This window comes from Proteiniphilum sp., from assembly GCF_040307845.1.
GTDB lineage: Bacteria > Bacteroidota > Bacteroidia > Bacteroidales > Dysgonomonadaceae > Proteiniphilum.
In genome coordinates this window covers 57,672-115,342 of record NZ_JAWRIS010000016.1, presented here as the reverse complement: position 1 = coordinate 115,342, position 57,671 = coordinate 57,672, and the positions used below count along the sequence as shown (strand labels likewise).

At 44.7% G+C, this 57,671-nt stretch carries 44 protein-coding genes (2 of these 44 cut by a window edge); 14 read left to right on the top strand and 30 right to left on the bottom strand.

What is annotated here, in order from left to right; all coding sequences use genetic code 11:
* The 10 genes from ABV001_RS03690 to ABV001_RS03645 all read right to left on the bottom strand — a co-directional run.
* Positions 1-7, bottom strand: partial view of a glycosyltransferase family 2 protein gene (locus ABV001_RS03690; protein ID WP_352421576.1) — the beginning only. 731 nt of this gene lie to the left of the window's left edge; the window shows 7 of its 738 coding nt (coding positions 1-7); its start codon is at positions 5-7; its stop codon lies off the left edge, out of view.
* Positions 8-117: 110 nt separating this feature from the next.
* Positions 118-1,218 (bottom strand): MBL fold metallo-hydrolase, encoded by a 1,101-nt coding sequence (locus tag ABV001_RS03685; protein WP_352421575.1) that lies wholly within the window; start codon positions 1,216-1,218, stop codon positions 118-120.
* A 137-nt stretch (positions 1,219-1,355) separates the two neighbouring features.
* Positions 1,356-2,027 carry an AAA family ATPase gene (locus tag ABV001_RS03680; protein WP_502929836.1) on the bottom strand — a complete coding sequence of 224 codons (672 nt, stop codon included), beginning with the start codon at positions 2,025-2,027 and terminating at the stop codon, positions 1,356-1,358.
* Positions 2,028-2,327: 300 nt separating this feature from the next.
* A complete protein-coding gene (locus ABV001_RS03675; protein WP_352421573.1) occupies positions 2,328-3,275 on the bottom strand; it encodes an aldo/keto reductase in 948 nt (315 codons plus the stop codon).
* Between the two features lie 86 nt (positions 3,276-3,361).
* A complete protein-coding gene (locus ABV001_RS03670) occupies positions 3,362-4,105 on the bottom strand; it encodes a dienelactone hydrolase family protein (protein WP_352421572.1) in 744 nt (247 codons plus the stop codon).
* A gap of 44 nt (positions 4,106-4,149) precedes the next feature.
* Positions 4,150-4,560 (bottom strand): DUF6157 family protein, encoded by a 411-nt coding sequence (locus ABV001_RS03665; RefSeq protein WP_352421571.1) that lies wholly within the window; start codon positions 4,558-4,560, stop codon positions 4,150-4,152.
* Positions 4,561-4,752: 192 nt separating this feature from the next.
* The gene (locus ABV001_RS03660; RefSeq protein WP_352421570.1) at positions 4,753-5,331 is read right to left on the bottom strand and encodes a DUF1697 domain-containing protein; all 579 of its coding nucleotides are present in this window, start codon (positions 5,329-5,331) and stop codon (positions 4,753-4,755) included.
* 67 nt (positions 5,332-5,398) lie between these two features.
* Positions 5,399-5,857 (bottom strand): methylglyoxal synthase, encoded by a 459-nt coding sequence (locus ABV001_RS03655; protein WP_323423271.1) that lies wholly within the window; start codon positions 5,855-5,857, stop codon positions 5,399-5,401.
* A 117-nt stretch (positions 5,858-5,974) separates the two neighbouring features.
* Positions 5,975-7,726: a phospho-sugar mutase gene (locus ABV001_RS03650; protein ID WP_352421569.1), complete on the bottom strand. Its 1,752-nt coding sequence runs from the start codon at positions 7,724-7,726 to the stop codon at positions 5,975-5,977.
* A gap of 23 nt (positions 7,727-7,749) precedes the next feature.
* Complete coding sequence (locus ABV001_RS03645; protein WP_352421568.1) at positions 7,750-9,387, bottom strand: dipeptidase; 1,638 nt, start codon at positions 9,385-9,387, stop codon at positions 7,750-7,752.
* Positions 9,388-9,596: 209 nt separating this feature from the next.
* On the opposite strand from ABV001_RS03645, the gene ABV001_RS03640 reads away from it, so the two are divergent.
* From ABV001_RS03640 to truA, 8 genes are all read left to right on the top strand, one after another.
* Positions 9,597-9,911: an FtsB family cell division protein gene (locus tag ABV001_RS03640; RefSeq protein WP_352421567.1), complete on the top strand. Its 315-nt coding sequence runs from the start codon at positions 9,597-9,599 to the stop codon at positions 9,909-9,911.
* A gap of 107 nt (positions 9,912-10,018) precedes the next feature.
* Positions 10,019-10,363 (top strand): hypothetical protein, encoded by a 345-nt coding sequence (locus ABV001_RS03635; protein WP_352421566.1) that lies wholly within the window; start codon positions 10,019-10,021, stop codon positions 10,361-10,363.
* A gap of 31 nt (positions 10,364-10,394) precedes the next feature.
* Positions 10,395-11,678, top strand: a complete 1,284-nt coding sequence (locus ABV001_RS03630) for a sigma-54-dependent transcriptional regulator (protein WP_352421565.1) — start codon at positions 10,395-10,397, stop codon at positions 11,676-11,678.
* A gap of 8 nt (positions 11,679-11,686) precedes the next feature.
* Positions 11,687-14,209, top strand: coding sequence for a hybrid sensor histidine kinase/response regulator (locus ABV001_RS03625; protein WP_352421564.1), 2,523 nt, complete (start codon positions 11,687-11,689; stop codon positions 14,207-14,209).
* Between the two features lies 1 nt (position 14,210).
* Positions 14,211-15,101: a site-specific tyrosine recombinase XerD gene (gene xerD, locus ABV001_RS03620; protein WP_352421563.1), complete on the top strand. Its 891-nt coding sequence runs from the start codon at positions 14,211-14,213 to the stop codon at positions 15,099-15,101.
* A 247-nt stretch (positions 15,102-15,348) separates the two neighbouring features.
* On the top strand, positions 15,349-16,473 hold the full coding sequence (dnaN, locus tag ABV001_RS03615; RefSeq protein ID WP_352421562.1) for a DNA polymerase III subunit beta: 1,125 nt from the start codon (positions 15,349-15,351) through the stop codon (positions 16,471-16,473).
* A 10-nt stretch (positions 16,474-16,483) separates the two neighbouring features.
* Positions 16,484-17,254: an exonuclease domain-containing protein gene (locus tag ABV001_RS03610; protein ID WP_352421561.1), complete on the top strand. Its 771-nt coding sequence runs from the start codon at positions 16,484-16,486 to the stop codon at positions 17,252-17,254.
* A 181-nt stretch (positions 17,255-17,435) separates the two neighbouring features.
* Positions 17,436-18,185, top strand: coding sequence for a tRNA pseudouridine(38-40) synthase TruA (gene truA, locus ABV001_RS03605; protein ID WP_352421560.1), 750 nt, complete (start codon positions 17,436-17,438; stop codon positions 18,183-18,185).
* 57 nt (positions 18,186-18,242) lie between these two features.
* On the opposite strand, the gene xylE is transcribed toward truA, so the two are convergent.
* The 14 genes from xylE to ABV001_RS03535 all read right to left on the bottom strand — a co-directional run bounded on the left by xylE (position 18,243) and on the right by ABV001_RS03535 (position 42,818).
* The gene (gene xylE, locus ABV001_RS03600) at positions 18,243-19,637 is read right to left on the bottom strand and encodes a D-xylose transporter XylE (RefSeq protein WP_352421559.1); all 1,395 of its coding nucleotides are present in this window, start codon (positions 19,635-19,637) and stop codon (positions 18,243-18,245) included.
* Positions 19,638-19,720: 83 nt separating this feature from the next.
* A complete protein-coding gene (gene xylA / locus ABV001_RS03595) occupies positions 19,721-21,052 on the bottom strand; it encodes a xylose isomerase (RefSeq protein WP_352421558.1) in 1,332 nt (443 codons plus the stop codon).
* Between the two features lie 128 nt (positions 21,053-21,180).
* Positions 21,181-22,662: a xylulokinase gene (locus ABV001_RS03590; protein ID WP_352421557.1), complete on the bottom strand. Its 1,482-nt coding sequence runs from the start codon at positions 22,660-22,662 to the stop codon at positions 21,181-21,183.
* Positions 22,663-22,958: 296 nt separating this feature from the next.
* Positions 22,959-24,656 (bottom strand): glycoside hydrolase family 43 protein, encoded by a 1,698-nt coding sequence (locus tag ABV001_RS03585; RefSeq protein WP_352421556.1) that lies wholly within the window; start codon positions 24,654-24,656, stop codon positions 22,959-22,961.
* 8 nt (positions 24,657-24,664) lie between these two features.
* Positions 24,665-26,704, bottom strand: coding sequence for an alpha-glucuronidase (locus ABV001_RS03580; RefSeq protein ID WP_352421555.1), 2,040 nt, complete (start codon positions 26,702-26,704; stop codon positions 24,665-24,667).
* 79 nt (positions 26,705-26,783) lie between these two features.
* Positions 26,784-27,755, bottom strand: coding sequence for a glycoside hydrolase family 43 protein (locus ABV001_RS03575; RefSeq protein WP_352421554.1), 972 nt, complete (start codon positions 27,753-27,755; stop codon positions 26,784-26,786).
* A 7-nt stretch (positions 27,756-27,762) separates the two neighbouring features.
* Positions 27,763-28,845: an endo-1,4-beta-xylanase gene (locus tag ABV001_RS03570; protein ID WP_352421607.1), complete on the bottom strand. Its 1,083-nt coding sequence runs from the start codon at positions 28,843-28,845 to the stop codon at positions 27,763-27,765.
* A 116-nt stretch (positions 28,846-28,961) separates the two neighbouring features.
* Positions 28,962-30,365, bottom strand: coding sequence for an MFS transporter (locus ABV001_RS03565; RefSeq protein ID WP_352421553.1), 1,404 nt, complete (start codon positions 30,363-30,365; stop codon positions 28,962-28,964).
* Between the two features lie 82 nt (positions 30,366-30,447).
* Positions 30,448-32,364, bottom strand: coding sequence for a sialate O-acetylesterase (locus tag ABV001_RS03560; RefSeq protein ID WP_352421552.1), 1,917 nt, complete (start codon positions 32,362-32,364; stop codon positions 30,448-30,450).
* Between the two features lie 35 nt (positions 32,365-32,399).
* Positions 32,400-34,106, bottom strand: coding sequence for a GH35 family beta-galactosidase (locus ABV001_RS03555; RefSeq protein ID WP_352421551.1), 1,707 nt, complete (start codon positions 34,104-34,106; stop codon positions 32,400-32,402).
* Positions 34,107-34,223: 117 nt separating this feature from the next.
* On the bottom strand, positions 34,224-36,503 hold the full coding sequence (locus ABV001_RS03550) for an endo-1,4-beta-xylanase (RefSeq protein ID WP_352421550.1): 2,280 nt from the start codon (positions 36,501-36,503) through the stop codon (positions 34,224-34,226).
* 33 nt (positions 36,504-36,536) lie between these two features.
* A complete protein-coding gene (locus tag ABV001_RS03545; protein WP_352421549.1) occupies positions 36,537-37,937 on the bottom strand; it encodes a glycan-binding surface protein in 1,401 nt (466 codons plus the stop codon).
* Positions 37,938-37,957: 20 nt separating this feature from the next.
* Positions 37,958-39,646, bottom strand: a complete 1,689-nt coding sequence (locus ABV001_RS03540) for a RagB/SusD family nutrient uptake outer membrane protein (RefSeq protein ID WP_352421548.1) — start codon at positions 39,644-39,646, stop codon at positions 37,958-37,960.
* A 19-nt stretch (positions 39,647-39,665) separates the two neighbouring features.
* The gene (locus tag ABV001_RS03535; protein ID WP_352421547.1) at positions 39,666-42,818 is read right to left on the bottom strand and encodes a SusC/RagA family TonB-linked outer membrane protein; all 3,153 of its coding nucleotides are present in this window, start codon (positions 42,816-42,818) and stop codon (positions 39,666-39,668) included.
* A gap of 474 nt (positions 42,819-43,292) precedes the next feature.
* Between ABV001_RS03535 and ABV001_RS03530 the strand changes: the two genes are divergently transcribed.
* The gene (locus tag ABV001_RS03530; protein WP_352421546.1) at positions 43,293-44,057 is read left to right on the top strand and encodes an NUDIX hydrolase; all 765 of its coding nucleotides are present in this window, start codon (positions 43,293-43,295) and stop codon (positions 44,055-44,057) included.
* Positions 44,058-44,153: 96 nt separating this feature from the next.
* Here the strand turns inward: ABV001_RS03530 and rho are convergent, their stop codons facing one another.
* A complete protein-coding gene (gene rho / locus ABV001_RS03525) occupies positions 44,154-46,112 on the bottom strand; it encodes a transcription termination factor Rho (RefSeq protein WP_352421545.1) in 1,959 nt (652 codons plus the stop codon).
* Positions 46,113-46,723: 611 nt separating this feature from the next.
* On the bottom strand, positions 46,724-47,773 hold the full coding sequence (locus ABV001_RS03520; RefSeq protein ID WP_352421544.1) for a DUF6340 family protein: 1,050 nt from the start codon (positions 47,771-47,773) through the stop codon (positions 46,724-46,726).
* A 284-nt stretch (positions 47,774-48,057) separates the two neighbouring features.
* On the opposite strand from ABV001_RS03520, the gene ABV001_RS03515 reads away from it, so the two are divergent.
* Genes ABV001_RS03515 through ABV001_RS03505 form a run of 3 tightly spaced genes read left to right on the top strand, consistent with a single transcriptional unit; the run spans position 48,058 to position 51,694 of the window.
* Complete coding sequence (locus ABV001_RS03515) at positions 48,058-48,930, top strand: electron transfer flavoprotein subunit beta/FixA family protein (RefSeq protein ID WP_352421543.1); 873 nt, start codon at positions 48,058-48,060, stop codon at positions 48,928-48,930.
* A gap of 18 nt (positions 48,931-48,948) precedes the next feature.
* Positions 48,949-49,974, top strand: coding sequence for an electron transfer flavoprotein subunit alpha/FixB family protein (locus ABV001_RS03510; RefSeq protein WP_352421542.1), 1,026 nt, complete (start codon positions 48,949-48,951; stop codon positions 49,972-49,974).
* 1 nt (position 49,975) lies between these two features.
* Positions 49,976-51,694 (top strand): acyl-CoA dehydrogenase family protein, encoded by a 1,719-nt coding sequence (locus tag ABV001_RS03505; protein ID WP_352421541.1) that lies wholly within the window; start codon positions 49,976-49,978, stop codon positions 51,692-51,694.
* A 366-nt stretch (positions 51,695-52,060) separates the two neighbouring features.
* On the opposite strand, the gene ABV001_RS03500 is transcribed toward ABV001_RS03505, so the two are convergent.
* Positions 52,061-52,405: a HigA family addiction module antitoxin gene (locus ABV001_RS03500; protein WP_352421540.1), complete on the bottom strand. Its 345-nt coding sequence runs from the start codon at positions 52,403-52,405 to the stop codon at positions 52,061-52,063.
* Between the two features lie 7 nt (positions 52,406-52,412).
* Positions 52,413-52,730, bottom strand: coding sequence for a type II toxin-antitoxin system RelE/ParE family toxin (locus ABV001_RS03495; protein WP_352421539.1), 318 nt, complete (start codon positions 52,728-52,730; stop codon positions 52,413-52,415).
* 176 nt (positions 52,731-52,906) lie between these two features.
* Between ABV001_RS03495 and ABV001_RS03490 the strand changes: the two genes are divergently transcribed.
* The gene (locus ABV001_RS03490; RefSeq protein WP_352421606.1) at positions 52,907-53,008 is read left to right on the top strand and encodes a YfbK domain-containing protein; all 102 of its coding nucleotides are present in this window, start codon (positions 52,907-52,909) and stop codon (positions 53,006-53,008) included.
* 215 nt (positions 53,009-53,223) lie between these two features.
* On the opposite strand, the gene ABV001_RS03485 is transcribed toward ABV001_RS03490, so the two are convergent.
* Together ABV001_RS03485 and ABV001_RS03480 are read right to left on the bottom strand one after the other, a co-directional pair.
* Positions 53,224-55,098: an AMP-dependent synthetase/ligase gene (locus ABV001_RS03485; protein ID WP_352421538.1), complete on the bottom strand. Its 1,875-nt coding sequence runs from the start codon at positions 55,096-55,098 to the stop codon at positions 53,224-53,226.
* Between the two features lie 218 nt (positions 55,099-55,316).
* Entirely contained in the window at positions 55,317-56,477 is a 1,161-nt protein-coding gene (locus tag ABV001_RS03480) for a substrate-binding domain-containing protein (RefSeq protein ID WP_352421537.1), read from the bottom strand.
* A 191-nt stretch (positions 56,478-56,668) separates the two neighbouring features.
* Between ABV001_RS03480 and ABV001_RS03475 the strand changes: the two genes are divergently transcribed.
* Positions 56,669-57,671 carry the 5' portion of a SusC/RagA family TonB-linked outer membrane protein gene (locus ABV001_RS03475; RefSeq protein ID WP_352421536.1) on the top strand. The gene runs 2,066 nt beyond the window's last position, so the window shows 1,003 of its 3,069 coding nt (coding positions 1-1,003); it begins with the start codon at positions 56,669-56,671; its stop codon lies beyond the right edge, outside the window.

The window sequence follows — 57,671 nt, the reverse complement described above, 5'->3', positions numbered from 1 at the left end:
TTTCCATTTCTGAATTGATAATCAACTTGAAAAGAAGGCAACATTTCAACTGATGGAGTCGACATCAAATGGAATAGCTTGTCTTCAGTAACAAAAGTAGCGAATATTATTCAGATTTCAATTAATCTCCTCCCACCATTTGCTGAAAACCTGTGCCGTATCGTTCAGGTAGGCAATCTCTCCGATTCTTGGCGTTAGCAAAGGTATATGATCTCCTTGCTCATTCAGTTCGGTAATAGTTTTCAGTGGCTCGTCCCAGGGATGTTGCGCTAATTTGAATTTTGAAGAATGGACGGGAAACAAACGTTTTGCTTTCAGGTCTTTTGCTGCTTGTAAACCCTCTTCGGGCATCAGGTGGATGGCATGCCAGGCTTCGTTATATTGTCCGTTTTCCAGAATTACCAGATCAAATCCATCGAATTCTTCTCCTATTTCAGCAAAATGGGTATCATAGCCGCCGTCGCCCCCGAGATATAATTTTAACTCTTTTGTCTGTAGAATAAATGCCAGCCAAAGAGTGGTGTTTCTTTTAAAACTTCTGCCTGAAAAGTGGCGTGCCGGCGCGGTATGCAAGGTGATATTGCTGGAGAGGGGCATATTTTCGTTCCAATCCATTTCAGTGATAATTGCCGGATCGAATTTCCAGTGTTCTAAATGTGCTCCCACACCCAAACCGCAGATGACATACTTGATCTTGGGTTTCAATTTTATAATTGTCGGATAATCCAGATGGTCGTAATGGTCGTGGGTAATAAGCAGATAGTCAATTTCCGGCATATCATCGGTCGAGTAGATATCGGTTCCTTTGAACGATTTGTTGGTATTGGGAACCGGTGAGGCATTGCCGCTAAAGACCGGATCGATCAGAAACCGTACTCCATCCACCTGTATAAAATAGGAGGAATGACCGAACCATACCAGTACATTTTCATCGATGGGAAGATTTTTCAAATCGGTCTTCACCGTTGGAATCTCATCCACAGGCTTTGTGCGTGGAAATTTCTTGAAAAGGATGGTGAGGAAAGTCTTCACAGGGAATCCACCGGTTGTGATGCCGGGCGTAGGGTGTACATTGCGGAACTGTCCATCCTTATAATTCGGGGATTGTGGCAATTTTTCCAGTCGTTCCCCGTCCGGTGCTTTTCCGAATTTGGGTGACTGCATATAGAAAAATGTTGTAATACCCAATAGCAATACAACACTTAGAAATATTGTCATTGTTCGTTTTATAAAGTTCATAAGTATATATCTATCTCCGGAATTTTTGATACCATTTTCTCTTTTTCAGTTTTTCCATTTCCTGTTTGCCGGTTTCTATAGTTGTTTCAAATAGAGTGATGATCGTCCTTAATTCTTTAATATCTTGCAGATGTTGACGGTTTAGTTTCTCTCCGTCGGTTCTTTCTTCGACTAGTAAAGCTTTCTCCGATTGCAATTGTTTTATTTTTTCTTCGAGTTTCTCCGCATTGTCGAGCGTCACTTTGACGGTATATCTTTTTCAATTCGATATAGACCGGTTGATTTTGTTCAATGACTTTAGAGCTAAAGAAAAAGGGTGATGAGTAATGGGGTTGTAGCAGCTCCCACTGTTCGAAGTCCGCAATGGGGGGCAACTGAAAAGTATCACCGATCAGTACGACTTGTACACCTCCAAAGGGTTCGCTTTCTCTCCTTCGAAAAACCCTGAGTAGCCTGTCCACAACGTCGAGGAGATCACATCGTACCATTGAAATCTCATCAATCACCAGCAATTCTAACGCCCTGATCGTTTCCATTTTCTCCTTGAAGTACTTGAAGTGATCAAAAATCGTACTTTTATCAGTATCGTTCTTGTCGGCTCTTGTACGTAGCCGCTTGTCGTTAGGGATATAGATACTTGGTTTTATCTGGAAAAAAGAATGGATAGTCTGCCCACCGGCGTTGACGGCGGCCACACCTGTCGGGGCCAGGATGGCGCTATTTTTCGTGGTCATCTCGCGAAGGTACTTCAGGAAGGTGGTTTTTCCCGTTCCCGCTTTCCCCGTCAGATAGACAAGTTTGTTTGAGTGTTGAACGAAATCAACCGCATAGTTGAACTCTTCGTTAGTCTCGTCTAATTCTATCCCTTCTATGATTGTAGCCATCTTTTTGGTTATTCCCGATCCACCATTTTTCCCGAATTGTTTCGATATATAGGATTGAAAATTATATCAATATCTGATCATAATTATACAAGTACCGGCTAATTTTTTAACCGATACTTGTATGGCAAAGGTAGGAAAAATTTATGATTTTTTCCTACCTTTAAAAATGATCTGTTCAAATAGGATGGTATGTGGAATTTGAATTTATCTGCTCGCTTTGTCCAACAGTGTCAGATCTTCTTTGTTCAGAATGAGTCTGGTCGCTGCGAATAATGTTTCTAACTGGTTTTGGCTGGTGGCGCTTGCAATGGGGGCGCCGATATGCGGTTGTGCCAAAAGCCATGCCAGGGCGACTGCCGCCTGAGAGGTGTTGTGTTTCGCGGATACTTTGTCCAGAGCCTCCAATACCGAAAATCCTTTCTCGTTCAGGTATTGTTTTGCGCCTGCGCCCCGGACACTCTTTCCGAAATCAGCCTCGGAGCGGTATTTGCCTGTGAGGAAACCTGCCGCCAAGGAGTAGTAGGGAAAGACGCTCAAATTATATTTCTCTACCAAAGGTGCATATTCAGTTTCATATTTTGGCCTTTCTACTAAGTTGTAGAGGGGTTGCAGGGCAACATATTTTGGGAAGCTATTCTTTTCTGCGGCATCAAAGGAGGTAACTAACCTTTCGGGAGAGACATTCGATGCTGCAATATAACGAACCTTTCCGGCCTTGATGATTTCGTCATAAGCGGACAATGTCTCCTCAACGGGCGTTTTTCCATCATCGAAATGGGTGTAATAGAGGTCGATATAATCAGTCTGAAGCCGTTGTAATGATTCATCCACAGACCGCAGGATATGTTTTTTGCCGATATCATAATCATGTTCTTTTGTATGCGAACCCACTTTGGTGGCGATTACCATATTCTTGCGGTTCCCTCTCGATCTCATCCATTTTCCGATAATGGTCTCCGACAATCCACCTGTGCCGTTTATCCACCAGGGGTAGGTATCGGCGGTATCGATGAAATTTCCACCCTGTGCAACGAATTGATCCAGGATTTCAAAAGATTCGTTTTCATCTAATGTCCATCCGAATACATTCCCGCCCAAGTTGATACGGGTTATCTCCAAGTCTGTGTGGTTGATCTTTACTTTTTTCATCATAAATACTTCTTTTCTGTTTTGCGTAAGATACTCAGGATATATTCTGACAAGCATTTTGGCTTACAATCATCTTCCCTATAATAGACTTACTTCAATATTTCTTCGAGGAACATCAGCAGATGGTTCCAGGCCCTTTTTGCCATTATTTCATTATAATCGTTCGATTCGGGATTGGTGAAAGTGTGCCCGCTATTGGCATAAGTGATAATCTGCCAATCGGCGTTACCTTCCCGCAGTTCTTTTGCAAGACTGTCATAATCTTCCTGTGAAACGCTCTTGTCCTCTGCCGGGTGTTGTATCAATACTTTTGTCTTTATCGGAATATTTGGCCGGGTTTTGTCCTTGTTCAATCCTCCGTGTATCGAGACGACTCCCTGTACCTCAAATCCTGCCCGCGCCGTTTCCAGTGCTCCCGTTCCGCCGAAACAATACCCTATGACGGCGATCTTGTCGGATGAAGCGCCTTGCCTTTTCAACTCATCTAACGCCAAAGCGATCCGGTGCTGATAGGCCTTATAATCACTTTTGTAGTAACTCGATAGTTTTGCGGCAGCGGCATTGTCTTCCGGGATATTTCCTTTGCCGTAAATGTCCGCGATAAAGACAATATAACCCTCTTTCTCCAATTCCAAAGCAGCAGTTCTGGCTTCCTTGTCAATACCTTGCCAGGCAGGAAGGATCAATACACCGGGCAATTGTCGGCCTGTATTGTCAGTCACCAATCCGTTTAACTCTTGTGCGCCGTCCATATAAGAAACGGTTTTCAGGGACTGAGCCGGACTTAGTTGTATTATGGCCATCAGTGATACTATAGTAATTAATTTGTTCATATCGGTCTGTTTGTTCGTTTGTAAGACTCTATTCTTTTATATCTTTATTTTCCTGATCTCATCGCTTTTATCTTCTTTACAGTTGTGTCGGATAAAAGCTGTTGATACGCCTCGGTCTCCATTCCGTAGAGCGCAATTTTACCTTTATCATTACTATGGATTCCAAAACCGTAACACTTTGTCAGTGGTGAAGTCCTGAGGCAGGGTTGTCCTTTCGAGAAGAACTGTTGTCTCGCCCGGGAATATTCATCTTCGGGGATATTATTCCTCTCTGCATGTACCTGAAACAGGATATCGTCAGAACTGTATTTATATGGGTTTCCATTAAGCAGTCCATATTGCATTTGGGCGACGGTCTTTTTCTCCTTAACCGGAGGTATTGTACCGTGGTCAACTTTTGTATCTTCTGCAACCTCAACCAATGTATCAAAATAATCTGTCGTATGGGTTTTCATATCCATTTACCGTTACAATCATCCTCTATAGAACAAAAAAAAGGATTGAATGTTTCATTCCTTTTCTATAAATAATATCAAAAGATTCGTATCCTTCTCCGTTGAACTATTTGTTCCTCATGTCTTTTAAAGACTCTTAGCGATACCTGGATTGCCATAGTGGCTCCCATATTGGAGGCCAGGTTTATTATTTCAATCGGGACTTGAAAATTGATAATTAGTGGTAATAGTGTTTTCCACGATCCTCAAAAGTTCACAGGTCGTTTTCCAGTTCCTTGTCGTGGCGGTGACTTTTAGTTTTGTTTCCAAAAAGTTGTTGTTTAACTTTGTCCTGCCGTATCCGTTGGGACAGTAAAGATAAACTGCATTATTAATAACCGATATATCTTCCCCGATGAACTTCTTTTCTTCTATGGTGTCGAGATCGTATTTATCAGGTATGGAAGAGAGAAATGTCACGTGCAAAAATGTTGGATCCTTATCGCTTTCTTTAGCAAATGGATTCTGATCTATTATCTGCTGTAATTTATCGACAGACAATACAATGACCGGTACTTGAAAGCCGAAATCTTTTTCGATTTGTCCTGAGATGATTTGTGCAAGTTTATTTGTGTCGACTTCTTTACCAGTAAATATTACATTCCCACTTTGTAAATAGGTGATTACATTCTGAAATCCCAGACTTTCGTAAGATTTCCGCAGCACATCCATTTTGATAAGCTTTTGCCCGCTTACGTTAATGCCTCTCAATATTGAAATATATGTTGTCATATCATCTTAACCTAACATCCCTCATTGGCTATTGTATGCCGATGAGGGATGTTTTTACTTAGTTGCTTCAGAGGTTCAACGTTTCTCTGTCGAATTTCTCATACCGGGGTGGTGATGGCATATAGTCATCATCATCCCACAGATTACTGGTGATCATCAGATCGGCGCTGTACCGGTTGCAGGCAATGGGAACATTATGTACCCGGCATTGACGGAGCAACATCATGATATCCGCTTCATGGGGTTGCGGATTGAGGTCGTCTATCAGAAAAACGGCCAGGTCTATCTCCTTACGGACCACCATAGCGGCAATTTCGGCATCACCTCCCATCGGTCCCGAATTCATGATAGTGAACGAAGGAAAGACTCCTTTATCATATAAAGCGTCCCGCACCAGTGTTCCGGTGGTACCGGTACAAACGAGGTGATGCTTCGACAAAAAGTCTGCATTAAACACCACCCATTCCACCATATCGGCTTTGCGGTGGTCATGTGCCACCAAAGCTATTGTTAGTTTTCGTTTCATTTTTTTTTAGAGTAAAAGAACAAAGAATAAAGAATAAAGAATAAAGAATAAAGAATAAAGAGTAAAGACTGATTTGAATATTATTCATATCATCACATCAGTAAATTATCGCATCAATTAAATCCCCAGCTCCTCTCGGATAGCGGCAATTTTATGATTTGCTGCTTCTTCCGCTTCTTCCAGTGCCTCTCTTGTCTTTGCCGTTCCACCTTTCACTTCGATATAGAATTTGATCTTTGGCTCCGTACCCGATGGACGGATAGAGAGTTTTGTTCCTTCTTCGGTGAAGTATTGGAGTACGTTGGATGTGGTTGGCATTTCGAGGGATATATGTTCGCCATGAAGATGGTCCACAGCCTCCAGTTTTGCGAAATCCTTCATGAGGGTAACGGGAGATCCGCCTAATGAAGTCAGGGGAGTCACCCGGAAGTTTTTCATCATCGTCTCTATCTCGTCGGCACCTTCCTTGCCTTTGCGTACGAGGGAGATACCCACCTCTTTGGAATATCCGTATTCTAAATAGATGTCTTGCAGCAGTTCATACATGGTCTTCCCGTTGTCGCGTGCCCAGGCCGCAATCTCAGCGAACAGGGTACAGGCCGATACGGAGTCTTTGTCGCGAACGAAGTCGCCGGCGAGAAAACCATAACTTTCTTCTCCACCGCCGATATAATTCTTTATTCCTTCGTTCTGGCGAATGATCTTGGCGATCCATTTGAAACCGGTGTAGCAGTCGAAAAGTTCAATTCCTCTTTTGTGGGCGATCTCTTTTACCAATTCTGTGGTGACAATGGTCTTTACTACGTATTCCTTACCGGTAAGCAGTTGCAGTTCATCCCTGCGGGTCATCAGGTAGTAGAGGCAAATCAGCATAGTCTGGTTACCGTTCACCAGGATAAAGTTCCCCTCTTTATCGCGGATTGCCGTACCGATACGGTCGGCGTCGGGATCAGATGCCATCACCAGGTCAGCTCCGGTCTCAATGGCTTTTTTGATCGCCAGGTCGAGTGCTGCCGGCTCTTCGGGATTGGGAGAGACCACAGTGGGGAAGTCTCCGCTTATCACATCCTGTTCAGGTACGGAGATAATATTGGTAAAACCTATCGCCCTCAAAGCATGCGGCACGAGTGTACTTCCGGCACCATGGATCGGTGTGTAAACAATCTTCAGGTCATTATGGCGGGCAATGGCCTCCGGAGAGAGCACCAGTTTCTTTACTTCTTCGATAAACGCCTTGTCCATATCCTTTCCGATGATCTCTATCAGCGCCTTGTTTCCCTCAAAACGAATATCATCTGCCGATTTGATACGGTTCACCTCCGCAATAATATTTTTATCGTGTGGGGCAAGCACCTGTGCTCCGTCGTCCCAATAGGCTTTATAGCCGTTGTATTCTTTGGGGTTGTGTGAAGCGGTGATCATGATTCCACTCTGGCATCCTAATCTCCTGATAGCGTAAGATACTTCGGGAGTAGGTCGGAGACTTTCAAAAAGATATACTTTGATACCATTGGCGCTGAAAATATCGGCGGATATTTCAGCAAATTTGCGGCTATTGTTGCGGCAGTCGTGACCGATCACTACCTTGATCTCGTCCAGGTCGGTAAACTCTTTCTTCAGATAATTCGAGAGCCCTTGTGTGGCAGAACCTACCGTATAGATATTCATCCGGTTGCTGCCGGCTCCCATGATGCCTCGTAGTCCGCCAGTGCCGAATTCAAGATCCTTATAAAATGCATCGATCAGTTTTGTTTTGTCGTCACTATCGAGCATCTGTTGTACCTCTCGTTTAGTTTCGGCATCATAATTTCCTTTAATCCAGGACATAGCCTTATCGGTAACCTGGGCTAATAATGTTTCTTCTTCCATGTTAAAACTGTCTTATTTATTGTTTATTCAATAGGATGTACTTTGTATTTATCGCCGGTCTGGTCGACGATCTTCTTGTAATATTCGTTTGAATATCCGGGGCGCAAAGGAGAAGTAGGTTCTCCATAAGGATTGCGTTTGAATTGGTCGTTCTCCTCTCTTTTGATGACACCGTCTACATATTTTACCATAAGGTATTCGCCCAGCTTTTTCCATTCTGCTACACCTTCTTTTACAAGGGTGTTCGTGTATTGGGTCAGATAATGAACAGCTTGTGAGGGAGATTGTTCACCAAGTCGGGCCGCTTCTTTTTCCACTTCAGGCTGTGAAGCCCTGAATTGATCTTCAAGCTTTGATTGTATTTTTTTCATGTCTACACTCATATCACTATAGCGGGTGTATACCATATTTGAGACCCAGTTATGAATCCAGAAAGCCGATGTCCATGAGAAAGTGAGCAGGTCACCGTTGCCTGGCGTCATTTCGTGGGGTGTTTCGGTGTGACCGCAATAGAACGGGTAATAGACCGTTTGTGCCGCATCATCGATACCGAACCATAGAATACCGCCTATCTCGTTGGGCAACCATGAACGCATCTGTGCCACGAAAGAGAAGGCGGTCTGTTGGGTAGCAATGGGACGTTCATTACAATACTCCACGGAATCGACCTCGAAAGAGAGCGGGCTCCAGCGGTAAGGAGAGTTGAAGGGGCCTGCGCCTACATCGAAGCGCCAGTCGAGTTCGGTTCCTTCATAGTGGTCACGCATCATCTCCTGGATATCCTGGGCGCTCAACTTCCTGTCGGGTTTGATGTAGAGTGGCATGGGTTCAGTGGTCTTGCCCTGTGCGTAGGTGATATATTGCGCCATATCTTTGTTCACTTTGTTGAAGAACGACCATACGCGTGCCTCACAATAGCGGAGTGCGCCAAAATCGAGAGGTGCATACGCTTGGGCAAAACTGAAATCGGCATCCTCACCATCGAAAAATCCTCTTTCGCGTGCGAATGAGATCACATCGGGCGAATAGATACAATTCTCAGGATCATTCAGTGGAAATTGCTGGATACGCGCCTGATTGGCATGGGCCGACACGCAATCGTCGGGAATACGTACCGCTACCCAGACAGCTCCTTTATTTCCGGCTCCTTTGCCTATCATCTCCATTACCCATACCTCATTGGGGTCAGCGATAGAAAACGACTCCCCTGAACTGTAATAGCCATGTTCCTTTACAAGGTTGGTCATCACGGTGATGGCCTCCCTGGCATTTTTAGCGCGTTGCAGGGTAATATAAATGAGACTTCCATAATCCATAATACCCGTAGAATCGGACAGTTCACCTCTTCCGCCAAAAGTAGTTTCGCCAATGGCTAACTGATGTTCATTCATATTGCCGATCACGTTATAAGTCCGCAGTACCTGGGGGATCTCTCCTAAATATTTACCCGAATCCCATTCATAGACTTTGAGCATCTCTCCCGGGTTGTATTGTTGGGCGGGCCAATGATACAACTCTCCATACAATGCGTAGGAATCAGCCGCATAAGATATCAGGGTGGATCCGTCTGTGGAAGCTTTCTTCCCCACCAGTAAATTTGTGCAGGGAAATGATTCAAAGATTATGAATAATAATGCGATTGTAACAATAATTTTCTTCATATTTTTTAACCCGATTGTATCTATTATTTTCTTAACTTGAGCGTAAAGGTACTTTATTTTGTTTAATTTTCCCAAAGGGTAGACATAGATATTGAAAAAAAGAAGCTATTTTTGCAATAAAAGTGGAAAGGTGGAAAAGTGGTTAGGTGCCTAAGTGGATAGCTGGATAAGTGTCTCGTTGCCTAAGAAAATTTTTAGTTTTTAGTTAAATGAATAGATATATAAAGAAATTCGGGTCGGGAAGAATTTTGGGGCTTAATGCCTACCAGATTGTGATTCTTCTTGTGTTGATCGCGATGCTCTTTTTCTTCAGTGACAGCAGTATCACCAAAAGAATGAAATATGAGGCCCAGATAAAAGACCTTGAAACCCAGATAGAATTTTATCGGAAACAGACAGAAATCGACCGGGAAAAGCTGAATGAACTTCAATCCAATAAGGAAGATCTGGAGAAGTTTGCAAGGGAAAATTATCTTATGAAAAAAGAAAATGAAGAGATTTTTATCATTAAAGAGAAGAAGTGAAAGGTGATTATGTTGAAATAATTGAAATAATTAAAAAAAGTGGTACATTTGTAAGATTATAATGGGGTTTTGGTTGATATTTCGCAAAAAAAATTAGCACATATACAATGCATCCTGTAAAAGATGTCATATTTCGGATTTCTGGTATTTTGATTTTATTATCAGCGGTATTGTATCTTTTTTTACCTGCTGTGGCACCGTGGGTAATGGCTTTGTCCGTGGCAGCTTTCTCTGTCATTACTTTTACGAATCCGTATCCGGGCAAGAGTATCCGCGGTAAAAGATTGTTCAATTTTCAGCTATTTTCATGCATATCGATGATTATCGCGACTTATCTGATGTTCAGGGAGCGGAACGAATGGGTATTGGCAATGATTGTCGGTGCAATATTCCTGCTTTATGCTTCCGTCATGATACCCCGTGAGCTGGAAAAAGAGAAAAATCAATTGTAGACTTCCGGTATGTTGCACCCAATATTCTATTATGGATACTATAAATAGAAACATACTTGTAATTGATGACAATCTGACTGTTTGTCTGATGCTGAAATCCTGGTTGATAAAAAAAGGTTTCAGTGTGGAAACTGCTGCCAGTGTTAAGGAGGCAAAGCAGAAGGTGAAGGAACAACCGTTTGATTTAATCCTGAGTGATATAAGAATGCCTGATGCCGACGGTTTCAGTTTTCTCTCCTGGGTGAAGAAATATGATTCGGATATACTTGTTATCATGATGACTGGCTACGCTGATATTGAGTCGGCGGTTGAATCCATGAAATCGGGTGCGGTGGATTATATTTCCAAACCGATCGAACCGCAACAACTCTTCAAAAAAATCGATGAAGCATTTACCCTTCAGGAACGCGTGTTGAAACAAAACCGGTTTTCTGATGATTTTATCAAATTTCCGGGCGAAGAATACAAGCAACTCTACCAACAGCTCGACCAGACTGCAGAAAATAACCAACACCGATTGATTATTGGAGATCGGGGGACGGGAAAATTATCCGCCGTAAAATATATCTACGAAAAAGGTACCCATTTATTGAAACCATTTGTAATTCTCGACCCCTACCGCACCTCGTCTAATGGAAATGATGATAAGTCTCTGTTTATGCAGAAATTTCATGAAGCAAAGGGAGGAGTCTTATGTATACGGCAAATAGCCTATCTCGACATTCGTCAGCAGAATGAGTTGTTAAACATCCTCACCAGACAAAAAAAAGACGATGATTTTACACAGGTGATCATGAGCACTGACGTGAGTAAGGATGAATTGCAGAATCGTCTTATTCCCAAACTTTATAACCTGGTGATACAGGATTGTATTATATTGCCTACCCTGAAAGGTAAGAAAGAGACAATTATCTTTCTTGCCGGTCATTTCCTTCAGTTTGCAAATACTACGCTTGATAAACAGATAGAGACCATTGATCCTGACATACAGGTGCAACTGACCAGCTATGCCTGGCCGGAAAATATACAGGAATTGAAAAACTGTATCATAAAAGCCGCCTTGCTCACCGAGGGGAAAACCATTCCCGGATCCATCGCCCCAAAGTTATTCGAGGACAAAACAAAGAGCGAAATCCGTACGCAGCTGTTGACACCGATCCAGGGTCTTCGTAAGGAGTATTACGAAAAAGAGAAGATTATGGAGGCGCTGGAGCTGGCCAAAGGTAATAAAACAATGGCTGCTTCTATCCTGAATATCGACAGGAAAACACTTTACAACAAGATTAAACTCTATAACGTGCTTACCAATAATTGAAAATCAATATGCAATCTTTACCTGAAAATAAAAAACAAGGTTCATCAAAGGTCAAATTTACCGTTATTATAGGATACCTGCTTGTGGTGGCAGTGATGGCTTTTGGTCTTGTTTCTCTCTATAATAATTTGGTGAACTATACCAACACGAGAATCAAGGGGGAAGACATGTCGGAGTTATTGATTGTGGGAAATACGCTTTCCATGCTTTATGAAATTGAAAGTGAACAGAATCTGATCAGTGCAGAGAGTGCAGAACAATACTTTCTCAAGTACGATTCCGTTGCCCCGAAAATCAAAGACAATCTGGATGAATTGAAACAGATAACGGTCGATTCCTTACGAATGGAGAAGTTAGACACTATCCAGCTGTTAGTAGACAGGAAAAGAGAAAATCTTCAGGAAGTTGCTGTATTGCTCGATTCCATTCGCCGCGCTCCCAGGGTGGTGGTGCAGACCGAAAGCAGCTACGTGCCTCTGAAATTGAACCGGGAAATAACCGATTATCTGGAGAGTAAAGACCTGAACAGGGCAGATGACAATAAAAATGATACAAGTGTAGTGGTCGGTAACCGGAGAGGTTTTATGGATCGTGTGCGTGACGTGTTTGTAGCACGCTCCGATTCCACCGTTGTGATTGAAAAGAAATCGATTGTGTCGGAAAAAGACCTCAAATTGATTGTGGATACTATTATCAATAAGGTGCGTTATTCGGAGAGGCTCGATCTGGAGCGGCAAAGACAATTTCAACTGGCATATCTTGCACGGCAGGAGTTAATGAGCCAGACCAACCGGATGCTTACTTCGCGTATCGACGAACTGTTGAAAGGGATTGAACAGGAAGAATTAGAGAAGTCTCTTCAACTCCTGATAGAGAAAGAACGCACTATTTCAGGCTCCCAGCGTACCATGTTCGTGGCTTTTTGTGTGGCTGTAACAATTGCGTTTGTTTTCGCCATACTTTTCTTAGTGGATATTAACAAGAGCCAACGCTACAGAAGGCAACTGGAGGTCTCTAATAAACGTATTTCGGATTTGTTGGCATCGCGTGAAAAACTGATGCTAACCATTTCGCATGATATCAAGGCGCCCATGAGTTCAATTCTCGGATTTATCGAATTGATGGATTATCACGGCGATATCAAAAACGAGACTTACCTGAAAAATATGAAAAACTCAGGTGAGCATATTATTGAACTTGCTTCGGCATTGCTCGATTATCATAAATTAGAGGAGGGAAGCTGGCAGTTGAAGGAATCAAACTTCAATCTGCACGACCTTGTCGACAACACTACTTCGGGCTTTGAGCCTCTGGCGATACGGAAAGGATTGCAGTACACCGTTGAGAATGACTTGTCGCAATCACTGGCCGTGTGTGGTGATCTCTATATGATACGCCAGATCATGAATAATATTATCTCCAATGCGATAAAGTATACATCGGAGGGAAATGTACATGTTAAAGCGCGTTTAGAAGAGAGAGACTTCCAAAAACATCTTTTGTTTTCGGTTATCGATACCGGCGAGGGAATCGATGATGCCGATCAACAGATTATTTTCCAGGAATTCAGTCAACTCGACAATCCTTTGGGAGAGGAAGGAAGCGGCCTGGGATTAGCCATCACCAAAGGATTTATAGAGGCTTTGAAAGGATCCATTCATCTCAATTCCCGGAAAGGGGAAGGGTCTGAATTCATTGTGGAAATCCCTCTGCAAGATGCAAGGGAGGATGAGCCCCGGAGTGAGAAGGGGGATGAGTCGGAGACAGTACCACAATATCTGGACGGAATTTCTGTTCTTCTTGTGGATGACGATCCCGTTCAGTTGACAATGACGTCGGAAATGCTTTCCAGAAAGAAAATCACCAGCGTGACAGAGATGAATCCTGATAAAGTATTACCTCTTCTGGAGTCAACGCCATTTGATATTCTGTTCATGGATATTCAGATGCCCGGTACCGATGGCCTGACACTGGTTGAAAAGATCCGCCATTTAGGACATGCACGAATAAAAAATATGCCGGTGATAGGATTATCAGCCAGATCGGATATGTCGAAAGAAAAGTTGAAGTCTGCAGGATTTACCGATTTCCTTATTAAACCGTTCACTTCAGATAGATTATACAGTATAATTTCTCATCATGTACGGAATGGAAATCCTGAACAGGAAGCTTTTGTGATGGCAGAATCGCCATCTTTCGACGAGAAGGGAGTCAGCGCGTTGATCGAATTTGTAAGTGATGACAAAGAGACATCCGTAGCTATATTGCAATCTTTTATCGATGAAACCGGAATGTGTCGGGTTCAACTGCAGAAAGCTTTTCAGGAAAAAGAAGAGAAAGTGGCTCAGGGAATCGTACATAAGATATTACCCTTGTTCCGGTCGATGGGGAATAAGTCGCTCATTGCGCTTATGGAAAAATTGGAAAAAGGAGGGGTTTTATCGGAAGAAGAAAAAGCTTTCGTTCTGAATAAGATCCGGGAGTATCTCGAAGAAGCAGAAACCATCAGAAAAAAAATCGGCGGGAATTGAGATGGAGCAGGACCTGAAGGTTGAGAAATATAAACGTTATCTTCTGTTGGAAAAAGGATTGTCGGCCAACAGTATCGATGCCTATATGACCGATCTGCAGAAATTGGTTGATTTCATGGAAGGTAAAGGAATGGATATACAATCTGTCCAGACTGCCCATTTGGAAGAGTTTCTCTCCGAATTGCATGATAAGGATATCTCTCCCCGTTCCATTGCCCGTATTATATCAGGACTGAAATCATTTTTTCGCTTTCTCATGCTCGACAGGATCCGGACGGATAACCCTGCGGAATTACTGGAAGCACCCAAGATCGGGCTGAAGCTTCCGGTGGTACTATCGGTGGAGGAGATCGATTCGTTACTGGCTGTTATCGATGTGTCGACGGCGGAAGGTACCCGCAATTACGCGATCATTGAAACATTGTACAGCTGCGGCCTTCGTATATCAGAGCTGACTGATCTCCGTTTCTCGAATCTCTTTTTCAAGGAGGGTTTTATCCGGGTGGAAGGGAAGGGGAGTAAGCAACGACTGGTGCCTATTTCCGATGTGGCCATTCAGAAAATTCAGGATTGGTTGTATTATCGTAATCAGATTACCATTAAAAAAGGAAATGAAGATATCCTGTTTGTCAGTTCGCGTGGCAAAGCAATTTCCCGTGTCACTGTCTTTCACTATATCAAAATGTATGCAGAGGAAGTAGGATTGCAAAAGAAAATCAGTCCGCATGTTTTTCGTCATTCATTTGCCACACACCTGCTCGAAAGAGGTGCCAATATAAGGGTAATCCAGGAGATGTTGGGACATGAGAAGATTACTACTACCGAGATTTATACCCATATCGACCGTCATTTCTTGCGACAGGAGATTATTGAACATCATCCGAGGAGTTGAAGGTGGAAAAGTGGAAAGGTGGAAAAAAGTGAAAAAGGTGAAAAGTGAAAAGGTGGAAAAGTGGAAGGGTGAAAAAATGTCTCGTTTTGAAAATTTCTTGGGAAAAGAGCCGTTACCCCGGGATAAATTTATATATTTGCTGAAAATTAAATGACACACTAAACACTCATGAGATACAAGTTTACACACGATGATATTAAAAGTCTTGTGTCTTGATTCTTGGCTCTTGGGTCTAATTTTTAATCATATGAAGTTTGTAGTATCAAGCGCCGCACTATTGAGTCACTTGCAGGCCATAAGCAGAGTTATCAATTCTAAAAATACATTGCCTATCCTCGACTGCTTTTTGCTCGATCTGAAAGGTAATACACTGTCACTTACCGCAGCCGACAATGAAACCCGGCTGGAGACAACCGTGGAAGTGAATAGCGCGGAAGGTGAAGGTAATCTGGCCATCAATGCCCGGAATCTGCTCGATCCGCTGCGTGAATTGCCCGACCAGCCACTCACTTTCGATATCAATGACGAAACACTGGAAATATTTCTCTATTACCACAATGGAAAATATAATTTTGTGGGACTCAAAGGAGACGAATATCCGGAACCAAAGCCACTCAAAGAGTCAGCCATGACATTGACGGTGGAGGCCGGTACACTTTTCTCGGGAATCAACCGTACTGTCTTTGCCACTGCCGACGATGAGTTACGCCCGGTGATGAATGGTATATATTTCGATATTACTACCGACGACCTCACTTTCGTGGCTTCCGACGGACATAAACTGGTACGTGTGACCACTACCGAAACTAAAGGCGAAGGACGTTCATCGTTTATCCTGCCCAAAAAACCGGCGAACTTGCTCAAATCGCTCCTGCCGAGAGAATCGGGCATGGTAGAGATTCAATTCGACGAGAACAATGCCTATATTGCCATGTCGTCTTATAAGATGGTATGCCGCTTTGTAGAAGGACGTTATCCCAATTACAACTCAGTAATTCCGCAGAACAATCCCAATACGTTTACCCTGGATCGGTTGATACTACTCAACGCACTTAAACGTGTGGCGGTATTCTCCAATCCGGCCAGCAACCTGGTGAAATTCCAACTTTCTGAAGATAAAATAGTGGTAACCGCCCAGGATATCGACTTTCTGACTACCGCAGAAGAAACTATTCCCTGTACGTATGAAGGGAATGTAATGAACATTGGTTTTAAAGCTTCTTTCCTGATTGATATTCTTGACAATATACCCTCTTCGGATGTGCGCATCGAACTTTCCGACCCTTCGCGTGCCGGATTGGTCCTTCCTGTGGAAAAAGAAGAAAACGAAGATATGCTGACGCTGTTGATGCCGATGATGTTGAATGACTAACGATAATTGAATGAATTTGAATCTTAAGAATCCATTGGTTTTCTTCGATTTGGAGACGACCGGGATTAACATTACACACGACCGTATTGTAGAGATATCATTGCTGAAAGTCTATCCCAATGGCAAGGAGGAGATCAAATCACGCCGTATCAATCCTGAGATGCCCATCCCTCCACAGTCTACCGCTATCCATGGCATAACCGATGACGATGTGAAGGATTGCCCTACATTTAAACAGGTGGCCCGGTCACTTGTCGAACAACTGGAAGGGTGTGACCTTGCCGGCTTTAACTCCAGTCGTTTTGATGTGCCGATGCTGGCAGAAGAATTTCTTCGCGCCGGTGTGGATTTCGATATGAGCAAACGCAAATTTGTGGATGTACAGATCATCTTCCATAAAAAGGAACAGCGTACGCTGGAGGCAGCTTATGCCTTTTATTGCGATAAAAAACTGGAGAATGCCCACTCGGCAGAGGCAGATACCATAGCCACCTATGAAGTGTTGAAATCTCAACTCGACCGTTATCCTGACCTGGAGAACGACGTCGAGGTGCTGTCGAAAGAGTATTCGAGTTTTAATAGTAATGTGGACTTCGCCGGACGATTTGTGTATGACGAAAAAGGTGTGGAGGTTTTCAACTTCGGAAAACATAAGGGTAAGCCGGTAGCAGAAGTGCTGAAAAACGAACCGAGCTACTACGCCTGGATGATGGATGGAGACTTCCCGCTCAATACCAAACAGGCGCTTACGAAAATCAGACTCAGAGAATTTAACGGTTAGTCGTTTATTCTATTGTTATTCGGCTCCGCCGTTATTCAATAGTTATTCATGCTTCGCATGTTGTTCAATAGTTATTCATGCTTCGCATGTTGTACCACCGAATAGCCACTGAATAACAACTGAATAACTACCGAATAACCACCGAATAACCACTGAATAACTACCGAACAACCTCCGAATTATGCCCCGTTTCTTTATTACTCTTTCTTATAACGGTAAAAACTATGTGGGTTGGCAGGTCCAGCCTAACGGGATGAGTGTGCAGCAAGCTTTGCAGGATGCACTTTCTACCATTTTGAGACAAGAGGTGACAGTGGTGGGAGCCGGCAGGACCGATGCAGGAGTGCATGCCCGTGAGATGATGGCCCATTTCGATTGGGGGGAGAGTCCCTTTTTACCCGGGGATCTGGTACATAAACTCAATAACTTCCTACCCAAAGATATTTCTATTTCCGCTATCCGGCAAGTGCATCCTGACGCACATGCCCGTTTCAGCGCTGTTTCACGCACTTATAAATATTATGTGACTACGGTGAAAGACCCGTTTCTACATGAATACACCTATCGGTTATTCTTTCATCCCGATCTTGAGGCCATGAACATCCTCTGCGGAGTGTTGAAAGAGTATACGGATTTCACCAGTTTCAGTAAGCTGCACACCGATGTGAAAACCAACAATTGCCGTATTGAATATGCCCGGTGGGAGAAAAAGGGAGAACTGTATGAATTCACTGTTTGTGCCGACCGCTTCCTCCGGAATATGGTACGTGCTATTGTAGGCACATTGCTTGAAGCGGGTAGGGGACGGCTTGACGAGCAGGGATTCCGCCATATTATTGAAGCCCGGAATCGAAATGTGGCGGGCGACTCCGCGCCGGGACATGCCCTTTTTCTGGAAAAAGTGACTTATCCAGATAATATTTGGCTATAATAGGTTAACCCAAAGTGTAGCCGGTGACAGATAATATATTCTATCACCGGTTGTCCTTTATTGTTTTTTCCACAACAATTCCATCTCCTCAAGTGATTTACCTTTGGTTTCAGGAACCATCTTCCATACGAAGAGTGCTGAAATGACAGCCATCAGTCCATAGAAACCATAGGTCATTCCACTGCTGAATTCCATCATTGCCGGATAAGTGGATGAAATCAAGTAGTTGGCGAACCACTGGAAAGCAACGGCTACCGCCACAGCCTGCCCCCGTATTCTGTTGGGAAAGATCTCCGATATCAACACCCAGCAGATAGGTCCCCACGACATCATAAATGAGGCGGTGTAGATAATGATAAAGATGAGCGTAGCAATACCGATGACGTTGTTGAAAGCCAATGCCGATATGGCGAACATCCCTATCGCCATTCCTATCGATCCGGTGATGAGGAGCGGTTTACGGCCCCATTTATCCACAGAAAGAATGGCAACTACCGTAAAGATAACATTCACAAACCCCATGACAATGGTCTGCAACATCGAAGCATCTTTGGCTGCACCCATGCTTTCAAAAATGCGGGGAGCGTAATAAAGCGCCACATTGATTCCTACGAATTGTTGAAAGACCGATAACAGGATACCAATAATGATGACCGTCTTTCCATAAGAAAACAGCTTTGCCCGATCAGTTGTCTGTCCAATAGACTGCTTTATCTCAGAAAAAATTGTTTGTGTTTTCAGTTTGTCGCTATAAATTCTGTTCAAAACCGACATTGCCTGCTCATTCCTGTCTGACAGCACCAGAAATCTCGGCGTTTCGGGAACCAGAAGCAATAAAATGCCGAACAATGCTGCAGGAATAGCTTCCGACGCAAACATATATCTCCAGCCTATGGCATTGATCCACTCTATGCTCTGACCATTGGCAATGCCCCAGTTCACGAAATAGACCACCAGCATCCCGAAGATAATAGTAAACTGGTTGAATGAAACCAGTCTCCCCCGTATGTTCGCAGGAGCTATTTCGCTGATATACATCGGAGACACGGCTGATGCAAGTCCCACCCCGATACCACCGATGACACGATAGAAATTGAACATCAGCAGCAATCCAACCGACGGTTCACCCTGTGTGAAGAATAATGTTTCCGGATAACCCGATCCCAAGGCAGAAACAAAGAACAATACCGAAGCAAATAACAATGTCCTCCTGCGTCCCAGGCGGTTCGAAAAGAGTCCGGAGAGAAATCCACCTATGATACAACCGATTAATGCACTCGATACCGTCGCGCCATGTATCAGGGAACTCAACCCCAGCGGCTTGATGAGATAGGCTTCGATAGATTTTTCCGCTCCCGAAATTACTGCCGTATCATATCCGAAAAGTAATCCTCCAAGGGTTGCCACCAAGGTGATACCGAACAAATAAGACTTATTATACTGATTTGCCATGTTTCAAAAAATAAAAATAATGAAAGAGCATGTCCGGAAATGTATATAGGATGGACATACTCTTTTCATTATAGATTTGTGTTTCAGATGTACATATTTACTATCGCTTCGTATAACTCCTGTTTACCACTGAGTTGTTCGGGTTCTTTGCCCAGTGCCAATGCATATTCACGAATATCTTCCAGAGAGAGATTCCCTTTTTCGAATTCTCTGCCCTTGCCGGTATCAAAAGACGCATAGCGCTCTTCAACCATTTTTCGGTAAGGAGATTCTTCCAGAATGGCAGCGGCACTCTCCAATGCACGGGCAAAAGTATCCATCCCGGAAATATGTGCGATAAATATATCTTCCAAATCGGTAGAATTACGGCGTGTTTTTGCATCAAAATTGGTCCCCCCGCCCTGGAGTCCGCCGCCTCTCAAAATAACAAGCATGGCTTGTGTCAGTTCATTGATGTCAACCGGGAACTGGTCGGTATCCCATCCGTTCTGGTAATCACCCCTGTTGGCATCGATAGATCCAAGCAGGCCGGCATCGACAGCACATTGCAATTCATGCTCAAAGGTATGACCTGCCAATGTTGCGTGGTTTACCTCTATATTTATTTTGAAGTCCTTATCCAGATTGTGTGCTCTCAGGAAGCCAATCACAGTTTCCACATCAAAGTCGTACTGGTGTTTTGTGGGTTCCATCGGTTTCGGTTCAATCAGGAATGTGCCTTTAAAACCTTTTGAACGGGCGTAATCACGCGCTTTTGTCAGCATCATGGCCAGGTGTTCCTTTTCGCGTTTCATGTCGGTATTCAGTAAACTCATATATCCTTCGCGTCCACCCCAGAAAACGTAGTTTTCACCGCCCAATTCAATGGTGGCATCCAACGCATTTTTAATCTGGACGGCAGCACGGGCCACCACATTAAAATCGGGGTTTGTGGCCGCACCGTTCATATAACGCTTGTGTCCGAAGACATTGGCGGTACCCCATAGTAGTTTGATACCGGTTTCGGCTTGTTTTTGCTTGGCATAAGCCACGATTGCCTTGAGATTGGCTTCATACTCTTCTATTGAATCGCCTTCGGCAATCAGGTCCACATCATGGAAGCAGTAATACTCGATCCCGATTTTCTGCATGATTTCAAAGCCGGCATCCATCTTTTGTTTGGCGATATCCAAGGCTGAACTGCCTTGTGCCCAGGGAAATGTTTTTGTTCCCGGACCAAACGGATCACCGCCTTCGGCACAGAGTGTATGCCACCAGGCCATGGAGAACTTGAACCAATCCTTCATCTTACGTCCGTAAACCATTTTTTCTGCATCATAATAGCGGAAAGCCAACGGATTACGACTTTCTTTTCCCTCGAATTTTATTTTTCCTATAGCCGGGAAAAACTCCTTTGTTGCTTTTTCTGTTTCCATAATCTAAATTTTTTAGAGCCAGGAGTCAAGAATCAAGACATAAGACACAAGATAGTTAAATCATGTTTCTGACTGGAAAGTGACCCTTTTGCTCGTTTCATAAAATATTTATTAAAAAAATTGTTACATCATTTTTCTGATACCAGAAATTTCCAGCGTTGATATGCTTCCTGATATTGTGCCTTGTTGCCGTTGTCCGGTTCCACGGACATGATCTTCTTCAAGGAAGAGAATGCCTCAGCGGGAGAAGCATATATTTCCGCACCGATACCGGCAGCTTTCGCCGCGCCGGCGGCACCGTCGGTGTCGTAGAGTTCAATCACCGCCCCACTTATCGAAGCAAGCGTTTCCCTGAACAACGGACTGAGGAACATATTGGCGTTCCCCGCACGAATAACCCGGATATCCATCCCGATTTGCTGCATGATCTCCATGCCGTATTGAAAGGAGAATACGATTCCTTCCTGTGCCCCCCGCAGCAGATCAGAAAGGGAATGGATATTGAAATTGACGCCATGAAAAGAACTGGCCATATCCCGGTTTTCCAATATGCGTTCCGCGCCGTTTCCGAAGGGAATTACCGAAATACCCCTTGCGCCGATCGGCGATTGCGCCGCAAGCCGGTTCATCTCGTGATAACTCAAATTTTCCGGCACCATGTTTTTCTTCATCCATGAGTTGAGGATACCCGTACCGTTGATACACAGCAAAACGCCCAACCTTGTCGATTCCGGGTGATGGTTGACGTGTGCGAAGATATTCACCCTCGAACGGGGATCATACTTCACTTCATCCAACACCCCGTAAACTACTCCCGAAGTGCCGGCAGTAGAAGCGATCTCCCCGGGGTTGAATACATTCAGTGAGGCGGCGTTGTTGGGCTGGTCGCCCGCCCGGTAACTGACCGGCGTTCCGGGATAGAGTCCCAGTTCCTTTGCTGCCGGGCCAGATACCCGGCCTTGTATGCCGAATACAGGTACCTTATCGGGAATCAATTCTTTCTCAAATCCGAAATAATCCATGATATCCTGCGATAGGGCATTCTCTTTGAAATCCCAAAAAATTCCTTCGGAGAGACCTTCTATCGTGACCGATATCTCATTTGTCAACTTCATGGCGATATAATCGCCCGGAAGCATGATCTTGTCAATGCGGTCATATATTTCGGGTTCATTTTCCTTTACCCAAGCCAGTTTAGCCGCTGTAAAATTGCCCGGTGAGTTCAATAAGTGAGACAAGACCCTCTCTTCACCTATCGCATGAAAAGCTTTTTCGCCGAATGGTACGGCGCGGCTGTCGCACCAGATAATAGAGGGTCGTAATACCGTCCTGTTCTTGTCCACCATCACCAACCCGTGCATCTGCCATGAGATGCCGATGGCTTTGATATCCTGCGGGTTTGCGTTCGATTGCCGGAGTACCGAAGCGTTGGCGAGCTTCAGGTTGGTCCACCACATTTCCGGGTCCTGTTCTGCCCACCCCGCCCGTTCAGCATACATCGGCATCTCCACTTTGGGGTAAAAGTCGGATGCGACTGTCTTTCCGGTCTCAATCTCCACCAAAGCAGCTTTTACCGAAGAACTGCCTATGTCATATCCTAATACATACATAATTTCTTATTGTTTCTATAGTATGGCTGTTTTTTATTTTTACTTTCATTCCCTTCGAATTAACAAATTGGTAAAGAAGATTTATTTTCACCATGTTATACGGGATAAAGTAAGAAGTTATAGTATGGATTCCATGCAACCTTATTGTATAAAATACATATATGATTCTGCAAACTTATTCATTTTTTTTTAATAATAGCAATAATTTGAGTGAAAATAATAGTTTTGTATTGAAATCAATCTTTTTTCTCTCTTGCCATAATGCAAGAAGACGCTGCTGTGTCAGATGAGATAAATTAATTATTATCCGGATGAAATGAAGTGGCATACATACCTACCGTTGCTCCCAGAAATCCTCCGGCTTTTTCGGTTGTCAGGAACGAAGCGTCTATATTCTCCGCTACCGTTATCCATTCTTTATCCCTATATGCCAGATAGAAAGAGAGCCTCGCATCTTGCGCTTTTATTTTCAATGTGACCGGGGTAGCTGCATATTCATCCGGTACGATTTGAGAAAACAAACATCCCGGAGTGGCTTCTCCATCAGCCAGGTAAAGGACAATGCGCTCTCTATTATCCTGCCGGGTTTTCCCCAGAATAATATTATACTTCTCATCCTGAAGACAACATATTCCCGCTAATTCGGTTTGGGATTGGGGACTAAAATCCATTTCCACTGAGAATTCGAAATTGAGGTGCTGGACACGCCTCCCGATATAAGCGGGATTATCAAGACCGTAGATATTTTTTTGAATAGCATCTATTTTTAATGCTCCATCTTCAATCCTCCACCATTGGTTTACAGGAGTTCTCACAAACAGCCAGTCGTGTCCAAGTATTTCAGATTCAAATCGATCTTCCCAAACAAAATTTCCCGTCAGGAAGCTGTGGGTCGGTGATAATCCGGCTTTATCCACCACCGTGGGTACAGGCTCGCCATGCGGCAGGATAACCGGAAATCCGTTTTCCCATGTTACCGGTAATAAGAACGTCTCCCGTCCTGTGTAATAATAATTTCCTTGATAGGGGCGGCAACCTAAAAAAACGGCGTACCATTCACCGGTGGGCGTATCTATAAGATCCGCATGTCCTGTCGAGGTTACAATTTCAGGTCTCTCCTCCGGTAGATCTTTTTGTGTGAGAATCGGATTATTCTTGTAGGGAACGAACGGTTCATCCAAGCTTTTAGCGGTAAAGATTACTTCTCTATGGTTGATGGAAGTGCCGCCTTCCGCACACATCAGATAATATGTTCCGTTTATCTTATAGAGATGTGGGCCTTCAATCCAGCTTGGTTTTTCTGATTTATCCACTCCTCCGTCGACGATCATTTTCGCCTTCCCGAAAGTCTGATCCGTTTGGGGGTCGAAGTGGTGCAACCAGATAGCACGATGGCCGTCATATTCGGGCTCACCTTCCGGCGCGTCATTATTAACGATATAGCCTGTTCCGTCTTCATCAAAGAAGAGTGACGGATCGATACCGCCCACGGAAGGGAGCAAGATCGGTTCCGACCACTCCCCCTTGAAGGGGTCGTCGGTTTTGACAAGAAAATTCCCAATCCCATCCACGCAAGTTGTGATCACGTAAAAGGTATCGTTATGCGGATTGTATTCTATGGCGGGCGCAAAAATACCTCGGGACATTCCCAAACCGCTAATCTGCAATTGGGAGGGACGGTTTAATACCGCTCCGATTTGCTGCCAGTTGACCAAATCCCGGCTGTGAAAAATAGGAATCCCCGGATAGTAGGCAAATGACGAATGTATCAGGAAATAGTCATTCCCTTTCCGGCAGATGCTCGGGTCAGGGTAAAATCCACTTAATATAGGATTAAAGTATTGGTTTTCAGGATTAATATCCTTGTCAAAACGGACATCACACCCTGAATAAACGGCATTCTTAAACAGTGCCGGCATTGAAGCGGTAGTATCTTTACATGCCGGGAGTACAAGAAGTATTATTGCATATGCATAAAGTAGCTTTTTCATCATAAAAAATCTCAATTGTGATGTTTCATATCCAGCTTTATTTTTTTCAGGTTGTCCAGCTCGTGCACAGGGCGTTCGATATCATAAGGGATCGGCTTGCCGGAATAGGTCTGGAAATAGAGCAGACAGGCGTCTTTCCACCAAACGGCATCTCGGGATTGTATTTTCAGACGTGATTGCACATGACTGAAACGTTCTTTGTCGATATAGCTCTCCATCCTGTCCCATATTTTTTGAAATTCACGCACTTGTTGTACTCCTGCGTCATATCGGTAACAAAGTTCGTCCCATAGCGTACGGCTATTTTTCATGCGATAATCCCAGGGAACGTGATGGAACCAAAGCAAAAGATCTTCGGGACAAGTTTCAATGTCATTTAATTGTTCTCTTAAGGGAGAATGATATTGGGAAACGGCACCGCTCCCATGGATTGTCCGATCGAATCCAATCCCCTTTTCATCGGCGTTATGGTAATACCGGGGCAACCAGTCGGGACGCGCACCAGGTATATCACACCACGGTTCCGGCCCATAATGGTGCTCCCAAGCGAAAATGTGATGCAACCCCAATGGCATCATATAATTAACAGCTGTTTTCCAGGAGTCAAGCATCATCTGTTTCATCGGTATGATAAAACCGTCCTGTTGCGTAAAAGTCATCCTCAGCCATTCTTCGGCGATCTCGTCTGCAGTCAATGCGTGATTCCATGCCAACCGGCCGAATGCATACCAGTTCGCCTGTGCAAAATGATGCCCGCACCAGTTGATATCCTGCCCGATATTAGCTACACCCGCAATGGCGTTTAAGGAATGGGGAAAAAGAGTACCATCCGTAGTTTTGGTGACAGTCGACCCTTCACCTTTGCAATAAGTGTCACTATCGAAAAACTCTTTCCACTGAGGAGCGAGAAACACCAAGTGGTTGGAAAACCCGAGATATTCCTGTGTGACCTGTAGTTCGGGCATCAAAGCGGTATGTTCCATTCCGCCGAATAGTGGACTGAACGGTTCCCGTGGTTGGAAATCGACCGGGCCGTTCTTTACCTGCACGATCACATTCTCACGGAATTTCCCGTCCAAAGGCATAAATTCCATATAAGCCTGTCTGGCGCGATCTTCATTGCCGGGATTATAGACAAAGGCACGCCACATTACAATACCACCATAAGGTTTTAATGCATCTGCCAACATATTGGCACCATCGGCGTGTGTGCGGCCGTAATCCTGCGGCCCGGGTTGTCCTTCTGAATTGGCTTTGACCAGGAAACCACCGAAATCGGGAATTAAACGATAAATTTCCCCGGCCTTATCCCGCCACCACTGTTGTACCGTTGGTTCCAGCGGATCCGATCCGGGAAGTCCGCCTAATATTTGGGGGGAGGAAAAGTTCACCGACAAATAGACTTTTATTCCGTAAGGGCGCAAAATATCCGCAACCACTTTCACCTTTTGCAGGTAATCGCTTGTCAATATAGCGGGCGAGGCATTCACGTTGTTTAACACAGTGCCATTGATGCCGATCGAGGCATTGGCCCTTGCGTATTCCTTATATCGGGGAGAGATTTTTTCAGGAAGTTCATCCCATTTCCAGATGGAGTGCCCGGCATATCCACGCTCTATCGTTCCGTTCAGGTTATCCCAATGGTTCAAGAGACGCAAATCGTATTTGGGAGATTCCGTGATCTGAAGCCTATCGCTGCCGTTTTGTGTCTCCTGTAGACGTAAGAGATGGTAGGCTCCGTAAAGCAATCCTGTGTCGGAAGCCGATCGGACAGTGACCCCCTTCTGTTTATCCCCGGAAATGATATAGCCATCTTTTTTCAGCCCAAGGAGTTCTTTATCCCGTTTTAGGACGAGTTGTACCGGTGCGCCCTTCCATTGCGTTTTCAATTCTTCAACGGCAATGGTGATGGTCGGGCTTTTCCTATTGGTTGTTACTTGGGCCGTAGCGGTTGTTTCGGCACGCAACCATAAACGGCCCCCATCCTCCGCCTTCAGATAGCCTTCAGAAAACCAAAACAAGAGTAGTATATATAATACGGTTCGATTCATCTTTTTATCTTTTCATTTCGTGCAATTTCACACCCCACTCTCCGGGTCACCCTTTCTCCCTGTCTCCCAGTGACCTTCCTCAAGCCGTTCCCTGGATAGTCTTGATCGTTCCGTCTTCATTGTATTCCAACTCGACCACCTTCATGCTCCGCAGCCATGTTTTCCCTCCGGAAGGAACACTGTCGTGATGGAACAGATACCATTTTCCCTTGAATTCCACTATCGAGTGATGGGAGGTCCATCCCACGACCGGTGTAAGGACGACTCCCCGGTAAGTGAACGGGCCGTATGGATTGTCGCCGGTGGCATAGCAAATCAAGTGCGAATCTCCGGTTGAATAGGAGAAATAGTATTTCCCTTTGTATTTGTGTATCCACGATGCCTCAAAGAAACGACGTCCGGTATCGCCCGCGGTAAGCGGTTTCCCGTTTTCATCCAGGATAACCACATCACGCGGCTCCTCGGCAAATTCGAGCATATCTTTCCTGAGCCTTGCCACTTTGGGACAAAGTGCCGGTGCGTCACCTTCCGGAAGTTCTGCACACTCCAATGCTTTGTTGTTCCTGTAGCGTTGTAGTTGGCCTCCCCAGAGTCCGCCAAAATAGAGATAAAATTCACCGTTTTCGTCAGGCCAGACACACGGATCCATGCTGTAACTCCCTTTCATGGGGTTTTCCTGCGGGATGAACGGTCCTTCGGGTCTGTCACTAATTGCCACGCCAATACGGAAAATATCATTCCTGTCTTTCAGGGGAAAATACATGTAATATTTTCCGTTCCTATAGGCAACGTCACAATCCCATAACTGACGCCCCGCCCAGGGGATATCTTCTGTCCTCAGCACGACACCGTGGTCGGTCACCACTCCTTGTTCCACGTCATCGAGAGAGAAGACGTGATAGTCCTTCATGTTGAAATGGTCGCCGTTGTCGTTTTCAGGAATGCCGCTTTCCCAATCGTGAGACGGGTAAATATAAATCCTGCCGTTAAACACGTGGGCCGAAGGATCGGCCATATAATCGCCGGGTACCAAATATCTTGCTTGTTTCATATTTTATTTATTGTTGTTTAGTCAGTTCAATTAATTTTTTTACTACCGGTTTAGGCTGATAATCCCGGTCGAAAAGTAAAGGATAATCTGTCCGGCCATGCATTGGCCAATCATTTCGCCACGAGGCGGCATCGCTTACTCCCCAGAGGGTCACACGGCTGATCTTGTCCTGATGTTTCAGGAATAGTTTGAAATAGTCCACATAGCGGTTTTCCCAGATTGTGGCGACCGAGTCAGGCAATCCGGCTGCATAGGGATTCATCTCCTGCTGGTATTCATAGCTGAGCGACACTTCAGCCGTCACATTAGGGCTGGGGAACGGCAACACAATGATATCCATTTCGGTGATCATCACTTTCAAACCAAGAGCGGAATAGGCCAGGATACTTTTCTCATATTCGTTAATATCGGGATAATCCAGGCCCATATGTCCCTGCATTCCAATACCGTCGATTGGGATATTCCTCTCCTGCAATGATTTCACCATTTGGACGACTCCATTCCTCCTTCCTTCCAATCCCATTCCGTAGTCATTGTAATATAACTCCGCATCGGGATCGGCTTCATGCGTGAATTGGAAAGCCAACGGGATAAAATCTTCTCCTATGATGGAATAGAACTTACTGTTGCGGTAGGTCCCGTCGTCCAGGATTGCTTCGTTTACTACATCCCAGCCATCTATGCGCCCTTTATAACGGCCTACCACTGTAGAGATATGATTTCTCATCCTTTCTATCAACACCTCGCGCGATACATCATTTCCCGCTTCATCGGTAAAAAACCAGTCGGGAGCCTGTGAATGCCATATCAGCGTATGCCCGACAATATGCATTCCGTTCTTTTCTCCAAATTCTATAAACCTGTCGGCTTCCTCAAAGAAAAATTCTCCCTCTTCGGGTTGCAGGTACATGCTTTTCATACAATCCTCTGCAGTAATAGAGTTAAAATGGTGTTTTACAACCCTCACTCCCGCCGTGTCCTGTCCCTCTATCTGGTCGACATTCATTGCCGCACCTATCAGAAATTTACCCTGGAAAGCATCTTTCAATGATGAACTTACTTCATCGGACGTATTGCATCCTGACAGCATCACCGCACAGGTGAAAAGGGATGCCCAAACTGTTCTATTATTTCTTTGGTTCATTTCCTTGATTGTTTATCATATTAATCTCATTAGCCAATTAATCATATTATCCCATCGATAATTTATCTTGCTTCAATCTCCATATTAATTTTGTCGATCACATCATCTTCGAGTTCATACTTCGAGATAATGAACATTCCCAGTACCAATAGGATTGCCGGAATCACAGCAACAAGCCACAGGATACCCTGCTCCACAAAAGGAGATTGTGAAACGGGATTTTTTTCATCGAAGCCGACAAACGCCAGCACAAATCCCGGAACCACTCCACCTAATGCCATTCCCGCCTTAAAGAAGATACCGGTAAGTGCGTTCACTATTCCGGAAATTCTCTTACCGGTAGTGTACTCGCCATAGGAAATAACTTCCGGCACCAATGCCCACATATATCCGGTAGCGACGATCACACCTGTCGATTTTATAAATTGGGCGACCATCACCAGCCAAACCTGTGTTTTCAAGGCAGGTATTACTGAAATAATATAAAGGAGTGCCATGCCGACGATAGCTATCGAAAGGAAAACATAAAACATCTGTTTTTTACCAATAGCCCGTTTGATGGCAGGTACCATCGGCAAGAATATAAAAGCGGGTAGGGAACCTAACGCTGCGAAATAGGGTAACATATCGGGTGCGTTCACGTTGTAGATCATATAATAAGATCCTGCCGAGTTGCCGATAGCCATCATGGCAAAAGCCGTAATGAAGAAAAATGCCAGAATCCGAAGAGGGCGGTTACGTATAAATTCCTTCCACAAATCGGATACTTTTACCTGCTCCGTGTCTTTTTCGTCCATCACAACACGCTCTCTCGTCTGGGTATAGCAGAAGATCAACAGCGCCAGTCCCACAAGCGCATAGATGGTCATGGTGATAAACCAGGCATTTCCCGATTCTGCCGAATTGATCTTCCCGTCCGGTGACAATGTCTTTACGATAATAGGAATACCATAGGCCACTGCCAACCCACCGAGGTTTGCCAGGAACATACGCACCGATGTAAGTTTGGTGATTTCGTCGGTATCACGGGTGAGCGATGCGTTCAATGCTCCATAAGGAACATTCACCAGGGTATAACACATCGATAAACCGATATAAGTGATGTACGCATACAGTAATGAACCGGAGAAACCGTTCCAAAAACAGAGGATCGCAAATCCGGTTAGAGGAATTCCTCCCAGTATCAGGTAAGAGCGATATTTTCCCATCCTGGGATTTCGCTTATCCACGAATGCTCCCACGATAGGATCCCAGATTACATCGATCACGCGGACAATCAGAAACATCACCGCGGCCGTGGCGGCCGGCAATCCGAAGACGTTGGTGTAAAAGATCAGCAGGTACATCGATACCGTCTGATAGATCAGATTCTGCGCCAGGTCACCCGAGCCAAAACCGATCCGTTGTATCAGGGATAACTTATAAAATCCTTTCGATTCGCCCTTTTTAAGCATTTCTGGTTCCATCTTTATTTATTTTTATTCTTTATTCTTTATTTAGGATCTCATGCCACTTGGATACTTATCCACTCAGACACCTGCCACCTCCCTAAAGTGTCGCTTCAAACGGTGATGCAGGCAATCCCACTCTGTTTTTCAGATTCGCATTTATGGGATTATCTCCCCATGCATACCTAACCTTTACGGGTCTGGTAATATGCTCACTCCATACAACTACCTTATCACCATCCATCACCGCATTTGCCCATTCATACTTTCCGTCTGCTCCTGCAACGGCAAACCCTTTCACTTCGTCCATTGGCATCAGGTCGTTCGTCCCTTCTTCAAATGAGAGGATCAGTTTGTTATCCTCTACGGTCATCGAACGATATATTGGTCCGTCGGCAATCACGTTCTGATCTCCATAAGCGATCCGTTGTGCCTGTAATGAAAGCCGTTTTCCTACATCCTTCTTGTTGAGGGGGTGGATATCGTTCCACTCACCAATATCAATTGTCACCGTCAATCCCGTACAGGGTATTCTTTTCGATAATTCCAGCTGCACATTCCTCAATTCTGCCCAATAGCTTTCTGCCGGCCAAGGAGGATCTTGCATGAAGTTGGCCAGTTGAACGATCAGAAACGGCAGTTCGGGTTGTTTCCAGAGGCTACGCCAGTCACCGATCAACGATTCCATCAACCTGTAGTATTCATTATATTTTCCCACATTCGATTCTCCCTGATACCAGAGTACTCCTTTGATATTCAGATGTCGCAAAGGCGCGATCATCGCATTATACAATCCTGTAGGTTTGTATTGGAAGAACGTTTCACCCGGCAATACAGGCATCCGTGTTCCCGGACTATATCTCCATTTTCCTTCCAGACTTAGCTCTTCCTCATCAAAGACAATTTTATAGGGTTTGTCTTCTACAAATCCCGGATGACCGGAATAGCTGATCAGGCGGACCGTTATATTGTTCATTCCTTCTTTCAGGATATTTTCAGGAATCGTATAGATACGTGGAGGATATTGATAGGAGGTCGTTCCGACGAATGTACCGTTGATAAAAACGGAGTCGGCATCAACGGCACAACCCAGCCGGAGCACAGCCGATTTTCCTGTCAGATAATCCGGCACATTAAATTGTTTCCGTAACCAGTGGGAACCATTGACCGGATTCAAACCATCGCTTCCCCAGGTTTTATCAAACAGATCAACCTCATCCCAAGCACTGTCGTCGTAATCGGACGAAAACCATTTCTGTTTTCCGTTCAATCCCGCATCCTGCTGAGAGAGGACCCCATTCCACTCGTTCCGGCGTTCCCGATCGAGCGCTTTTATTTTCGACACATATTCATTCGAACGATAGATATCTCTCTCATTCAGATATACAGGGAAATGTTTCAATCCCTCCTCACTGATCCACGCTTCGGCAGGCGAACCACCCACTCCCGTATGGACCAACCCTAAGGGAATTTCTCTCCTTTTAAACAGATCCTTCGCAAAAAAGTAGGCTACAGCAGAGAAAGAGAGTGCATTCTCAGGGGTCAGGTTCGACCATGAAGCAGGATTTATATCCTCTTGAGGATGATGAAAATTGTACGCCAGCGGCACTTTGATATGACGGATCATCGGATTAGCATAACTTTCTACTTCTTGCCGGAACATATCCATCACCCTATTGATGGGGAGTTCCATATTCGATTGTCCGGAACAAAGCCATACATCGCCAATTAAAATATCCTTGATCTCCAAATCGTTTATGGTCATCATATAAGGTCCGCCCGCCTTTACCGGAGGGAGCAATACTATCCAGTTCCCTTCGTTATCGGCAACCGCAGTGTAACTCTTTCCTAAAAAACGGACGTCCACCGTTTCACCTGCATCGGCGTATCCCCAAATGGTGATATCCCTGTCTCGCTGCAGTACCATTCCGTCCGAAACCAAAACGGGCAGTTTTACTTTTGCTTCGCACAGGAAGATATAAGAGAGGAGTAAAACAAGGATTAAACTATATTTCATATGCAAGATTCAATACTTTATTAATGGACAAAACTCTATCTGTATTTATACAATTTTATATGTAGAATGGAGAAGTCATCCACCGGGATACGTACATGACGCCCCTGATGTGTCTGATCACCATTCAGCCGGCGTACATACCTGAAGGTTCCATCTTCTTCTATCCCGACCTCATCTACAGATCCGATACCGATGCGAAAGTCCTCATTCCATAGCTCTTCCTGCATATTCCCGCCACCTGCTGAGGCAAAACCGTCTTCACCCAGGCTTATACGGCCTGCACGGTTTTCACCTCCCTTTTCAAACTCTACTACGACACCACTTCCTGCTAACAGATATTCATATTCACCCAATTGAAGAATGAGTCCACCTGCTTCGGACCATTTACTTCCATCGGTAGCTCTGGAATCCCAAGGTAGAGTAAAATAGTGACGTGCATATATTTTTAAGTCATCACGTTCCAGCACACGCTCTTTATACTCTTGGTCAAACAAAAGGCCGTTTGTCAATCCCTTTCCCTGGTACTTTGTCAGCAAAGGCATCAGTTCGCGTAAACAGGCATATGCCTTGACAAGAGGGGATGAACTATCATCCGATCCGTGTTCGATTGAGAAAGGGCTAAAACCAATGGCGTCGTGTTCACCAAAGACATAGAAAGCCCTTACCCCATTATTGTCTGCCAGACGGATTTCAGGTATAAATAACGGGTTGTTGTGGAGTTTATATTGAGCAGTCCAGTCGACAACGCCGTCATCATACAGGTCGGGAGCAAGAAAATCTATATTGGGCGCCGCACAATGCCAGATATCGATCAGATGCGCCAACGGGCCGGCAGACGGGTATTCTCCCGGCTTCCGTCCACGGCTGTTCATGGCTGCATTCACGAAAAGAGGAACATTGTGTATCATGCGGGCAGCCTGTGCAAACTTTTCTACATAACGGGCGTAATGCCATGCCATAAACAACTCATCCGTGTAAAGGTCCGCACCGAAAATCTCCTGCCAGTTGCCACTTGTTTTGCATCCGTTGGCTTCCCATTTTTCGAGCATCTGCGGATGCAACGTTTTCCGGTTCTTCTGCAGATACTTTATCAATTCACGGGGAACGGGTGAATCAAAGATCCTATTGGCCTCTTCCGAATAATCGCGTGCATCTTCCAGCATTCCAATCTCGTTCTGGATCTGGATCATGATAACGGTTCCTTCTTCCTGGTCAATCGTCGCAATATGTCTTAGCCATTGAGTGAAAGCACGGCGGTCCGCCTGAAACACGTTCTCCGAAAAAGCACTGGCTATTTCAAGCGGTTTTCCGGCTTTGGTTCGTGCCCGGGGATATTTTTCATAGTCCTGTTTAAACCAGAGAGGGGCATAACAACTCATTGAGTTTTTCCATGCGCCGAACCACAAAAAGATCACTTTCAAATGGTTCTCACGGGCCAGACGGATTACTTCGTTTGTCAGGGTGAAATCATACGTCCCTTCCGCAGGTTCTGTCAGATCCCAGTAAGCAGGTACCAACACCGTATTTAATCCCATCCGTTGGAGTTTCGGAAAAATCTGCTCAATGTCCTCCACGGATGCAGCAGAAGAGTTACCTAATTCACCACCCAATACCAGGAAAGGTGTATTGTTGATGATCAATTGGGTAGCATTTCCCTGCTTCTGCAAATAAGGCGTTTCCTGTTGAGCCTGTAAAGGTAATATAATACACAGTAATATCCAGAAGAACGTGTATCGTCCCATTGTTTTATCCGTTCTTTTTTTAGGTTTTCATTTATGTAAAATGCAGGGCAAAGATGACGGGATCTTTGCCCCACATTTGCTTCTTATACGACTTCAATGCAAGAGTTCATTGTCTTCCTATTCCTCCTCGTCGGGATATGCATTCACATAGTCGTCACCGGAGAAATCCTCACTTACATCGCGCCCGGCCAGACCGTCGCAGAACCCTTTATAGGCATGTTTCCGTCCATAGTCTTTGTTGAACAAATTGGGACTTTCGTCGGGTAGCCAATATTCATGCTCTCTGGGATGATCCGTCAGCGTCCAAATGGTAATACCTGAACGTTGGGATTCCGGTACATGTTTGAGGTAAGATTCGGCGATGTACTGGTAGGTCAACGCCTGTGCTTCCAGTTGTCCGGCACTTGGAGTGGCAGTGCCTAAACGCACATCCAGCTCTGTTACACGCACTAATTTTCCGGTATTGGCCATTGTCCTGAACATATTATCGACATTGTTTTTGAATGTGGCGGTCGTATCGGCAGATACGTGCATCTGCGTACCGATGCCGTCGACTACCTGTCCGTTGTCTTCAATGTATTTTACAAAATCAATCAAGGCATTCAGTTTTGCAGGATTGCTTTCCAGATTATAATCGTTGACGAAGAGCTTGGTACCGGCAGGAGCATATTTATGGGCATACTCGAATGCTTTCGTCGCATATTCCTGACCGATGTAATACCCCCAGTAGAAGTGATCGGATTCCCAATTCAGTTCCAATCCGTTATCTTCCACAGGGTGGGAGTCTTCACTCATAAAGTTCCCTCCGATGCCGCGCCATTGGTTGTTATCGGCAATCGGCTCATTGATCACGTCCCATGCTTCCACATGGCTACCGGTGTGTTCCAGCATGCCTTTGATCCACGATTCCATCGCACCCAACAAAGCTGCTTTCTTTTCTTCGGGTGTTTTGTACACATAGGTGATGCCTCCCGCTGCCCTGGTGGATCGGGTTGTTGAAGTTTCTTTCTTTTCTCCGAATTTGATATTATCTACATAATAAGTTCCGGCTGTTTTTCCAAAGTTGATACAAAGACGGCTCATCCCTTCTTTCGTACAAACAAATTCTCCTTCGATGGGTATCCATGTATTAACGACAGTTTCACCGCTTACATACCCTTCACCGTCATAAGATGTTGGATTTTGAACCTGAAACGTAAAATCCGGATTAACTACCGTCGCTTTTACCATGGCCGAGTACATATATGTTTTCCCGACTTCCAATGCTGCCGGTAATGTATAGGCTGTTTGGGCACTCCAGGAATCCGCATCACTGGGATTAACCATCACCATGCTATAATCGCTGTTATACCCTTCTCCTTTCTCCGAGACAGAACGGGTTGAACTATTCCCCCATCCTCCCCATGTACCGATCGTACCGTTTTCGAAGTAGCTGTCTTCACCCAGTAGATTGATCATTTTCTCTTCAATCTTCTTACCGAATTTGAAATTGTCTATATAATAATCTCCGGCAATTTTACCAAAATTGATCAATACCCGGTTTACGTTATCGAAAGAACAAGTAAATTCACTCTGACATAGCACCCAGGAGGTTCCGACGTCAAACGTGCTGTACCCTTCCTGACTTCCGTAAGACTGATTGTTTTGCACCTGCACCTGCAACTGCCCGGCGGGGGAATTCGATCTTGCCATAAACTGGAATACATACGTAGTCCCCTCTTCCAGATATCCCGAAAGGTCATATGCAGCCTGTGCACTATAGGCATTGGCTTCAGCAGGATTTGTCAGAACCAGGGCATAATCGCTTTCATACCCTTCTCCCTGTGCAGAGATATTTCTCGAAGAACCATTTCCCCAGGAACTCCAGGGATTGGTTGTACCGTTTTCAAAATCGGAGTTTTCAATGATATTTTCCAGCACATCGTCGGGGTTCGTTTCGATAACCACATCCGGAGCAATCAGTGATTTCAGATAGGCTTGCCTTTGCTGCGTATGCCAAAGTAAAGTGTGTCCGTATACTTTCATGTCAGCCGGAAGGGCGTTGAGAAAAGCGTCAATGGTCGTAAAGTCCAAATCGCCGTTATTCCTCACGACCGAAGAATGTTTCATGGCGTTTCCTGCCACAATCAATTGGAAATTATCGTCCACGACCTGTTTATAGGAAGGATCGCTTATATATAATTCAGCGCCACATCCGATACCGACCGTCATGCCGGCCGGTACATAGGCTTTGATAAAATCGTAGTTGGCTATTTTTTCAGCCAGATTCAGAGGAATTTCCGAAAAGTCGACGGAATTATGCCCGTCGGGTGTTTTCCATTCCATAACCTGATCATCACAACCGGTCAGCATAAGTACGCCAACCACTATGGGTAGAATGATTTTATGTAGTTTCATTATTCTTATTCTTTAATTTGTTACAGATTAAGCCTATTCGGTCTCGTCTTCGGGATAATCCGAAATGGTAATACTCTTGCAAGGCACCACACGCCAGTTGTCTACATAGATACGGGTATTAAACGTGGTGGCCGTCACAGTCACGCCCTGGTATGTGAAGTCCGTATTCACAAACCCGATCCCGAAATTCCTGTACGTGGAAGCGTTGCGTTCGTCTACGACATCCTTGAAAACAGGCGTTTCCTTATTCTCGATCTGTGCCGCATATTTCCTGAACTCACTGAAAGGGATGGTTACGGTCTGCCAGCCTTCCGTTTCAAAGGGGACCACCTTCCCGTCCTGTATCCAGGGAACGTAGAAAGCAACCTGTTTGGAGTCAGCATCATCATCGGAGCCGATACCGGAGAAGTTGAAATTATTGAACAGTACGATCTGGAGCTGTCCGGTTCCGGTCCATGCTTCGGGTACATACACATCAAACTGGAAGGCAACCTCTGTGAGAGGAGTCGTGGCGGGGATGTAGGAGTACATACGGCTCCAGTCGTCTGCCGGATCATCATTTCCTGCCGTCCAACATTCAGCTGCACGTGGTTTACCGGGGACAATTCCTCCCGCAGTAATAAGACGTTCGGGGACAAATTGCACGCTCTTGCCCCGGCCGCTGTTCAGAGGATCATTCACCAGGTCTTCGTCGTTGACCATGGAACCGGTCTCGCTCCAACTCCAGAATCCCTGTGAACCGTTGCCATCGAAATCGAGTATGATACCCCCGGTACTGTTGAAATAAGCCGGAGTGGCTGCTGTGCCGTTGGCGCCTTCGGAATAAATCGAGCCTCCTTCGGTTACATCCGATGGCATTATAAATGAATACCATTCGCCATCTTCATCATTCTCTATACCGCTTGAGATCTCGGTTCCATCAGGAAGGATGATCTTCGTGGTCTCATGGAGCCCTCTACCGTACACATATACTGTTTCCCCTGCTTTCGGCAAGGTATTGCTGACACTCGTCACCGAGGGAGAGGCGGCCCGTATGATAAAACTGTAACTGGTCTCCGTTCTGTCTTTTACAAAACGGATGATGTCACGTACATCCGGTTCCGCATCCACAACGGGTGTACTGCTGTTGATCTGGATAAGTATGGAATTATCAGTTACGTAAGCACGGTTGAAATATGTATCATACCCATTGATGTAGACCTTCTTCATGCCATACAATCCTTTCCCTTCCACACGGATCAACTGGCCGAGACGTGCGAAATCAACTGGACGGTCAGGGACTGAAGATTCATGATCTTCCAGATAGATCTGATCGATCACGATCGGTGTGTCCTGGTATTTGCTGTCAAAATATTCATCATCGGCATTACATGCAGCGAACCCTACGGACAAACATACCAGCCACAATAGCCATATATAGTTTGAATTTTTCATATCCTTTTTATTTCAGTTGGTTAGTTAAACAAATCAGAAACCGTAACTTCCTTTTCTCCGAACTCATACGCTACGGGATCGTTATTCAGGAGCGGATTCCGCCCGCGGTCCACATCTGATATGGGCAACACCAGGTTAGCGGCCGTGGCAACGGCAACTCCTGTCCCGTCACCGGTTTTGGCATATTGGCTTTCCTCGGTTTCATCCCATTCGTAACCGGCATTTCTGTCCTGGTTATTCAAATAGTTGACTACTTCCTGCTGCTTGTAATAGGCACGCCGTACAAGGTCATACCAGTATTGGCCTTCCAGGGCCAGTTCGATGCGACGCTCATACCGGAGATCTTCGTAGGTGATGGATCCCAATGCCGGCATACCGGCACGTTCGCGGATCAGGTTGACATACGTGAGTGCGGTAGCGTCACTGGTAGAAGCGGCGTTTCCCAGAACGGCTTCGGCAAGGTTCAGATACACTTCGGCAAGACGCATCATATACGTATTGAGTCCGCTGCTCTGTTGATAGCTCTGTCCGTTATCATCGATCTTTCCGATCACATATTTCTTGATGTTGCACTTTTCTTCATATCCACTTTCGGTTTCATTGTAGGTGTAGCCACCATTCTTCACATTCAGGTCCGGATATTCCGCCCCGACCGTGGCGATGGTATAATGACGGCGGATTCTGTCCCGTTTGTCATAAGACCGGACAAGGTCATAGGACGCATAAGTAGCATTCCCCCAATTGGTCTCGCCGACCATGGTGGACCAGGAAAAGAAGGCCGGCATAGGATTATTGGCTCCCCAACCGATCGCGTCGGTGCTGCCCTGCAGCCACTGTAACTGGAAAATGGATTCGCTGTTGTTGTTGGTTGTGGATACGGCAAACAGGTCGCCGTAATTGCCGAGCAATGCATAGGGGCCTTCTTCTATGACTTTCAATGCTGCTTGCCGGGCAAGATCCAGATAATAGGGATTCCGTGTGCCCCGGTTAAAGTCGGTAGCAATATTAGTACCGTTGTATGCACCTTCCGTGGTTAATCCTGCCATGGAGAGGTAAACGCGGGATAGTATTCCATAAGCGCTGTAACAGGTGACACGTCCTTGATTCGAAGCTGTTCTTGACAGATTGACTGCGGCATATTCAAGATCACGGATCGCGAATTCGATTACATCCACACCGCGATGGGCGGGAACCACGGAATTATTCACCTGTTCGGCCGTATTTTCGTAAATGATGGCTTTGCCCCACAATGAACCGATATACCAGTAGGCCAGCCCCCGCATAAACCGTGCTTCGGCATAGGCCTGGATTTTAGCGGCTTCGCTGACTTGCGGACCGGAATACTGCCGGATATTATTGATGGCGTAATTGGACTGCGCCACAACAGAGTAGAGAGACCCCCAGGCTTCTTCCAGCCCTTCGCTCAGGGCTGTTTCGGTGAAATTGGTATAAGGATAGATATAGGGGGACCAACGGGCAGTGATGTTGTTGGCGCGGCCGTCGCCCATCCCATAGTAGAACTTTTCATTGAAACTGTGCCACACATAATTGTATAAGGGTGCGGTAGCCGCTGCTACAGCCTTGTCGCTATCGAAGAACGTCTCCTGGTTGGCGTTTGTGGTATTATCGTGTGTCAGGAAATCTTCGCAGGAAGTGACTGCAAGGAAACCGCTCAACGCCGTTATGATGAATATTGTACTATTTTTCATTGTATAATTCTTTTTAAATTCAGAATGAAACATTTAATCCAAAGGTATAGATACGGGGTGAAGGATAACGTCCGTAATCCACACCGGTCATTAATGCATCTCCATACATGGAGCCTACTTCCGGATCAAGTCCCTTGTATTTGGTCCATGTATATATATTCTGGATGTTGGCATATATCCTCACATTGTTGAGGTAAATCCTTTTAACCCATTTTTGCGGGAGCGTATACCCCACAGAGATATTCTGGAGACGGATGTACGAAGCATCCTCTATCAGCAGGTCACTCACACGGGAGTAATTATTATTCGCATCGGACTCCTGCAGGGCAGGCATTGTTGCGGAACCGCCTACTACATGAAGATTACGGTAATCTTCCGCCGGCCCGTTGGGATCAATCAGGTCGACTGTGGCATAATTCAACGAAGATTTGAGGATATTGGCATTGGAACGTGGATCTTCAATCCGGTAACGGGTCAGGTTCAGTGCCTTGTTACCGTAAGAGCCGGAGAAGAATATCGTCAGATCCAAGCCTTTGTAAGAAAAGGTATTTCCGATACCGTACGTGAATTTGGGTTCCGGGTTGCCGATAAACGTCGCATCCTCATTATTGATCTTGCCGTCGTTATTGATATCTTCGTAGATATAATCACCAATCCAGGTACTGCTTTTCGCAATCGTATTGCCTTCGGGAATCGCCACTTGTCTTACATTCCCATCGGCATCCTTATAGTAGAAATCGGTAGCATCGTCGAAACGCCCGATCACCTTGTAACCCCAGAATTGACCGATAGGCTGTCCCACGGTTGTTTTCGTAACAATATAATTGGTAGAGCTGGGTTGATAGCTCTTTTCGATGGAAGAGTTATCGGTATCGAGTTCGAGCACCTTGTTACGGTTAAGGGAAAACACCAGATTGGAAGTCCACATAAAATCTTTATTCGTGATATTGGTGGTATTCAGGGTAAGCTCAATTCCCTTATTTTCAAGGGAACCGACGTTCCCCCACGGATTCGCGGCCGCTCCCTGTCCGCTTGATCCGAGATAGGCCGGCAAAGGAAGTTGCAGCAGCAGATTATTGGTTTTCTTATAGTAAAGGTCGCCGATAAACTCGATACGGTTGCCGAGCAATCCCACATCGACACCCACGTTATAGGAATAAGTGGTTTCCCATGTCAGTTCCGGATTGGCCGTATTCCCGGTCAATACGCCGGTACCCCAGGGAGTGGTTTTAAAGGAGAGCAATGCCATATAGGCGTAATCGTTGACATTCTGGTTACCGGTTGCCCCCCAACCGGCACGGAGTTTCAAATTATCGATTGTCCTGTTGTCCAGTAAAAATGATTCCTGGGACGCACGCCAGGCGAATGCCAAAGAGGGGAACCATCCCCACTTATTGCCTTCCGCAAATTTGGAAGAACCATCCCGGCGGATCGTTGCGGTCAATAAATAACGGTCGTCGTACGAATAGAAAGTCCGTCCAAAAAATGAAGCAATAGAGTTGGCTATACGCGAACCGGTAGTTGTGGAGGAGGTAATATCTCCCGCACTCAGGTCGGGTGTTGTGTTTGTCAGGAACCCCGTAGCGGTTCCCACCTGGTTCTCCCAATTCGATTGTGACATTTCCTGACCGACCATCACATTCAGCGCATGTTTTTCAGCTAATTTTGTGTCATAAGTCACGATATTCCGCCACGACCAGTACCGGGTATCGGTCTTGGTCCATCGGGAAGTGCGTGTATCACTTGTCTTGATACCGAATTGGTAATCGGGCTGATAATAATAATATTTATTGAAGTTGTAATCATACGAAAGTTCGCTCCTGAAAGTCAGTCCTTCATACAAAGCAGCATCCAGATAGGTATTGAACCGAAAATTGGTTTTCTTGTTATTATTGGTGCGGATGGAAGCAAGGCCGACGGGATTATCCGGCATCCAGACATCGTCCGGCCCGTCGAATGAACCGTCGGGAGATGTGACCGCCACGGTAGGCTGTTGAAGCAATGCACTCATAATCGTATTATTATCGGTGCCGACATCTTGTTTAGATTCGGCAAAAGAGAAATTCACACCGCCACGTAACCATGACTTAATCTGGGTGTCGATATTCGAACGCAGGGAAAGACGACGGAAGCCGGACCCCAGGGCAATACCGTCCTGATTAAGATAACCTCCGTTGAAAGCATACGTTGTTTTTTCAGTTCCTCCGCTTACAGAAAGATTATGGCTCGTCATGACTGCTTTACGAAACAGTTCGTCCTGCCAGTTTGTCCCTTCTCCCAAAAGGTCAGGGCGGACAAAAGCACTACTTTGATCTACAAGTCCCAATGCTGCACGGTTGTTATGATGGACTGCATACTCCCTTAGATTCAACATTTCTAACTGCTTAGGCATTTCCTGCCATCCCGCATATCCATCGTATGTAACGATTGACTCGCCGGCCTTTCCCCGTTTCGTGGTAATCATGATCACACCATTGGAAGCACGCGCACCGTAAATAGCTGTTGCGGAAGCATCCTTTAATATATCCATGGAAACAATATCCGAAGGGTTGATACTTGAAAGCGGATTATTACTTTCGCTGTCGGTCGATGAATCCACGATGACCCCGTCTATCACGAAAATGGGCTGATTGGTGGCATTCAGTGAATTAGTACCCCTGATACGAATAGCCGAACTCGCGCCCGGAGTACCCGAGTTTGCCTGTATCTGCACCCCGGCGGCACGTCCCTGTAAAACCTGGTCAATGGATGTGGGGATTGATTTTTTAATGGCCGCGTCCGTCACGGAGACGACTGCACCTGTTAAATCGCTACGTCTCATCTGACCGTAGCCAACCACTACCAGTTCTTCCAACAATTCGGTATCTTCCTGCATCACTATATGCATGGTTGTTCTCCCATTTAACGCAACCGTTTCCGGACGCATACCCACATACGACACTTCTAACGTCGCATCGGAAGGTACATTCGACAGCGTAAAATGGCCCTCTATATCGGTAACCGTACCAATCGATGTACCTTGTACCTGAACGGTTACGCCAATAAGAGGCTCACCCTTTGTGTCGGCAACCGTTCCTCTCACAGTTATGCCCTGGGCAAACACATGTTGGGAAAATGCACACAGGAGTATGAACAAAATCCCTTTGAATAGATTTAAACTTTGCTTTTTCATCTCATTTTTTCATTTGTTTAAATTAATAAATCCTGTACTAATCCTATACTACAAGCATCTATCGGTAATAGATTAGTAAGTGTATATATTACCCTCTATGTTTCATATTGTTCATGCGCATCCCTAATCGTTTATCTTTTTGGAGGCAGTTTTTTTAGATAATCACCATTCCCATCTGAAAAAAAATAGACCTATTTTCTTAATGTATTATATACAATAATAAATTATTGTATATTTTTAATTATCAATTGATTAAATTGTATATTCGTCAAAGTATAATTTATTAATTGAAATTACTTATTGTAAAAAATACGTATATTATTAGTATTATATTTTACAAAGGTATTTATTTTATTCAAACACATTACAAAAATAAACATAATAGATATTAAAATTAAATTGATAGTTAATTTTGAGTATTATTTTTGTCTGATCCAATTTATAGCATAATTTTGTATTGAAATCAAGAATCTTATGACAAACGGTAAATTGACACAGGACACCCTTCACACATTGGCCTATAATCCCCACGTTTCTATCGACTGTGTAGTGTTTGGTTTTGATGGTGAGAAATTGAAAATACTATTGATTGAACGGACGATCAGTGAAGTAAACGGAAACTACAGTGATAAAAAATTGCCCGGAAGTATTATATATCAGGATGAGGATCTTGATACGGCAGCCACGCGTGTTCTCTATGAGTTGACGGGCCTGAAAAATATCTTTCTGCATCAGTTCCATAGTTTCGGGGATCCGGCAAGAACCAGTAACCCGAGGGATAAAAATTGGCTGGAAAGAACTACCAATACAAAAATCGGGCGTATTGTAACCGTGGGTTATCTGGCATTAATAAAAATCAGCCGGAAAATCATATTCGAGTCTGAAAGCACGACCGCCCGATGGTATGATGTCAAGTCGCTTGCCAATATGAAACTCGCTTTCGACCATAATCAGATTGCGGAAGAAGCATTGAGGCATATACGTCATCAGGTAATGCTTCAGCCTAATATGCTTTTCGAACTGTTGCCGCGAAAATTTACAATGACACAACTCCGCAATTTATATGACCTAATACTCGAAACAAAATCAGATGTGCGTAATTTCCAAAAGAAAGTGTTACTCATAGACGGTCTGGAACAGTTGGACGAATTCCAGAAGAATGTGCCTTACAGGGCTCCCCGCTTGTACCGTTTCAATAAGAGAAAAGCTAAACTGGCGAAGCTCAAACCGGGTTTTTAGATACGAGCCACAAAAAACGCAGCGGACTTCACTGTCCGCTGCGTTTTTTTGAGTATATCTCATCTCTCTTTTAGAGGAAGGATCTATTTTCAATGATTAATCATTCATTGAAATAAGGAACTCTTCATTGCTTGAAGTGCGTCTCAGGCGAGTCAGCAGGAATTCCATTGCTTCTACCGAATTCATATCCGACAGGAAGTTGCGGAGTACCCACATGCGGCTGAGTGTTTCCTGCGACAGGAGCAGATCGTCACGACGCGTGCTCGATGCGATGATATCCACAGAGGGGAATACCCGCTTGTTGGAGAGTTTGCGGTCGAGCTGCAATTCCATATTACCGGTACCCTTGAACTCTTCGAAGATCACATCGTCCATCTTGGAGCCGGTTTCGGTAAGTGCCGTAGCGATAATGGTCAGTGAACCCCCATGTTCGATATTACGGGCGGCCCCGAAAAAACGTTTGGGTTTGTGCAGCGCATTGGCATCCACACCTCCTGAGAGGACTTTCCCCGAAGCCGGCTGCACGGTGTTATAGGCACGGGCCAGACGGGTAATGGAGTCGAGGAGTATCACTACATCGTGTCCGCATTCCACCAGACGGCGGGCTTTGTTCAATACGATCTCGGCAATTTTCACATGACGGTCTGCCGGTTCATCGAAGGTAGAAGCAATCACTTCCGCATTCACGCTCCGTTCCATGTCGGTTACCTCTTCAGGTCGTTCGTCGATCAACAGGATGATCATATATACTTCCGGATGATTGTCGGCAATAGCATTGGCAATATCTTTCAGCAACATTGTTTTCCCTGTTTTGGGTTGCGCCACGATCAGGCCGCGCTGACCCTTTCCGATAGGGGAGAACATATCGACCACACGACAGGAGAGGTTATCATTATGACCTTTGGTGAGGTTGAATTTCTCGTTGGGGAAAAGAGGTTTCAGGTGGTCGAAAGGTACACGGTCGCGCACATCATCAGGATTGCGTCCGTTGATGTTGTCCACCTTTACCAGCGGGAAGAATTTTTCTCCTTCTTTAGGCGGACGGATAGGGCCTTCTACCACATCTCCTGTCTTCAATCCGAAGAGACGGATCTGTGATTGCGATACATATATATCATCGGGTGACGACATATAGTTGTAATCGGAGGAACGGAGGAAGCCGTAGCCGTCGGGCATGATCTCCAGTACGCCGGACGCATTGAGTATGCCGTCGAAATCGTAACCGGGATCTTTGTCCTTTGATTGTGGGGCTTGAGCCTGAACCTGAGGTTGTACCGGAGTCTGGTGAGCCTGGGACTGTTTGTTTTGTTGTGCAGCAGGCTGTTTGGGTTGCAAAGGTGAAGGCGAGATAAGATCCATCATGGAAAGTTTGCCGCCCGACACGGGTGCCTCTTTCGCCGGTACATCTGTTTTTTCTTCAGGTGCTTCCTCTGCCACTACCGGGGGTAATGTGACGGGGGCAGGCGTACTCTTTTCCTCATTCCTGTGTTTTGATGAGCGAAAGACCAACTGGATGGGTTTTCCGGATGCCTTTGGAGCGGTTCCTTCTTCAGGTTTTTTCTCAGGGGTATCGGCCTTTGCTTCAGGAGTCTCCGCATTCTTTGTGGGGATTGTCTGGATGGTTGCCACTTTCACTTCAGGCTGGGTACTTGGGACACTATTTTGTGTAACCTGAGCTTTCTCTTCTGCCGGAGTGGATTCTTTCCTCATTAATTTGGGTTTCTCGGCAGGCTGTACCTGTTGAGGTTGGCTTTGGGGCTTTGTCTGATCTTCTTTTTTATCGATCTCCTTTTCCTTGGGGGCCTCTTTTTTGTTGGCAGCTTTGCTCCTCTGATTATTTGTTTTATTGTCGGGACCTCTTCTTGATGGGTAACCTTGTTGGTTACTTCCCTCTGTACCCAGTTTTTTTGTTTCGGCAATTGCCTGTTCATCTAGAATTTTATAAATGAGTTCTTCTTTCTTGTATGCATCAGGGCGTCTTATACCCATCTCTTTGGCAAGAACTCTTAATTCTGTTGTGAGCTTTTCATTAAGCTCAATAATGTTATAAGCCATGTAGATGTATAAAATTCGTTATGGTTTTTGAATAAATATTGTTATTGATATATAATAATGCTTTTGTGAATCCTTTTTCTATCTTCCTTCACATATTTCAAAGTGTATACAAGTTTGCCCTTAGTTTTGGTTTGTCGCCAGTTGAACCTTGCTTTGATGGAATTATTCCGATAAGCGAATACAAAGGCAAAACGGGTTTTGACTATGTTAATCGTAGAATTGAAAATCGAGGAGCGCAGGCGACTCAATTGTCAGCTGAGGAGCGTAGGCGACTCAATTGTCAGTTGAGAAGCGCAGGCGGCTCAATTATCAGTTGAGGAGCGCAGGCGACTCAATTATCAGTCGAAGAGCGCAGACGACTCAAATAATGCAATAAAAAAAACAACTAAGTTTACTTGACTATGTCGAATACAGAAAAAGTCTGATAAGAAAAAGTATAATGTTATTGAACAGTAGTTATGAGTAAAATTACTGTTATAAGATTTGAATGCAAAGATAGTCTTTTTTTTAATATCCCAGAAATTAAGTATGTGTTTTTTTGTTTTGGATAGAATTAATCCGAAAAAAGAGATTTAAATTCCTTTTTTCGGATCACTGGATGGGTTTTCTCATTAAAGTTCATCCATATTCAATCTGTTGGAATTATTGTTTCGTCTTTCAATTTCATTTTTGTAGAGCATTGATCTCTTTCTCTCCAAAGAGTTAGGAGCTGTGGACTCAATGAACAGGCTGTTTGAAAGGGCTGCCCATTCCAGTGCACGTTCCATATCGTCCATCATCTCATAGGCCAGTGCAATGTTGCTTGCCGCTTTGGCTTTATCGTTTTTTTTAGAACTGTTGTTATAGAATGCCTCCCATTTTTCAATCGCTTTTTCCCATTCCGACTTTTTGGCATAATTCTCCCCTTCCCGCATCAATGAATTGGATAAAGTGTAATACCATCGGTCCTGCATCTCCCAATGGGGCGCAAATACATAGGTCATCTTTTCTGCGGCGTTCACCGCCAATATTTTTATCGCTTCTTCACGGGAAGGAAGCATAATATCGGCATAAGCCTTTCCGTCCTGGATATCAAATCCTTCCCAATGGAGGCTGTCGGTGTATTGTACGGCAGGAATTTTTCCTTCCATAGTAGGCATATATACACGGAGGATGGAATATATTTTTCCTGTCATGTCGGCATAAGTATATCCCTGCTGCCTGAAATGGTCTCTCTTTTTAGTTTCAATGACCAGCTTGTCGAGAGAGATAATTGCATCGGCTCCCGTTTCCCTTCTGATCCTGTTCATCGTTTCAGGATCGACTGGTTTTTCCCGGAAGAAATCATTATCGTTCCTCAGCGGTTCGCTGTAATGCATCACCCATTGGAAATAATCCTCTTCATCCATGAATTGCGCCAACGCTTCTGTATAAAAAACAGCGGCACTGTCGGAAGAAGCTTTAACCCTTTCTGGTTGTGTGTGCCCTATCGGTATACTGTCATGTCCTACCTCATCCGGTTGCTGTACTACATTATTAATAATGGCTATTGAGAGCACATTCGAAGGCAGGTTCACCTGCGCCGGTTCACGTGTTTCCACTGTCAGGTATTTAATTCCTGCGCAACTGCTCATCATTAGAGCCAGGAGGAGAGTTATCAGAAAGGATGTTATCTTTTGCATACGATGAATATTTACCGCAAAGTTATCATATTTCGTTCATATTTACAGAAAAACAAACATTTTCTGTAGAAGCTTTTCCCCGTAGGCTTGTCGGAGATATATTCCAAGCGGACCCCATTGCGAAGTCCACTCTTATAGAGATGGGTTTCTTTCGGTTTGGTTTAATGGGTTGTTTCAATTTTTAGAAAATTGATAATGGAGCGGCAGGCATGGCAAATTTTGTGTATATTTGTCCCCTCAAAACATGTATAACATCTATAGGAGATAAACTAATCTAATTGAGTATGGCATTTAATATTATTGTGTTGGCTAAGCAGGTTCCCGATACACGGAATGTGGGGAAGGATGCGATGAAAGCCGACGGAACTGTAAACAGGGCGGCACTGCCTGCCATTTTTAATCCAGAGGATTTGAATGCGATGGAGCAGGCATTAGACATCAAGGACCGGTTTCCCGGTTCAAAAATCACGGTGCTGACTATGGGGCCGGGACGTGCTGCGGAGATCTTACGCGAAGGACTGTTTCGCGGCACCGACGATGGAGTATTGTTAACCGACAGGGCATTTGCCGGTGCAGACACCCTGGCTACTTCCTATGCCTTGTCGATGGCGGTCCGTAAGATCGGGAAATTTGATATCATTGTATCGGGACGTCAGGCCATTGATGGTGACACGGCACAGGTTGGCCCTCAGGTGGCTGAAAAACTGGGGATTCCACAAATCACCTATGCAGAGAATATTGAAAAGATTGAAAACGGTAAAATAACCGTGAAACGCCGCTTGACGAATGGTGTGGAAGTAGTGGAATGCCCCCTCCCTGTGGTCATTACTGTGAACGGTTCTGCCCGCGCATGCCGTCCGCGCAACGCGAAACTGCTGTTGAAGTATAAACATGCCAAAACCGTAACTGAACGTCAGGCTGAAAATATCGACTATATAGATATCTACAGCAGCCGCCCCTACCTTAATCTCACAGAATGGAGTGTGGACGATGTGGAAGCCGACAAGGAACAATGCGGTCTTTCCGGTTCTCCTACCAAGGTGAAGAAGATAGAGAATGTGGTATTCCAGGCCAAAGAGAGCAGGCAGCTTACCGACGACGATGTCGATATCGAAGAGCTGATGAAAGAATTGATAGATAGTCACACGATTGGATAACAGGAGGAATTGATAAACATGAACAACTTATTTGTATATTTGGAAATTGAGGAGGGGATAGTAGCCGATGTGAGCCTGGAACTACTGACCAAAGGGCGCTCGCTTGCCGGCCAGTTGGATTGTAAACTCGAAGCGATTGCCGCCGCATCCGTTGCCGACCTCGAAAAAATTGAAGAACAAGTATTCCCTTATGGTGTGGATGTGCTGCATCTCTTTAAAGATGATCGCCTGTCGCCATACACCACACTGCCACATACTTCCATCCTGGCAGGGCTTTTCAGGAAAGAGCAACCACAAATTTGCCTGATGGGTGCCACCATTATCGGCCGCGACCTGGGGCCACGCGTTTCATCCCTCCTGGGCAGTGGGCTTACAGCCGACTGTACCTCGCTTGAAATCGGCGATCATGAGGATAGGAAAGCAGGGAAGACTTACAAAAATCTGCTTTACCAGATACGTCCCGCCTTTGGTGGTAATATTGTGGCATGGATCATTAATCCCGATTGCCGTCCACAGATGGCTACGGTACGTGAAGGGGTGATGAAAAAAGAAATTTTCGATCCTTATTTTAAAGGAGAGACGGTAGAACACAATGTGGCCGATTTTGTGAAGGAGGATGATTTTGTGGTTTCCATTATCGACCGCCATATCGAGAAATCGAAGGTGAATATCAAAAATTCACCCATCATCGTCTCCGGAGGTTATGGCGTGGGATCGAAAGAGAACTTCCAACTGCTTTACCAGCTTGCCGACGTACTGGGGGCCGAAGTAGGTGCTTCACGTGCGGCAGTGGATGCCGGCTTCGTGGAACATGAACGGCAAGTGGGACAAACGGGAATTACCGTCCGCCCCAAGGTTTATATCGCCTGTGGCATATCCGGACAGATACAACACATCGCCGGCATGCAGGACAGTTCTATCATCATTTCTATCAATAACGATCCCAGCGCTCCTATCAACTCCATCGCCGATTATGTGATTACCGGAGAGATAGAGAAAGTGATTCCAAAGATGATCAAGTATTATAAGAAAAATTCGAAATAAGATGGCAAACTTTTATACCGATACACCGCAATTCCGTCATTATCTCCAGCACCCGCTGATGAAACGGATTGTGGAATTGAAAGAGAGAAACTACGCAGACCGGGAGACTTGTGACTATGCTCCGATGGATTTTGAGGATGCGATGGACAGCTACAACAAAGTGCTGGAAGTGGTGGGCGAAATCTGCGGCGATATCATTGAACCGAACTCCGAGACGGTGGACCAGAGCGGCCCTACTGTGCATGATGGACGCGTGACTTATGCGGCTGCTACACAGGAGAACCTCGACGCGCTTAACAAAGCGGAACTGATGGGGATGGGACTTGCCCGTAAGTATGGCGGACTCAACTTCCCGATGGTACCCTACATGATGAGTGCCGATATTGTCAGCCGTGCCGATGCCAGCTTCCAGAATATTTGGATGTTGCAGGACTGCGGTGAGACCATTTATGAATTTGCGGATCAGGCCCAGAGGGATAAATACCTGCCGCGCATCGTGAAAGGTGAAACCATGTCGATGGACCTTACCGAACCGGATGCCGGATCGGACCTGCAGGCGGTTATGCTGAAAGCGACTTATAACGAGAAAGAGAATCAATGGTATCTGAACGGTGTGAAGCGTTTCATTACCAATGGCGATGCCGATATCCACTTGGTGCTTGCGCGTTCCGAAGAGGGAACCAAAGACGCCCGTGGCTTGTCGATGTTTATCTATGACAAAAGAAATGGCGGTGTGGATGTACGCCGTATCGAGAATAAGATGGGGATCAAGGGAGCACCCACCTGTGAGTTGGTATACAAAAATGCCAAAGCCGAATTGGTCGGGACACGCCGGATGGGTCTGATCAAATATGTGATGTCGTTGATGAATGGCGCCCGTCTGGGCATTATGGCCCAATCGGTAGGACTTTCCGAAGCGGCTACCCGTGAGGCGTATGACTATGCTTTGGAGCGTCGCCAGTTTGGCAAGGCCATTATCGAGTTCCCTCCGGTATATGAGATGCTTGCCAATATGCGTGCCAAGACCGATGCAACCCGTGCTTTGCTTTATGAAACCTGCCGTTTCGTAGACATGTACAAAACGCTGGAAGATATCAGCCGGGAACGTAAACTGACTCCGGAAGAACGGGATGAGATGAAACATTTCTCCCGTCTGGCAGATGCTTTCACGCCACTTGGAAAGGGAATGAGCAGCGAGTATGCCAACCAGAATGCGTATGATGCCATCCAGATCCATGGAGGTTCGGGTTTTATGAAAGATTACAAGTGCGAACGTCTCTATCGTGATGCACGTATCACTAATATTTATGAAGGTACTACCCAGTTACAGGTGGTAGCAGCTATCCGCCACGTCACCACCGGCACCTATCTGCAACAGATCAGGGACTACGCTGCAATGCCTGTGGTACCCGAACTGGAGGCGTTGAAGCGTGACCTGGCCAATATGGCGGAGATCTATGAGAAAATGGTAGAGGCGGTTACTTCAACCAAAGATGCCGATTATCTCGATTTCCATGCGCGTCGTCTTGTGGAAAGTGCCGCCCATATCATTATGGGACATCTTCTTTTGCAGGATGCCAATAAGGAGCCGGAACTGTTCCGTCGCAGTGCGGAAGTCTATATCCATTTCGGCGAGATAGAAGTGATGAAGAACTGGAATTTCATCTCAAAATCGCGTATTGAAGATTTGGGCTATTACAAGCCGGTCATCGGCGAGTAACTACTTGCTCTTTCCGGATATTGATAAAGCGGGGGAATTGGGTTTCTCCCGCTTTTGTCTTTCAAGAGAGCATATCTTATTGACAGATAATCAGTACAATGCGTTGGCTGATTTGCGGGTTTTTTCAGGGATACCCCATTATACACTCATTGATAAGAATGGACATATAGTATTGAAAGATGCTCCACGTCCACTCCAGAAGGAGAAATTGATTATGGAAATAAATAGACAAATCAACAAATCTGAAATGATACAGTAACAATCCAGATTAGGACCAGTGATGAAAAAGAACATTATGGCAAAATCAGTAAAGTAGATTTTATAAAGCCGGGGAGGAATTAAAACTTTTTCTACGTGAAATAGAGATCACAATACCGCCGATATTTTCCGGACGTTATTCAACTTCTTGATGAAATTAATATTTCGTTTGGTAACGATCATGTTGTATCGCGCCTGCATTTTCAGCAAAGGTTCTGCAGGTATATCCAACACGGCTTCTACAAGCAGCGCAAATTCGGTACTCAACGCTCTCTTTCCGTTCAACACTTCGTTGAGTTGGGTATAGGGTACATTCATTTCTGTGGAAAGTTTACGTTGAGAGATGCCGCGATAATCAATTTCATCTTTCAACACTTCGCCCGGATGCGTAGGATAAGCCGGCTCCAGGTTGTTTGCTATCATATTGGGATCAACTCCGTGAATGGTAATCATATCTGATCTATTTATAATGGTTTGACAATTCTACGATATTACATATTGTGGCAACCGATTGATCGCCTATTGTTTTTTCTTCAAATTCAATCAGATATTGGTCGTTCACTCTTACGGATGACAATCCAGCTTTACTGCCTTTCAGTTGTTCATAATGCAAACCATTGAATTTTTTTAGCGCCAATGTGTCGGGTTGGTCAACCATAATATCGATAACGCGTATATATTTGCGAATGATAGCGGGTTGAAACCGATGCCTCTTGTCATTTGTTTTACCCGTATGGTACATTTCTTTCAAATATTTCTTTTCAAAAATAATTTCCATATCGTATTATATTGACGGGGTAAAGATAGTTATTATTTTACATATTCACAAAAAAGTGGATTTTTTTTGCGGATAAATTTTGCGAATCAGCATACTTAACCCATATTCCTTATTGCAGCTGACTTTAACTCAAAAAGATTGATAATGCAGCGCAGATACAGAAAGTGTTTGCCGAAATGGTAGAGGCTTACCGGCTCATTGGCTATGAAAACCGCAAGATGAAAGACGAAGAATTTGAAGATGGTAAAGGATTTGGCCAATTCATCCCTCTCTTATGATCCGAACGGATACCGGAAAGAATTTGTGGAATTGATAGGAAAAATCAAGTAAAAATAAGCATCTTTGTGCAGCATTTCAATATGTTGTTTCGTCAATATATAGAGATGCACAAAAAAGCAGTTCTTTATATTCAAGATTATTTTGATGAATTAAGGCAATTGACCAGATCTGAAGGGAATGCAAAAACTATTTGTAATATTGTTTCTTGAAGCACTCATAATAGTTTCTTCAACGCTTCCAGGTTATCCGGTGAAGTAGCCTGTTTCCCTTCAGGGGTATAGAGCGACGCAATTCGTGAAGCATACGTTTCATATACCTTATGCTTCACGATCTTCATGGTGGAGTTCACTAATCCGTTCTGTTCGGAAAAAGGTTTTTCTATAATGGCAAAGGCGGAAGGAATCCATCGGTGCGGGAATAAACCGTCGTGTTTACCACCGCTGCGATACTCGTTTATCGCTTTTTCTATCAGAAGCGCCGCCTGTTCCGGATCGGCATTCATCTTCTTCAGTTCCGACGCATTTGGCACGATCAGGGCTGTGGTATAAGGACTCTGATTGTTGTAAAGCACGCACTGGTCGATAAAGGGGGATGTGGAGATAATGGACTCTTCAATCCCTTCGGGAGAGAATTTCTCTCCATCGTCACTAATCAACAATGATTTGGTGCGTCCGAGCACATAGAGATACCCATCTTCATCGATATATCCCATGTCGCCGGTGCGGAGCCATCCCTCCACAATAGTCTCTGCGGTTGCCTGGGGATTTTTCCAGTATCCCTTCATCACATTGCCGCCACGGATGATAATTTCGCCCTTTTCACCAATAGGCACTTCATTGAGACTGTCGTCCACAATCTTGATATCCATATGGGGAACCGGTCTTCCCGAGGATCCCAGTTTATGTGCATATTGACTGTTCGCCGAAATAATGGGGGTGGCTTCCGACAATCCATACCCCTGATACATGGGGATACCGATGGCGTAGAAGAACCGTTGCAATTCGATATCGAGGAGCGCTCCGCCGCCGATGAAAAATTCCATATTGCTGGAAAATGATTGTCGTATCTTGGAGAAAATCAGTTTATCGTAAATGGAGAGCATCAAGCGCCCACGTCCTCCCTTGTTATATCCTTCCTTGTTATAAGCATAAGCGGTTTTGAGCGCTCGCTTGAACAATGAAACGGTAAATTTGCCTTTTTTCTCTATCTCCGCCTCTATGCTTTTCCTGAAATTGGCAGCAAGCGCCGGGACGCTCATCAATAAATGAGGGTTAATGGCCTTAATGCTTTTGGGTACGTTTCGTAAGATTTCCATGGGTGTTTTTCCCATGGCGACAGATGCAATAGATGCCCCGCATTTCATGAAAGTATAGATGCCGGCCGTATGGCCGAAAGAGTGATCCCAGGGTAATATCAGCAGTGTGCGGAAATGAGGAGGGATGCCGTGGAGAATATCCACCGCCTGTTCGGCATTACATACGTAGTTGCCATGGGTAAGCATGATCCCTTTCGGATTGGCAGTCGTGCCTGACGTATAGGATATGTTTGCCAGTGAATCGGATTCCACACTCTCCATCCTCTCCTTCAAAGCGGATGGATTGGCATCGATGAATTTTTTTCCGTCTTCAATTATCGATTCAAATGATAACTCGTCATTTTCGGGATTATCATCCGGATCCATTAATACATAATGCTTTACGGTGGTAAACAAACTCTTCATCAGACGCAGTTTGGCTATTTGCTGGTCTGACGCCAGTATCGCCACACACTCGGAGTGGTTGATCCGGAAACTCAGGTCCTGTTCGGTTTGCAGTTTTACTGACAGAGGTACACTGATCGCCCCGGCATGTAGGATACCCAATTCGCCGATTACCCAATTGTTCTTTCCTTCTGAAATAAGCGCTATACGATCACCTGCCTTAATACCCAATGCCATGAGGCCCGCAGCGAATTGCAGGGTTCGTTCTTCTACTTGCTTGTAACTTATGGATGTATATTGTGTACCCTTTCTTGCTTCGTATAGATAAGGGCGATCACCGTATTTTTCGACGGCTTCTTTCAGTATATCCAGAATGGTTTTGTTTCCCATATGATTATATTTTTACAAAAAGTATGAAACCCCGCCGGGTATATTATGTCCGGGATATTTCCGATTTATTTTGAGTGGATACTTAAATTGCGTTTACGGCTGCAAATATACTATTTTTTTTTACATGGAAAATTTTCATTGACAGGACATTGTCTGTTTGAAAATCAATACGGGTAATCTTTAAGAAGGTATATCGATTTAGTTTTATGATAGATAGACTATTTATTGACCTTTGAGAATTTTTTGCGGAAATTCAACGGTGTATGGCCGGTATTTTTTTTGAAGATCCTATAAGCATTTCTTATATCATTAAAACCTGTTTCAATAGCAATATCCAAGAAACTTTTCTGTGTGGTTAATAATTCGAAGGAAATATGCTCTATTTTCTTTTCCAGAATGAACTGGTAAATGGAGGACCCCATGGTTGCCTTGAATTTCTTTTCAAGATTTCTTCGACCAAGCGGAACAATTTGCGTTAGATGATCAATTGAAATATTTGTTTTGCAATTTTTTTCAATATATTCTATTACCGTTGTGATGTATTTGTCTGAGATATTATATTTCTCCGTAGATTGCCGCTGTTCGATATGTAGAGGCTTTTTGACTATATTGAAAGGAATATTCTTCTTATTTACAATCTGGGCATGAAGTTTTTTCCCGGTTATATACCCGATATTTTCGTCATCGGTTACAATGGACGAGATGGATGGATAAGATAAGTTGCAAATAAGTTCGTCATTATCAACGCCGAGTAAACACAACTCATTTGGAATATCAATGTTGTTTATTTTACACATCTCTGCCACCTGAAGGGCAAAATAATCATCACACGCGAAGACAGCAACAGGTTTCGGGAGCGACGACAACCATTGATCCAATTCTATATGGCTGCTACTCCATTGGCTGTTTGTTAAATATTCCGATTCAAAGTAATAATAGTTACCTCCTAATTTTTCTACTTCTTTCCGATATCCTTCAGCCCTCCCTTTCGACCAGAGGAAATTTTTATTGCCGTAGAAAGCGAAATTTTTAAACTTTTTCTTAGCAAAAAAATTAGCCGCCATTGCACCCACTTCCATGTAATCACCGGAAATTTTTGAAAACCATTCGGCGTCATCTTCATAGTTTTGAAGGAATACAGGAATATCCAGTTGTCTTAAAAATTGAATTTCGTTGTATTCCCATTGAACAAAGATTGCATCGATACCCCAATCCCTGATCCGTTCTATAATACCGGCTTCTCCGTACAGCACTTTATAGTACAAAGGTAATCGATAAAATATCCAGGGACCGTTTTCATGCGCATAGCGGATCAGGCCGTTCAGAAAACGACGACTGAATTCAGTGGCGGAATCTATAAGTACAAGTATTTTGATCATTATAAAGAATTCCTTTGAGCAGGTTTAAATTATTAATTCAACAATCCCCATCGTATATTGTTCCATAATCATCACTTTTATAATAAATCTATTCGTAATAAGCCATTAAGTTTTTCGTTAATTATCTTATATGAGGCCAAATCCTACCTCTATCTTTGTGAATGAAATAACAAAATTCTAAATATATACCTATGGAACAATTAATTCAAAAATTATTTTTAGTAACAGTATGCCTCTTATTGTTGTCACTTCCTGTTTATAGTCAAGCCATATCTCTCAGGCAGGGAATTGTGATTGATAAGGTAACAAAAGAAACTTTACCGGGAGTTCAGGTTGTAGTGAAAGGCACCTCCAGGGGAGGAGTGACTGATATAGACGGGGCTTTTGAAATTGAAGCAGATAATGACGATTATTTGTCGTTTAGTATGCTTGGTTATGAACCTGAGGAAATTTTTATGGGAAACGAAACATCTTTTAAAGTTGAATTGACCCCTACCACATACGATCTTGGAGAAGTAGTAGTTACCGCATTGGGTATTGAACGAAAGACCAGGACGTTGTCCTATTCAACCCAACAAATAGACGGTTCAATAGGAGAAATAAAGGATAACAGTTCTAATATCTTAAGCAGTTTGTCAGGAAAAATATCGGGAGCGGTAATATCGACCGCGGCAACAGGACCTGGAGCCGCTGCCCGCGTGGTGCTTAGAGGAAACCGGTCCATCAGCGGGAACAATACCGCTCTGATTGTTATTGATGGTGTCCCGTATGATAATACTTCTTATGATCAAGCTACGGGTACAACCTATAATTATGGAGGAAGTGATGGTGCGGTGAATATCAATCCCGATGATGTAGCTTCTATCAATGTGCTTAAGGGCCCTTCGGCTGCTGCGTTGTATGGTAGCAGGGCGGCTAACGGAGCCATTATAATCACGACAAAACAAGGAAAAGAAGGTGGCCTGAAAGTGGAACTTAACAGCGGTATGTCTGTCGACCAGCCCCATTTATTAATCGATTTCCAGGACAAATACGGCAGAGGTAACGGAGGTGTCACAGCGGAAGGAGTCGGAGAAAGCTGGGGGGAAGCAACCCGGACTTACCCAAACAATGTAAAAGACTTTTTCGAGACCGCTTACTCTTTTAATAATACGGTGAGCCTGTATGGAGGGACGGATATGATGCAGGGGTTCG

Excerpts from the sequence above, each read along its gene's own strand:
- ABV001_RS03685 (WP_352421575.1), bottom strand. The coding sequence starts at position 1,218 with ATGACAATATTTCTAAGTGTTGTATTGCTATTGGGTATTACAACATTT.
- ABV001_RS03675 (WP_352421573.1), bottom strand. The coding sequence starts at position 3,275 with ATGATGAAAAAAGTAAAGATCAACCACACAGACTTGGAGATAACCCGT.
- ABV001_RS03670 (WP_352421572.1), bottom strand. The coding sequence starts at position 4,105 with ATGAACAAATTAATTACTATAGTATCACTGATGGCCATAATACAACTA.
- ABV001_RS03665 (WP_352421571.1), bottom strand. The coding sequence starts at position 4,560 with ATGAAAACCCATACGACAGATTATTTTGATACATTGGTTGAGGTTGCA.
- ABV001_RS03660 (WP_352421570.1), bottom strand. The coding sequence starts at position 5,331 with ATGACAACATATATTTCAATATTGAGAGGCATTAACGTAAGCGGGCAA.
- ABV001_RS03655 (WP_323423271.1), bottom strand. The coding sequence starts at position 5,857 with ATGAAACGAAAACTAACAATAGCTTTGGTGGCACATGACCACCGCAAA.
- ABV001_RS03650 (WP_352421569.1), bottom strand. The coding sequence starts at position 7,726 with ATGGAAGAAGAAACATTATTAGCCCAGGTTACCGATAAGGCTATGTCC.
- ABV001_RS03645 (WP_352421568.1), bottom strand. The coding sequence starts at position 9,387 with ATGAAGAAAATTATTGTTACAATCGCATTATTATTCATAATCTTTGAA.
- ABV001_RS03640 (WP_352421567.1), top strand. The coding sequence starts at position 9,597 with ATGAATAGATATATAAAGAAATTCGGGTCGGGAAGAATTTTGGGGCTT.
- ABV001_RS03635 (WP_352421566.1), top strand. The coding sequence starts at position 10,019 with ATGCATCCTGTAAAAGATGTCATATTTCGGATTTCTGGTATTTTGATT.
- ABV001_RS03630 (WP_352421565.1), top strand. The coding sequence starts at position 10,395 with ATGGATACTATAAATAGAAACATACTTGTAATTGATGACAATCTGACT.
- ABV001_RS03625 (WP_352421564.1), top strand. The coding sequence starts at position 11,687 with ATGCAATCTTTACCTGAAAATAAAAAACAAGGTTCATCAAAGGTCAAA.
- xerD (WP_352421563.1), top strand. The coding sequence starts at position 14,211 with ATGGAGCAGGACCTGAAGGTTGAGAAATATAAACGTTATCTTCTGTTG.
- dnaN (WP_352421562.1), top strand. The coding sequence starts at position 15,349 with ATGAAGTTTGTAGTATCAAGCGCCGCACTATTGAGTCACTTGCAGGCC.
- ABV001_RS03610 (WP_352421561.1), top strand. The coding sequence starts at position 16,484 with ATGAATTTGAATCTTAAGAATCCATTGGTTTTCTTCGATTTGGAGACG.
- truA (WP_352421560.1), top strand. The coding sequence starts at position 17,436 with ATGCCCCGTTTCTTTATTACTCTTTCTTATAACGGTAAAAACTATGTG.
- xylE (WP_352421559.1), bottom strand. The coding sequence starts at position 19,637 with ATGGCAAATCAGTATAATAAGTCTTATTTGTTCGGTATCACCTTGGTG.
- xylA (WP_352421558.1), bottom strand. The coding sequence starts at position 21,052 with ATGGAAACAGAAAAAGCAACAAAGGAGTTTTTCCCGGCTATAGGAAAA.
- ABV001_RS03590 (WP_352421557.1), bottom strand. The coding sequence starts at position 22,662 with ATGTATGTATTAGGATATGACATAGGCAGTTCTTCGGTAAAAGCTGCT.
- ABV001_RS03585 (WP_352421556.1), bottom strand. The coding sequence starts at position 24,656 with ATGATGAAAAAGCTACTTTATGCATATGCAATAATACTTCTTGTACTC.
- ABV001_RS03580 (WP_352421555.1), bottom strand. The coding sequence starts at position 26,704 with ATGAATCGAACCGTATTATATATACTACTCTTGTTTTGGTTTTCTGAA.
- ABV001_RS03575 (WP_352421554.1), bottom strand. The coding sequence starts at position 27,755 with ATGAAACAAGCAAGATATTTGGTACCCGGCGATTATATGGCCGATCCT.
- ABV001_RS03570 (WP_352421607.1), bottom strand. The coding sequence starts at position 28,845 with ATGCTGTCAGGATGCAATACGTCCGATGAAGTAAGTTCATCATTGAAA.
- ABV001_RS03565 (WP_352421553.1), bottom strand. The coding sequence starts at position 30,365 with ATGGAACCAGAAATGCTTAAAAAGGGCGAATCGAAAGGATTTTATAAG.
- ABV001_RS03560 (WP_352421552.1), bottom strand. The coding sequence starts at position 32,364 with ATGAAATATAGTTTAATCCTTGTTTTACTCCTCTCTTATATCTTCCTG.
- ABV001_RS03555 (WP_352421551.1), bottom strand. The coding sequence starts at position 34,106 with ATGGGACGATACACGTTCTTCTGGATATTACTGTGTATTATATTACCT.
- ABV001_RS03550 (WP_352421550.1), bottom strand. The coding sequence starts at position 36,503 with ATGAAACTACATAAAATCATTCTACCCATAGTGGTTGGCGTACTTATG.
- ABV001_RS03545 (WP_352421549.1), bottom strand. The coding sequence starts at position 37,937 with ATGAAAAATTCAAACTATATATGGCTATTGTGGCTGGTATGTTTGTCC.
- ABV001_RS03540 (WP_352421548.1), bottom strand. The coding sequence starts at position 39,646 with ATGAAAAATAGTACAATATTCATCATAACGGCGTTGAGCGGTTTCCTT.
- ABV001_RS03535 (WP_352421547.1), bottom strand. The coding sequence starts at position 42,818 with ATGAAAAAGCAAAGTTTAAATCTATTCAAAGGGATTTTGTTCATACTC.
- ABV001_RS03530 (WP_352421546.1), top strand. The coding sequence starts at position 43,293 with ATGACAAACGGTAAATTGACACAGGACACCCTTCACACATTGGCCTAT.
- rho (WP_352421545.1), bottom strand. The coding sequence starts at position 46,112 with ATGGCTTATAACATTATTGAGCTTAATGAAAAGCTCACAACAGAATTA.
- ABV001_RS03520 (WP_352421544.1), bottom strand. The coding sequence starts at position 47,773 with ATGCAAAAGATAACATCCTTTCTGATAACTCTCCTCCTGGCTCTAATG.
- ABV001_RS03515 (WP_352421543.1), top strand. The coding sequence starts at position 48,058 with ATGGCATTTAATATTATTGTGTTGGCTAAGCAGGTTCCCGATACACGG.
- ABV001_RS03510 (WP_352421542.1), top strand. The coding sequence starts at position 48,949 with ATGAACAACTTATTTGTATATTTGGAAATTGAGGAGGGGATAGTAGCC.
- ABV001_RS03505 (WP_352421541.1), top strand. The coding sequence starts at position 49,976 with ATGGCAAACTTTTATACCGATACACCGCAATTCCGTCATTATCTCCAG.
- ABV001_RS03500 (WP_352421540.1), bottom strand. The coding sequence starts at position 52,405 with ATGATTACCATTCACGGAGTTGATCCCAATATGATAGCAAACAACCTG.
- ABV001_RS03495 (WP_352421539.1), bottom strand. The coding sequence starts at position 52,730 with ATGGAAATTATTTTTGAAAAGAAATATTTGAAAGAAATGTACCATACG.
- ABV001_RS03490 (WP_352421606.1), top strand. The coding sequence starts at position 52,907 with ATGGTAGAGGCTTACCGGCTCATTGGCTATGAAAACCGCAAGATGAAA.
- ABV001_RS03485 (WP_352421538.1), bottom strand. The coding sequence starts at position 55,098 with ATGGGAAACAAAACCATTCTGGATATACTGAAAGAAGCCGTCGAAAAA.
- ABV001_RS03480 (WP_352421537.1), bottom strand. The coding sequence starts at position 56,477 with ATGATCAAAATACTTGTACTTATAGATTCCGCCACTGAATTCAGTCGT.